The following is a 56,245-nucleotide window of genomic DNA, read 5'->3' as shown; positions in this document are numbered from 1 at the left end:
CTCCAACAGCTCCCCGGCGCCCGCGCGGAGTGCGGCTGCGACGTCGGCCGCGGGCACCTCGTCGGTCACGACCAGGGCGAGGTCGAGCAGGACCGGCGGGAAGGTGGAGATGGAGGGTGCTTGCGGCACGGTCGGCGCCGGCAGCGCGTCGGCGTCCAGCTCCATTCCCGACGTGCGTGGCGGCAGGTCCAGCGCGGCGCACACCCGGGGGTGCAGCTCGCCGGCGTACCCGATCACCCGGTCGCCGACCAGCAGCTCGGCGCACCGGCCCGGGTGCCACGGTGCCCGGTCGCCGGCGCGCACGGTGAGCTCGGCCCCGGCGGCCTCGGCCACGACGCGGGCGGCCTGCACCGCGTCGGCCCACTCCGCCGGACGGCCCGGGCCCCACCAGCCGCGGGGCTCGCGCTGTCCGGTGAGCGCCACGGCCACGTGCCACGGCTGCGGTGGCACCGCACCCAGCAGGGCAGCGAGGGTGGCGTCGTCGGGACGCTCGTCGACACCGGGCAGCGGGGCGGCGGTGCGCTCCCCGCCGGGGAACACCGACCCGTGCTCGAAGACGGCGACGTCGCGCTGCCCGCGGGCGAGGTTGCGGGCCAGCGAAGCCAGCAGCCCGGGCAGCAGCGTCGTCCGCAGCGCCGGCGCCTCCTCCGACAGCGGGTTGCGCACGGTGTTCACCCGACGGCGCTCGTCGTCCTCGGGCAGGCCCAGCGCGTCGAGCTGCGCGGCGCCGAGGAACGGGAAGGCCGGGGCCTCCACGTAGCCGGCCGCGGCGAGGGCGCGGCCGATGCTGCGCCGCCGGCGCTGCCGCTCGGTGAGCCCGCGGCCGGGCGGGGCGGTCGGCAGGATCGAGGGGATCTCGTCGAACCCGCGGAACCGCACCACCTCTTCGACCAGATCGGCCGACTCGCGCAGGTCGCCCCGCCAGGGCGGCGGGGTGACCCGCAGCGCGTCGCCCCCGCCGGCCACCTCGGCGCCGATGGCCTCCAGCACCTCGACGACCTGGGTGTGCGGGTACTCGACCCCGGCGATCCGGCCGGGCAGCCCGGCGTCGAGCGCGATGACCGGGCGCGGGCCGCGGGTGTCGACGTCGACCGGCGCCCCGGCCACTCGCGCCCCGCCGTGCTCGACGAGCAACGCGGCGGCGCGGGCCAGCGCCACCACCGTCACCTCGGGGTCCGTGCCACGCTCGAAGCGCTTGCCGGCCTCGCTGGGCAGCCGGTGCCGGCGGACGCCGCGGGAGATGCCCGTCTGCTCCCAGTGCGCGGCCTCCAGCAGCACCGCGCGAGTCGCGTCGCCGATCTCGGTGGACGCCCCGCCCATGACCCCGGCCAGCCCGATCGGGCCGGACCGGTCGGTGATCAGCAGGTCGTCGTCGGTGAGCGCGCGGTCGGCGCCGTCCAGGGTGGTCAGCCGCTCCCCCGCCGTCGCCCGGCGGACGGTGATCGGCCCGGTCACGGTGTCGCGGTCGAAGGCGTGCATCGGCTGGCCCAGCTCGAGCATCACGTAGTTGGTGACGTCGACGGCCAGGGAGATGCTGCGCACCCCGCACTGGGCGAGCCGCCGGCGCAGCGCCCACGGGCTGGGCGCGGCCGGGTCGAGACCCTCCAGCGCCAGCATCGAGAAGCGGTCGCAGCGGTCGGCGTCGGTGACGGCAACCTCCCACGCGGGCGCCCCGGACCAGTCCGGCAGCGGCAGGCCCGCGGGGTCCCGCCAGGGGACGCCGAGCACGCCGGCCAGGTCGCGGGCGATGCCGCGCATCGACATGGCGTAGCCGCGGTCGGGCGTGACGTCGAGGTCGAAGACGACGTCGTCCAGGCCCAGCACGTCGGCCGCCGGGGTGCCCGGCTCGAAGCCGTCCTGCCCCAGCACCAGGATGCCGGCGTGGTCCTCGCCGATGCCCAGCTCGCGGACCGAGCAGATCATCCCGTCGGAGACGTGGTCGTAGGTCTTCCGGGCGGCGATCGCGAAGTCGCCGGGCAGCACGGCTCCGGGCAGGGCGGCCACGACGAGGTCTCCGACGGCGAAGTTCCGGGCGCCGCAGACGATGCCGCGAGCTTCGGCCTCCCCCACCTCGACCTGGCAGTAGCGGATCGGCTTCTTGAAACCGGTGAGTTCCTCGATCTCCAGCACCCGGCCGACCACGAGCGGGCCGGTGGTGACCGGGGGTCGGAGGACGTCCTCCACCTCGAAGCCGAGCCGCACGAAGGCGTCGTCGAGCTCCTGGACGGAGATGCCCGCCGGGAGGTCGACGAGCTCGGACAGCCAGCTGACGGGGACCTTCACTGCTCGACTCCTCCAGCGGGCACGGGGGTGACCTTCCTCGTCGGACCGCGACCGTTCACTGCTCGACCCCGAATGCCGTGGTGAAGCGGACGTCGGCCTCGGCGATGTCGTGCATGTCCGACACCGCGGACCGGAACTGCAGCGCGCGCTCGATGCCCATGCCGAAGGCGAAGCCCGAGTAGACGTCGGGGTCGATGCCGCAGGCGCGCAGCACCCGCGGGTTGACCATCCCGCAACCGCCCCACTCGACCCACTGCGGGCCGTCGGTCCGGCGGCCCTTGCGGGCCGCGCGGCGCAAAGAGAAAGTTACACCGCCCCCCGACCCCGGTCAAACCCGGCCCCCGTGACGCCCGCCACGCCGCCGCGCGGGCACCCCGAGCAGGCGGCAAGCCGCCCGGGGCCGCGGGTCAGTCGCCCCGCCGCACGCCCGCGATCGAGCGACGCCCACGGCGCAGGACGAGCCAGCCACCGGGCAGCCACGCATCCGCGGAGGGCGCGGCCTCGGCATCGGTGACCCGCTCGTTGTTGAGATAGGCCCCGCCCTCCTTCACGGTCCTGCGGGCCTCCGACAGGCTGGCGACCAGGCCGGTCTGCTGCAGCAGCTGGGCGATGCTCGGCATCTCGCCGTGCACGGTGATGCCACCGGCCTCCTGCAGCGCGGCCGTCAGCGTGCCGTCGTCCAGCGAGGCCAGCTCCTCCCTGCCGAACAGTGCCCGTCCCGCAGCTTCCGCCTGGCGGAGCTGGTCGGGTCCGTGCACCAGCCGGGTCAGGTCCTCGGCGAGCGCGCGCTGCGCCGTCCGGGCCGCCGGTCGTTCGACGCTCTCGGCGACCAGCGCCGCGATCTCCTCGGCCGGCCGCTCCGAGAACAGCGGCAGCCAGGTGCGGGCGTCGGCGTCGTCGGCGTTGAGCCAGAACTGGAAGAACGCGTACGGCGACGTCAGCGCGGGGTCCAGCCAGACCGTGCCGCCTTCGGACTTCCCGAACTTCGTGCCGTCGGACTTGGTGACCAACGGGGTGGACAGCGCGTGCACGGGGGCGGCCTCGGTCCGGCGGATCAGGTCGATGCCGGCGGTGAGATTCCCCCACTGGTCCGAGCCGCCGGTCTGGAGCGTGACCCCGTGCCTGCGGAACAGCTCGAGGTAGTCGTTGGCCTGGAGGATCTGGTAGCTGAACTCGGTGTAGCTGATGCCGGCCTCGGAGTTCAGCCGCGCGGAGACGGCTTCCTTGGCCAGCATCTTGCCGACCCGGAAGTGCTTGCCCAGGCCCCGCAGGAAGTCGATGGCCGACAGTTGTGCGGTCCAGTCGAGGTTGTCCACGTAGATCGGGGCGCTGAGCCCGTCGGCCTCGGCGGGCAGCTCCAGGAAGGGCGCCACCTGGCGGCGGATGCTCTCCACCCAGGCGGCGACGACGGCCGGTGCGTTGAGCTGGCGTTCCGCCGACGGCCGCGGGTCACCGATCAACCCGGTGGCCCCGCCGACGAGGACGATCGGCTGGTGACCGGCGCGCTGCAGAGCCCGCAACACCATGAACTGCACGAGGTGACCCACGTGCAGGCTCTGCGCAGTCGGGTCGAAGCCGCAGTAGTAGGTGATCGGCCCGTCGGCGAGGTGGGCGCGCAGGGCCGCCTCGTCGGTGCTCTGGGCGATCAGCCCACGGCGCTGCAGGTCGTCGATGACGTCACTCACGAGGGCCCATCCTGCCCGGCGCGTCCGCGCCGCGGCTTGCCGCCCGCCCGGAACGGGCTCACCGACCGGGCATCGGTCTCCCAGAACCGCCACGGCAGCTCCGTCGCCTTGGTGATGCCGACCCGGGGGCCCGCTGACACGCCGGCCGGGGGTCCGCCCCGGTGCAACCGGACGTCGCTCCCGGTATCGAGCAGGTCGGACCCCCGGTCGTCCGGGCCGATGCCCAGGGCCTGCGTGAGCCGGGCCGGCCCCCGGGCCAGGTCACGGGCGGCGCGAGCGGCGGGTCGGCGCCGGCGGACCAGCTCCTCCCCCACCACGACCTCGCCGGCCCGCAGGAGCACCGCCGACCCGCGCCCCTCCGGGCCGACCACGACGTTCGCGCACCAGTGCACGCCGTAGCTGAAGTAGACGTAGAGCCGGCCCGGCGGGCCGAACATGATCTCCGAGCGCGGGGTCGGACCGCCGTGCGAGTGCGCCGCGGGATCCATGCCCTCGCCGGAGTAGGCCTCGACCTCGGTCAGCCGCAGCGCCACCCTGCCGTCCGGCCGGTCGGTCACGAGCCAGCAGCCCAGCAGCCCGGGCGCCACGACGTCGACAGGCCCGAGCAGGTCCTCCCAGCGGACGAGGTGGCCCGGCTCCGGCGAGGACGACGGGACGGAGCTCATCCGCGGTTCAGAGCGCCGCCGCCACCGGCGACGCCGACGCCCACTCGGTGTGCTGCCGCGCCAGCTCGGTCAGCGACTCGAGCTGCTCGGCCACCCGCTCCGGCGCCGTCCCCCCGCGGGCCTTGCGCGCGGCGAGGGCACCACGGACGGACAGGACCGACCGCACCCCGGGGGCGAGCTCGGGGGCCACCTCGGCGAACTGGTCGTCGGAGAGCTCGTCGAGCTCCAGGCCGCGCTCCTCGCAGTAGGCCACCATCGCGCCGGAGATCTCGTGGGCCGATCGGAAGGGCACCCCCTGCCGGACGAGCCACTCGGCGACATCGGTGGCCAGGGCGAATCCCTGGGGAGCGGCCGCCTCGAGCACCTCCGGCCGCAGCGTGAGCGTGGCCATCATCCCGGTGACCGCCGGCAGGAGGAGCAGCAGCTGCTCCATGGAGTCGAAGACCGGCTCCTTGTCCTCCTGCAGGTCGCGGTCGTAGGCCAGCGGCAGGCCCTTGAGCATCGTGAGCAGACCGGTCAGGTTGCCGACGAAGCGGCCCGACTTGCCCCGGGCCAGCTCGGCGATGTCGGGGTTCTTCTTCTGCGGCATGATCGACGACCCGGTCGCCCATGCATCGTCGAGCTTGGCCCAGCCGAACTCCGTCGACGTCCACAGGACGACCTCCTCCCCCAGCCGGGAGAGGTGGACCCCGATCAGCGCCGCGGCGAAGCAGAACTCCGCTGCGAAGTCCCGGTCGCTGACCCCGTCGATCGAGTTGTCCGTCGCCCGGTCGAAACCGAGTTCCGCGGCGACCGCGTCGGGGTCCAGCGGCAGCGAGGAGCCGGCCAGCGCGCCGGAGCCGTACGGGCTGACGGCGGTCCGCCGGTCCCAGTCCCGCAGCCGGTCGACGTCACGGGCGATCGAGTGGGCGTGCGCCAGCAGCTGGTGGGCGATGAGCACCGGCTGGGCGTGCTGCAGGTGAGTCATGCCGGGGGCGGCGACGTCTCGGTAGCGCTCGGCGAGCCCGACGATCGCCTCCTCCAGGGCGGCCAGCTCCCCGACCAGCGTGCGGACGTGGTGGCGCAGGTACAGCCGGAGGTCGGTGGCGATCTGGTCGTTGCGGCTCCGACCGGCCCGCAGCTTGCCGCCCAGCGCGCCGAGCTTCTCGGTGAGGCCCCGCTCGAGCGCCTCGTGCACGTCCTCGTCGGCCTGGACCGCCGCGAAGGTGCCGGCGGCGACCTCGGTGGACAGCTCGGTGAGGGCGCCCACCATCGCGGTCAACTCGTCGCCGGTCAGCAGCCCCGCCCGGTGCAGCACCCGGGCGTGCGCCCGGGAGCCGGCCAGGTCGAACGGGGCGAGCGCCCAGTCGAAGTGGGTCGACTTCGACAAAGCAGCCATCGCCGGCGACGGACCGCCGCCGAAACGACCTCCCCACAGCCGGGTCTGCGAGGCCGGGGCGGGGTCGGCGGGGCTCACGGTGAACTCTCCTCCAGGTCGGTCTTCAGCTCGGGGTAGATCGCGGGGGTGCGCTGGGCGAGCGCCCGGAGGCGGGCCGCGAGCGCCGGCCCGCCGTCGGGCTCGCGGGAGACGACCAGGAGAGTGTCGTCCCCCGCGATCGTGCCGAGGACGTCGGGGAGGCCGACCTTGTCCAGCGCCGAGGCCAGGAACTGCGCGGCGCCGGGGGGCGTGCGCAGCACCGCCAGGTTTGCGCTTCCCTCCGAGCCCGTGAGCAGGTCGGCCAGCAACCGGGTCAGCCGGGCCGGCGCGGTCTGCGCCGGGCGCAGCGGGGCGTTCTCCGGCGGCACCACGTAGGACGCCGGAGCACCGTCCGAACCACGCAGCTTCACCGCGCCCAGCTCTTCCAGGTCGCGAGAGAGCGTCGCCTGGGTGACCTCGACGCCGGACTCGGCCAGCAGTGCGGCCAGCTGGGTCTGCGAGGTGACCGGCTGCGCCTCGATCAGCTCGCGGATGCGGGCTTGGCGAGCCGAGCGGCTGTGCGCCGAGGTCACGATCGCCGCCGGCGTCGCGGGAGCCCTGCGGCGCGGCGGCAGCCCGGCCGGCCGGCGGTCACGATTCCTTCTCCAGGAGTCGCGGGAGCCCTGCGGAGCAGCGGTGAGCCGACTGATCGACCGTCACGAGCTCTTCTCCAGAATCCAGGCAAGCAGAGCCTTCTGTGCGTGCAGCCGGTTCTCCGCCTCGTCCCAGACGGCGCTCTGCGGGCCGTCGATGACCTCGGCGGCGATCTCCGTGCCGCGGTACGCGGGCAGGCAGTGCAGGACGACGGCGTCGTCGGCGGCCCGGGTCAGAGCCCCCTCGTCGAGCGCGTAGGGCCGGAAGGGCGCGGTCCGCGCCTCGTACTCCTCTTCCTGCCCCATCGACACCCAGGTGTCGGTGACCAGGACGTCGGCGCCGTCGGCGGCCGCGTCGGCGTCCGCGGTCCAGCCCACCGAGCCACCCGTCTCGGCGGCGATCTCCGCAGCCCGCTCCAGCACGGCCGGGTCGGGCTGGAAGGACTCCGGCGACCCGATCCGCACGTGCATGCCGGCCGTGGCTCCGCCGAGCAGGTAGGAGTGCGCCATGTTGTTGGCGCCGTCGCCGAGGTAGGTCATCGAACGCCCGGCCAGCGAGCCCTTGCGCTCGATCACCGTCTGCAGGTCGGCCAGGATCTGGCAGGGGTGGTACTCGTCGGTCAGGGCGTTGACCACCGGTACCCGGCTGATCGCGGCCATGGCGTCGATGCGCTCCTGGCCGAAGGTGCGCCAGACGATCGCGGCGACCTGGCGGTCGAGCACCCGGGTGGTGTCCTCCACCGACTCGCCGCGGCCGAGCTGGCTGCTGCCGGCGTCGATGACCAGCGGATAGCCGCCGAGCTCGGCCACGCCGACCGAGAAGGAGACCCGGGTGCGGGTCGAGGGCTTGTCGAAGAGCACGGCGACGCCGCGCGGCGCACCGTTGGCCGCGCGCAGCGGGGTGGGCGCCTCGGCGGTGTGCCGGCTTCCCTTGAGCGAGGCGGCCAGGGCCAGCACCTCGGCCTGCTCGGCCGGGGTGAGGTCGTCGTCCTTGAGGAAGTGCCGGGTCACTGGTCGGTCTCCTGGAGAGCTGCGTCGGATGGCTCTGTCCCGGCCTCGTTCCGCTCCTCGGTCGCTGGCGCTCCCTGCGATGCTCGCTCGGCCGTCACCATCGCGGTGTCGAGGGCCGCAGGCAGAGCCGCGACGAAGGCGTCGACCTGGGCGTCGGTGAGGACGAGGGGCGGCGCCAGGCGGAGGACGCCGGGTGCCACCGCGTTGGTGAGGAAGCCGGCGGCGCGCAGGTTCGACTCGAGCGCGGCGGCGACGTCGGCGGTGAGGACGACGCCGAGCAGCGCGCCCCTCCCCCGGACCCCGCTGATGCCGGCATGGCCGAGCCCCTCGATGCCCGCGGTGAACCGGTGCTCGAGCTCCTTGGCCCGCTCGAGCAGGCCCTCGTCACGGATGGTGTCCAGCACCGCCAGCGCCGCTGCGGCCGCGATCGGATTGCCGCCGAACGTGGATCCGTGGGAACCGGCCGTCAGCAGATCGGCCGCGTCGCCGAAGGCGAGCATCGCCCCGATGGGGAGCCCGCCGCCGAGCGCCTTGGCCAGCGTGATGACGTCGGGCTGCAGCCCGTCGGCCTGGTAGGCGAACCAGTGCCCGGTGCGACCGATGCCGGTCTGCACCTCGTCGACGGCGAACAGCGCGCCGGCGCCGGCGGTCACCGAGGAGGCGGCGGTGAGGTAGCCGGCGGGGGCGGGCAGCACGCCACCCTCGCCCAGCATCGGCTCGAGCAGCACCATCGCGGTGCGCTCCCCCACCGCGGCGGCCAGCGCGCCCGCGTCGCCGTAGGGCACGTACCGGACGCCCCCGGGCAGCGGCGCGAAGGCCGCAGCCTTGGACGGCTGGCCGGTCAGCGCCAGCGCGCCCATCGTCCGGCCGTGGAAGGCGCCCTCGGCGGTGATCACCTCGCGCCGGCCGGTGAGCCGGCTCAGCTTGAACGCGGCCTCGTTGGCCTCGGCGCCGGAGTTGCAGAAGAAGACCCGGCCGGGCCGGCCGGCGAGCTCCAGCAGCCGCTCGGCGAGCAGCACCCCCGGCTCGTGCATCGCCAGGTTGGAGACGTGACCGAGCTTCTGCGCCTGCGTGCTGATCGCCTCGACCACCTTGGGGTGGGCGTGGCCGAGGATCGTCGTCGCGATGCCGCCGAGCAGGTCGGTGTACTCCCGGCCGTCGACGTCGGTGACGGTCGCCCCCGCACCGAAGTCGAGCGCGACCGGCGGCGCCTTGTAGTTGTTCATCATCACGGCCGACCAGCGGCGGGCCAGCTCCTCCGTGTGCGTCATGTCGCTGGCCCCTCCTTCTCGGTCGATACCGGGACGACCATCGTCCCGGTCCCCTCGGTGGTGAACGTCTCCAGCAGCAGGGCGTGCGGCGTCCGGCCGTCGACGACGGTCGCGCGGCGCACCCCGCCCTCGACCGCGCGCAGGCAGGCGGCCATCTTCGGGATCATCCCGGCGTCCAGCGTGGGCAGGATCTCGGCCAGCTCTCGGGCGTCGATCTGCTGCACCAGCGAGTCGCGGTCGGGCCAGTCGGCGTAGAGCCCCTCCACGTCGGTGAGCACCACGAGCTTCACCGCGCCGAGCGCCGCGGCGAGCGCCGCCGCGGCGGTGTCGGCGTTCACGTTGTGCACGACGCCGTCCGCGTCGGGGGCGACGCTGGCCACGACGGGGATGTGGCCCACATCGAGCAGCGCGGTGACCGGGGTCGTGTCGACGGCGACCACGTCGCCGACCAGGCCGACGTCGACCGGTTCGCCGGCCACGATCGCCGCCGTCCGCTGGGCGGTGAACAGCCCGCCGTCCTCCCCGGACAGGTGGACGGCCATCGGGCCGTGCTGGTTGATCAGCCCGACGATGTCAGGGCCGACCTGCCCGGTGAGCACCATCCGGACGACGCCGATCGTCTCCGGCGTGGTCACCCGCAGGCCGCCGCGGAACTCGCTGCTGATGCCCAGTCGGCCGAGCATCTCGGTGATCTGCGGTCCGCCGCCGTGCACGACGACCGGGAGGATGCCGCAGGTCCGGAGGAAGACCATGTCCTCGGCGAAGGCCCGGCGGCAGGCGTCGTCGACCATGGCGTGCCCGCCGTACTTGATGACGACGACCTTCCCGTGGAACTCCTTGAGCCACGGCAGCGCCCCGGTGAGGACGGCGACCTTCTGCGTGTCGCCCTCCGGGTCCTTGCGCCGCATGACCCGCCGGGTGCCCACCGTGCGCGGCAGCCGTGGCGAGGGCGTGGCCTCGTCGATCCGGACGTCGGGGGGCGTCGGGTCCTGAGGTGCGGGGTTCTGCTGCTCGCTCATGTGGAGTAGGCCGAGTTCTCGTGCACGTAGGCGATGGACAGGTCGTTGGTCCAGATCGTGGCCTGCTCGCTGCCGGCCCTCAGGTCCACGTCGATCGTGATCGCCCGGCCGGTGAGGTCGACGCCCTCGCGGGGGTCACCGATCGCTCCACCCCGGCAGACGGTCACGCCGTTGATGGTCACGTCGACCTGGTCGGCCTCGAAGGCGGCGTCGGTGGTGCCGATGGCGGCGAGCACCCGGCCCCAGTTGGGGTCGTTGCCGAACAGCGCCGTCTTCAGCAGGTTGTTGCGGGCGCACGCCCGGCCTGCGGTGAGCGCGTCCTCGACGCTGGCCGCGTTGCGGACGGTGATCGCGATGTCCTTGGTCGAGCCCTCGGCGTCGGTGAGCAGCTGCATGGCCAGGTCGGTCGCCGCCGCGGCGAGCGCCTCGGTGAGCTGCTCCTCGGGAGGCGTGACACCACTCGCGCCGTTGGCCAGCACGATGACCGTGTCGTTGGTCGACAGGCACCCGTCGGAGTCGACCCGCTCGAAGCTGACGCTGGTGGCCTGCTCCAGCGCCCGCTGCAGGACGTCGGGTTCGGCGACGGCGTCGGTGGTGAGGACGACGAGCATCGTGGCCAGGCTGGGCGCGAGCATCCCCGCGCCCTTGGCCATGCCGCCGACCGACCAGCCTTCGCGCTGCTCCACGGTCGTCTTGGGCACGCTGTCGGTGGTCATGATCGCCCGGGCGGCGGCGGCCCCGCCGTCCTCGCTCAGCGCCGCCACCGCGGCGGTGATGCCGGCGCTGAGCTTGTCCATGGGCAGCCGGACGCCGATCAGCCCGGTGCTCGCCACGGCGACGTCGATCGCGCCGATGCCCAGGCTGGCGGCGGCGTGCTCGGCGGTGGCGTGGGTGTCCTGGAAGCCCTCGGGCCCGGTACAGGCGTTGGCGCCGCCGGAGTTGAGGACGACAGCACGCGCCCGCTGCCCGGCGATCACCTGCCGGCTCCACAGCACGGGGGCAGCCGGGAAGCGGTTGGTGGTGAAGACGGCGGCCGCGACGTCGTCGGGCCCGGTGTTGAGGATGACGGCGACGTCGGGATCACCGTTGGACTTCAACCCCGCCGCGACGCCGGCGGCGGAGAATCCCTTCGGGGCTGTGGTGCTCACGATGTCCTCCGTTCGCTCCCGCGGGGCGCTCCGCTCCTCGCTCGTTCCTCGCTGCGATGCTCACGCCTCTGTCCGCTCACGGTGCTACTCCAACCAGGGGGAGACCGGTGGTCTCGGGCAGGCCGAGGGCGAGGTTGGCGCACTGCAGCGCCGCTCCCCCGGTCCCCTTGGTGAGGTTGTCGACGGCGGCGACGACCACCAGCCGGTTCGCGTCGGCGTCGACGGCGATCTGCAGCGCGACGGTGTTGGCGCCGAGCACCTGCGCGGTCGTCGGCCACTGACCCTCGGGCAACAGGTGGACGAACGGCTCGTCGGCGTAGGCCGTGGCGTAGGCGGCACGGGCGGCCCCGGCGTCGACGCCGGGCTGCAGCTTCGCCGAGCAGGTGGCGAGGATCCCCCGGCTCATCGGCACCAGGGTCGGGGTGAAGCTGACCCCGACCGGCTCGCCGGCCGCCTGGGACAGCCCCTGGGTCATCTCCGGCGTGTGCCGGTGCACCCCGCCGACGCCGTAGGCGCTGACCGAGCCCATGACCTCGCTGCCGAGCAGGTGCGGTTTGGCCGACTTCCCGGCGCCGGAGGTCCCGCTCGCCGCGACCACCACGACCTCGGGCTCGACGACGCCCGCCGCGAGGGCCGGGGCCATCGCGAGGGTCACCGAGGTCGGGTAGCAGCCGGGGACGGCGATCCGCGTGGCGCCGGTCAGCTGCTCCCGCTGGCCGGGCAGCTCCGGCAGCCCGTACGGCCAGCTGCCGGAGTGCTCGCCGCCGTACCAGCGCGCCCAGGCCGCCGGGTCGTTCAACCGGTGGTCGGCGCCGCAGTCGATGACGAGAGTCTCCGCGGGCAACTGAGCCGCGATGGCCGCTGACTCCCCGTGCGGCAGCGCCAGGACGACGACGTCGTACCCGGCCAGGCTCGCCGCGTCGCTCGACCGGACCTCCATGCCCGCGAAGGGCAGCAGGTGGGGCTGCAGCTCACCCAGGCGTCGGCCGGCGCTCGAGTTGGCGTGCACCCCGGCCAGCCGGAGGTTCGGGTGCCCGGCCAGCAGCCGGCACACCTCTCCTCCCGCGTACCCGGTGGCGCCGGTGACCCCGACCGTCCACGTCTGCCCTGTGCTCACGATGCATGACCATACACGCCGGTGCATGATCGTTCATCAGGGTTCTGTGCTCAGCCGGCGATGCGCGCGACGAGCAGGACGACGTCGTCCTCGCTGTCGCCGCCGGTGAGCCGCGCCAGCAGCTCCTCGCAGAGTCGCTCGGGAGGCAGGCCGTGCAGCTCCTCCACCGCCTGCCGGAGCTGCTCGATGCCGTCGTCGAGCAGCTGGTCCCGGCGCTCGACGAGCCCGTCGGTGTACAGCACGAGTGCCGTTCCCGGTGGCATGTCGACCTCGCGGTCCGTGCGCCGGCCTTCGACGTGCGCGCCCAGCAGGACCTCCGGGGCGCCGGCGAGCAGCTCGCAGCGGCCGTCGGTGTGCAGCAGCAGCGGCGGCGGGTGCCCGGCGTTGGACCACCGGAGCCGCAGGGTGCGACCGCTGGGGTCGTCGTCGCTGGGCCAGGCCTGGCACAGGACGGCGGTGGCCAGGGTCGTCATGCGCAGCCTCGCCAGGGCGCCGTCCAGCGCGGCGAGGACCGCCGCCGGTGAGGCCTGCAGCGTCTGCGCGACGCCGCGGAGCACGTTGCGCACCTGGGCCATTGCGGCGGCCGCCGTGCTGTCGTGCCCGGCGACGTCCCCGACGACCAGCGTCATGGTCCCGTCCCGGGTCGAGAAGGCGTCGTACCAGTCGCCACCGACCTCCGCCTCCCGGGCGGCCGGCTGGTAGCGCGCGGCGATCTGCATCCGGTCGGACTGCGGCAAGGCGGTGAGCAGGCTGCGCTGGAGGCTCCCGGAGAGCCGGCGGATCTGCCGGGTGGCCTCCCGCTCCGCGGCCTGCGCGGCCAGCCGGTCCAGGGCCAGCGCGGTGAGCGCGGCCAGCGCCGTGAGGAGCACCTTGTCCGAGACCCGCCATGGCTTGCGGTCCTCGAAGGCGACGGCCAGCGACCCGATCGTCCTGCCGTGCACGGTGAGCGGCACGGCAGCGGTCGCCTCGGTGCGTGCCCGGACGTACACCTCGAGGGCCCCGGGGAACTGTCGGAGGCCCTCGGCACGATCACCCAGGAACAGGGGCTTGCCGGTCAGGGCTGCGTGCACCAGGGGCAGCGGCGCATCGACCGGCAGCACCGCGACGTCGGCGCGCAGCTGTTCGTCGAAGAACGTGGTCCCGAGGACGCGCACGTGCGCCCCGTCCGGCTCCACGAGGCACATCGCCGCCCCTTGGGCGCCGAGCACGGACGCGCCGCGACCGCTGACGACCGAGAGCACGTCCAGCTCCGAGCGCGCGTCGGCCAGGGCGTGCGCCACCGCCACCAAGGCCCCCAGTCTCTCGGCGTCGACGGCCGCGGCGCGTTCCGCGGTGACGTCCCGGAAATACCAGGCCCACCCGATGTAGTCGCCGTCCGGCCCACGCAACCCGGTCCCGTACCGGTCCAGCACGCGCCCGTCGAGCAGGAGCAGCTCATCTCGGGCAGCCCCGGACGCCTGCGCGTAGAGGTCGTGCACCCGCGCAAGGAAGGCATCCGGGTCGACGAGCTTGTCCAGCACCGAGGCGAGCGCCGCGTCGTCGTCGCCGGAGGCGACGATCTCGGCGGGGATGGGCCAGATCTCCTGGAACTTCCGGTTGTAGGTGATCATGACGCCGTCGGACGAGACGACGACCATCCCGTCCAGTCCACCTTCGACGGCGGCGCGCAGCAGGGCCAGGTCCCGGAGCGGTTCATCGATCGCAGGCCGACCGGGGCGACCCTCGGCTCGACCGTCCATCGCTCTCACGCCCCCACCGGCGCGGACACGCACCTACCGACAGTTCGTCAGCGGAACGGTACGTGACGTTCGCGCCGCCGGGGAACGTCCGTCCGGCCGCGCTCACGCCAGCGGGTCGATGGCGCCGGTGATCCCGACCGTCCACGTCCGCCCCAGGCCTCTCAAGCTTCTTCCAGTTACCGTTCGTGAATCTGTCAGCACCGAGAGGCACAGTCGTCCGCGCCCGGCGATCCTCGCCCGGCAGGGAGGAGCCACCGTGCAGATCCTCGAGGAGGGCGCCGCCGCGCAGCCCCACGGCACCATCGACCTGGTGGACGAGGAGGCCGGGCCGGTGCTCCGGCTGCAGGGCGAGGTGGACACCGTCGTCGTCGCGCTCTGGAACGCCAGGAACCAGACCCACGAGCGGGCGCCGGTCGCGGTCGACGTCTCCGCGGCGACGTTCCTGGACGCCCGCGGTCTGCGGCTGGTGGTCCGGGAGACCGAGGCGGCCAGGCGGACGGGCCGCCTGCCGGAGCTACGGCGACCCTCGCCGACGGTGCGCCGACTGGTCGACATCGCCGGCGCCACCCGGCTGTTCGCGACGGTCGCCTGACCCACCGACCGGCTCAGCCGGGACGCCGGCCGGGGTCGGTCAGGTTCGCGCCGGCGGCGAGCCGTTCCGCCCGCTGCCGCTCCACGCGCGCCCGGCCGCCAGGAGCAGCAGGAAGGACGGCACCACGAAGAGCGGACCGATGCCCAGGCCCGTGACCAGCGACCATCCGACGGAGACCAGCCCGAGCACCGCGATGACCGCGGGAGCCACCATCGTTCCGGCCGGACGCTCCGCCCACAGCGCGACGGCCGCCCACAGCGCGGGGACGCCGAAGAGGACGAAGGCGAACGAGCCGCTGTCCTCCCAGGCCACGCGCCCGTACCAGCCCGAGACGGCGACGACGCCCACCAGGGAGACGAGGATCAGCCCCTGAGCTGCCCTGGACGACGACATGCGCCTCACCTCGGACCTCGTGGAGCTGGTTCCGACCTGTCCGTGCGCCCGGCAGTGGGGAAACCGACGGTTCTCGGACCGTGCCAGGCGGCACATCGGGGAGCAAGGGTCACGATCCCGACGCGTCGCACTGGCGGCCCGGGGCTGACCCGCCGTCACCCGAGCGGGTCGGCGTCTCCGTAGGGACGCAGGCGGAGCCGGCGGGCGGCGCCGTCCGGGGCCACCGAGCGCAGTGTCTCGAGATCGTCGGCCCCGGCGCGGAGGAAACGGCCCGACCACGCGTCGAGCTCGCCGGCGGCGATCGCCGCGATGATCTCCACGACCCGCTCCGGCGGCGTCCAGGAGGTGTTGCCCTGCCACATGTGCATGGAGCGGGTCATCGGGGTGTCCACGACGCCCGGCGCGACATCGAAGGCATGCACGTCCGAACCCTCCAGCGCGGTGGCCAGCGACTCGGTGAGCCGCATCAGCCCGGTCTTCGCCACCGCGTAGGCCGAGTAGTCCGGGTTGGCCCGGGTGCTCATGCCGCTGGCGATGTTCACCACCCGGCCCCGGTTGCGCAGCACCATCCACGGAACCAGCGTGCGGATGGTCAGCTGGGCACCGCGGATGTGGCTGGACACGACCTCCCACCACTGGTCGGGGTCGGCCTCCCAGACGGGGACCTCGTACTCGTCGATCAGCCCGGCGTTGTTGACCAGCAGGTCGACCGGTCCGAGCTGCTCCCGCACCTCCCCCACCGCCGCCTCCACCGACGCGCGGTCGGTGACGTCGGCGGCCACGGCCAGCGTGCGGCCGCCCGTGGCGTCCGCGACCTCCGCCATCGCCGTCCGCAGGAGGCCCTCGGTGCGGGCCAGGCCGGCCACGGCCATGCCGCGGGCGGCCAGCCCCTCGACCAGGTGCCGCCCGATACCGGTGGACGCGCCGGTGACCAGCGCAACCGCACCTGACAGGGCGGCCCCGTCCCGGGACCCGCCCTGAGCGTGCGAAGGGTGGGGAGGACGGGGTCCTTTCTCACCCACGGAGTTCCGCCCCGGTGGCCGCCGCGGCCTCGGCCAGCGCGGCGTCGCGCACGGCGGTCGCCTCCTCGCCGGTGAGCGTCCGGTCCGGCGCCCGCAGCGTGAGCGCGTACGCCAGCGACCGCGAGCCCGCCGGTACAGGGGCGCCCGTGTAGACGTCGAAGAGCCGGAGCGACTCCAACAGCTCCCCGGCGCCCGCGCGGAGTGCGGCTGCGACGTCGGCCGCGGGCACCTCGTCGGTCACGACCAGGGCGAGGTCGAGCAGGACCGGCGGGAAGGTGGAGATGGAGGGTGCTTGCGGCACGGTCGGCGCCGGCAGCGCGTCGGCGTCCAGCTCCATTCCCGACGTGCGTGGCGGCAGGTCCAGCGCGGCGCACACCCGGGGGTGCAGCTCGCCGGCGTACCCGATCACCCGGTCGCCGACCAGCAGCTCGGCGCACCGGCCCGGGTGCCACGGTGCCCGGTCGCCGGCGCGCACGGTGAGCTCGGCCCCGGCGGCCTCGGCCACGACGCGGGCGGCCTGCACCGCGTCGGCCCACTCCGCCGGACGGCCCGGGCCCCACCAGCCGCGGGGCTCGCGCTGTCCGGTGAGCGCCACGGCCACGTGCCACGGCTGCGGTGGCACCGCACCCAGCAGGGCAGCGAGGGTGGCGTCGTCGGGACGCTCGTCGACACCGGGCAGCGGGGCGGCGGTGCGCTCCCCGCCGGGGAACACCGACCCGTGCTCGAAGACGGCGACGTCGCGCTGCCCGCGGGCGAGGTTGCGGGCCAGCGAAGCCAGCAGCCCGGGCAGCAGCGTCGTCCGCAGCGCCGGCGCCTCCTCCGACAGCGGGTTGCGCACGGTGTTCACCCGACGGCGCTCGTCGTCCTCGGGCAGGCCCAGCGCGTCGAGCTGCGCGGCGCCGAGGAACGGGAAGGCCGGGGCCTCCACGTAGCCGGCCGCGGCGAGGGCGCGGCCGATGCTGCGCCGCCGGCGCTGCCGCTCGGTGAGCCCGCGGCCGGGCGGGGCGGTCGGCAGGATCGAGGGGATCTCGTCGAACCCGCGGAACCGCACCACCTCTTCGACCAGATCGGCCGACTCGCGCAGGTCGCCCCGCCAGGGCGGCGGGGTGACCCGCAGCGCGTCGCCCCCGCCGGCCACCTCGGCGCCGATGGCCTCCAGCACCTCGACGACCTGGGTGTGCGGGTACTCGACCCCGGCGATCCGGCCGGGCAGCCCGGCGTCGAGCGCGATGACCGGGCGCGGGCCGCGGGTGTCGACGTCGACCGGCGCCCCGGCCACTCGCGCCCCGCCGTGCTCGACGAGCAACGCGGCGGCGCGGGCCAGCGCCACCACCGTCACCTCGGGGTCCGTGCCACGCTCGAAGCGCTTGCCGGCCTCGCTGGGCAGCCGGTGCCGGCGGACGCCGCGGGAGATGCCCGTCTGCTCCCAGTGCGCGGCCTCCAGCAGCACCGCGCGAGTCGCGTCGCCGATCTCGGTGGACGCCCCGCCCATGACCCCGGCCAGCCCGATCGGGCCGGACCGGTCGGTGATCAGCAGGTCGTCGTCGGTGAGCGCGCGGTCGGCGCCGTCCAGGGTGGTCAGCCGCTCCCCCGCCGTCGCCCGGCGGACGGTGATCGGCCCGGTCACGGTGTCGCGGTCGAAGGCGTGCATCGGCTGGCCCAGCTCGAGCATCACGTAGTTGGTGACGTCGACGGCCAGGGAGATGCTGCGCACCCCGCACTGGGCGAGCCGCCGGCGCAGCGCCCACGGGCTGGGCGCGGCCGGGTCGAGACCCTCCAGCGCCAGCATCGAGAAGCGGTCGCAGCGGTCGGCGTCGGTGACGGCAACCTCCCACGCGGGCGCCCCGGACCAGTCCGGCAGCGGCAGGCCCGCGGGGTCCCGCCAGGGGACGCCGAGCACGCCGGCCAGGTCGCGGGCGATGCCGCGCATCGACATGGCGTAGCCGCGGTCGGGCGTGACGTCGAGGTCGAAGACGACGTCGTCCAGGCCCAGCACGTCGGCCGCCGGGGTGCCCGGCTCGAAGCCGTCCTGCCCCAGCACCAGGATGCCGGCGTGGTCCTCGCCGATGCCCAGCTCGCGGACCGAGCAGATCATCCCGTCGGAGACGTGGTCGTAGGTCTTCCGGGCGGCGATCGCGAAGTCGCCGGGCAGCACGGCTCCGGGCAGGGCGGCCACGACGAGGTCTCCGACGGCGAAGTTCCGGGCGCCGCAGACGATGCCGCGAGCTTCGGCCTCCCCCACCTCGACCTGGCAGTAGCGGATCGGCTTCTTGAAACCGGTGAGTTCCTCGATCTCCAGCACCCGGCCGACCACGAGCGGGCCGGTGGTGACCGGGGGTCGGAGGACGTCCTCCACCTCGAAGCCGAGCCGCACGAAGGCGTCGTCGAGCTCCTGGACGGAGATGCCCGCCGGGAGGTCGACGAGCTCGGACAGCCAGCTGACGGGGACCTTCACTGCTCGACTCCTCCAGCGGGCACGGGGGTGACCTTCCTCGTCGGACCGCGACCGTTCACTGCTCGACCCCGAATGCCGTGGTGAAGCGGACGTCGGCCTCGGCGATGTCGTGCATGTCCGACACCGCGGACCGGAACTGCAGCGCGCGCTCGATGCCCATGCCGAAGGCGAAGCCCGAGTAGACGTCGGGGTCGATGCCGCAGGCGCGCAGCACCCGCGGGTTGACCATCCCGCAACCGCCCCACTCGACCCACTGCGGGCCGTCGCGGTGCTCGGGGAACCACACGTCGAACTCCGCCGACGGCTCGGTGAACGGGAAGAAGTGCGGCCGCCACCGGGTGCGGGCGCCCGCGCCGAACAGCTGCCGGGCCAGGTGGTCGAGCGTGCCGCGCAGGTGTGCCATCGTCAGCCCCCGGTCGACGGCGAGGCCCTCGACCTGGTGGAACACCGGCAGGTGCGTCGCGTCGAGCTCGTCGGTCCGGTAGACCCGGCCGGGCGCGACGACGTAGATCGGCGGCTGCCGGTCGAGCATCGTGCGCGCCTGCACCGGGCTGGTGTGCGTGCGCAGCACCAGGCCGGAGTTCTCGGGCGCGACGAAGAACGTGTCCATCATCGAACGCGACGGGTGGTCGGGGCCGATGTTGAGGGCGTCGAAGTTCAGCCACTCGGCCTCGAGCTCCGGCCCGTCGGCGACCTCGTACCCCATGCCCACGAAGATGTCGGCGATCCGGTCGGTCAGCGTGGTGAGCGGGTGCCGGGCGCCGCGCGGGGTGCGGTCCCACGGCAGCGTGACGTCGACCCGCTCCTCGGCCAGGACGCGGGCATCGCGCTCCGCCTCCAGCTCGGCCAGCCGGGCGGCGTAGGCGTCGGTGACCGCCACCCGGGCCGCATTCACCCGCTTGCCGGCGTCGGACCGGGCGGCCGGCGGCAGCGCACCGAGCTCCCGGCGCGCCAGGAGCACCGGCGCGCGGTCACCGAGGTGCGCCGGGCGGACGGCGGCCAGCGCCTCCAGGTTCCCGGCGGCGGCGAATCCCTCGAGCGCGGCGCGCACCGCGTCGTCGAGGGCCTCGGGCGAGAGCGCGGCGACCTGCTTGGGGTCGTAGGGATCGTTGGCGCCAGACACGGGACGCCATTCTGCCCGGCACCCGCCCCCGCGCGCGCCCGGGTTGCGGTGCGAGGATGGCGCGGCGTCGCCGGCACCGGCGTCCTGGCTCACCGCACGGGGTCCTGGCTCACGGTCGACGCTGAGCCAGGACCCGTGTTGATCACGTGACTCGGGCTCAGGGGGTGGTCGGCGGTGGCGGTCGTGCTGGCCCTGGCGTCGGCGGTCGTCTACGGCGCCGCGGACTTCCTGGGCGGACTGGCCAGCCGCAAGGCGTCGGTGTTCGGCGTCGTCGCCCTGTCCCAGCTGACCGGCCTGGTCGCGCTGCTGCTCCTCCTGCCCTGGCTGGGCGGGCCGGCGACGCCGGCCGACCTGTGGGCCGGCGCAGGTGCGGGGCTGACGGGCGCGGCCGGGCTGCTGGTCTTCTTCCGGGCTCTCGCCGGCGGGGTGATGAGCGTGGTCGCGCCGGTCACGGCGGTCACCGCCGCCGCCGTCCCCGTGCTGGTCGGTCTGCTGGGCGGCGACGAGATCGGACCGTGGGCCACGGCGGGGATCGTGCTGGCGCTCGTCGCGGTCGTGCTCGTGTCGGCCGACGGCGGGCTGTCGGCTCTGCGGGGCGTCCGCCCGGCCGGCCTCGTGCCGGCGCTGCTCGCCGGCATCGCGTTCGGCTTCTTCTTCGTGCTGCTCGACCAGACCTCCGCCGACGCCGGGCTGACCCCCCTGGTGGCGGCCCGGGTCGCCTCGGTGCTGCTCGTGGTCTCCGTTGCCCTGGGACGGCGGGAGTCGCTCGGGGCGAGCCGGGCCGCACTCCCCCTGGTGGTCGTGTCCGGCCTCGGCGACATGACGGCCAACGCGCTGTTCCTGCTGGCCACCCAGGAAGGCGGCCGGCTGGCCATCACCGGTGTGCTCGCCTCCCTGTACCCGGTGAGCACCGTCGTGCTGGCCCAGCTCGTGCTGCGCGAGCGGCTGGTCGGCGCCCAGGTCACCGGGCTGGCGACCGCCGCGGCGGCGGTCGTGCTCATCACGCTGCCCGGCTGAGCCTCCCCCCATGGGGGGAACACCGGCGCCAAGGCTCGATCGCCGGCCGCTGCCGGCCGATGCGAGGTGCGTGGACTCCTCCTCTGACCTTCCGGGGAGCGCGCTGGCGACGGCGCTCGCTCCCCGCGGTGTGCGCAGCGTGTTCCAGCCCATCGTCGAGCTCGACACCGGCCGCGTCGTCGCCTACGAGGCGCTGGCCCGCGGGCCGCAGGGGCCGCTGGAGCGCCCCGACCTGCTCTTCGCCGCGGCCCGGTCGGCCGGCCGGTTGGCCGAGCTCGACGAGATCTGCCGCGCGGCCGCCTTCCGCGGCGCCGTGGAGCAGGGCCTCCTCGCCCCGCTGACCGTGTTCGTCAACGTCGAGCCCGAGATCCTCGACAGCGCGCCGTTGGACGACCTGCTCGCCATCGCCGAGGGGGCGCCGGCTGAGCTGCGCATCGTCATGGAGATCACCGAGCGAGCGCTGGCCGCCCGGCCGGCCGAGCTGCTGCGCACCGTGGAGCGCGTCCGCGCCCTCGGCTGGGGCGTGGCCGTCGACGACGTCGGCGCCGACTCCATGTCGCTGGCGTTCCTGCCGCTGCTGTCCCCGGACGTGGTCAAACTCGACCTCCGGCTGGTGCAGGAGCGGCCCGGCCCGGCGGTCGCGGAGATCATGAACGCGGTCAACGCCCACGCCGAGCGGACCGGGGCCGTCATCCTCGCCGAGGGCATCGAGACCGAGGCGCACCTGGCCACGGCCCGCGCGCTCGGGGCGACCCTCGGGCAGGGCTGGTTGTTCGGCCGGCCCGGGCCCGGCGCCGCACCCGGACTGGAGCAGGGCGAGCTCCGGCTGCCCGGCGCCGCCCCGGCCGCGCCCATCGACGGCTCGCCGTTCGGCTGCCTGCCGGCGACCGTGCCGCTGCGCCGCTCGGCCAAGTCGCTGCTGATCGAGCTGAGCAAGCAGCTGGAGCGGGAGGCCATGCGGCTGGGCGAGACCTGCGTGGTCGCCGCCACCTTCCAGGAGGCCCGCCACTTCACGCCCTCGACCATCCAGCGCTACCGCGACCTGGTCGAACGCATCGGCTTCGTCAGCGCGCTCGGCGAGGATCTGCCCGTGGAGCCGCTGCCCGGCGTCCGTGGCGCCACCCTCGACCCGGCGGACCCGGTCCGCGGCGAGTGGGACGTCGTCGTTCTCAGCCCGCACTTCAGCGCCGCCCTGCTGGCCCGCGACCTCGGCGACAACGGCCCGGACCTGGAGCGCACCTTCGAGTACGCACTCACCTACGACCGGGCCACGGTGGTCCGGGCGGCGCACGCCCTGCTCACCCGGGTCGCTCCGCGAACCGTGGTCCCTGCGTCGACGGCCGCCGCACGCCCGGCCCGGCCGGATCCCCAGCAGGATGTCCGGCCGCCGGTCGACGTCGACGGCGACGCCCTGCTGCGCCGCGCGATGGCCGCCACCACGAGCGGCGTGACCATCACCGACATGCGGCTGCCCGACCAGCCGCTGATCTACATCAACGAGGCGTTCGAGGAGCTCACCGGCCTCCAGCGCGAAGAGGTGCTCGGTCGCAACTGCCGCTTCCTCCAGTCCCCGGACACCAACCCGGCGGCGGTCGCCCGCATCCGGGCGGCCATCGACCGCGGCGAGGAGTGCCGGGAGACCGTCCTCAACGTCCGCGGGCCGGATCGGCAGCCCTGGTGGAACGAGATCCACCTGGCGCCGGTGTTCGACGCCGACGGCGAGCTCGCCCACTACATCGGGGTCCAGCACGACGTCACGGCGCGGGTCGAGGCCGAACGCGCGCTCCTCCAGGAGCGGGACCGCAACCGGGCGTGCCTGACCCGAATCCAGGAGCTCGCCTACACCGACCCGCTGACCGGCCTGCCCAACCGCCGCCGGCTCGAGGAGCAGGTGGAGACCGCGATCTGGAACGCCCGCGGCAGTTCGGACACCCTGGCCCTGCTGTTCGTCGACCTCGACGGGTTCAAGGCGGTCAACGACCGGCTGGGCCACGCCGCCGGCGACGAGCTGCTGCAGACCGTCGCCCGGACGCTGCGCGGGCGGTTGCGGCGGGGCGACCTCCTGGCCCGGCTCGGCGGTGACGAGTTCCTCGTCGCCCTCACCGGCCTGGACCCCGAGTGCGCCGCGACCGAGGCCCGGCGGGTGGCCGACGAGCTGGCGGCCGCGGTCGGCGCCGGGCTCGAGCTGCGCGGCCGGGAGGTCGTGGTCCGGGCGAGTGTCGGGGTGGGCATCTACCCCCGGGACGGTGAGGAGTTCGCCGCTCTGCTGCACAGCGCCGACGTCGACATGTACGCCCGCAAGACGGCCGGGCGGCCCGCGGTCGGGGTGCGCTGAGCCGGTTCGTCCCTGGCTGCGCCCTTCCCGCCCTCGTGGCGTCGGGCTCCCCCTGCCCGGCCAGCGGTCGGTACCCGGTCAGCTCCGCGGCGGTAGCAGCGTGCCCAGCCCGCCGTCGGCGAGCGCGGTGAGCTGGTCGACCAGGTCGGCGGCGGGGACGGTCCGTGCCGCCGACCACCAGTGCGTGGCCAGCTGGACCATCCCGACGACGCCGTACGCCCACGTCATCGCGCCGTCCGCGGGCCGCTCCGCGTCGGTGAGCCGCTGGGTGAGCAGACCGCCCAGCGCCGTGGCGACGGCGTGCTCGGTGGCCGCGACGAGGTCGGCGCGGCCGGTGCGACCGGCCTGGGCGTAGGCGAACCGGTAGAGCGCCGGCTCGTCCTCGATCAGCGACACGAAGGCGGCGATGACCGCACGCAGCTGCGCCCGGTCGTCGCCCCGGTCCCCGGTCAGCTCCCCGAGCAGCCGGGGCAGGAGGACGGCCTGCGAGATGCGGTCGAGCACCGCGTCGATCAGCTCGTCCTTGTCGCCGAAGTAGCGGTAGATGACCGTCTTCGAGACCCCGGCACTGCGCGCGACGTCGTCGACCGAGAACTCCGAACCGGCGAGCCGGACGGCCTCCACGGCCGCGCCCACGAGGTCCTCGCGACGGGCCCGGCGGTGCTCGGTCCAGCGGGAACGGCGGCCGTCCGTCGGCGCAGGTGCAGTCGCCGGTGCTTCCGCGACCCGTTGCATGTGTTCCACGGTTGCAGCCACCTCTTCCTCGGGCCGTAGTCGACGCCTTCAGGCACCCCGCCGACGACGCCCATCCTCCCGCCCGGACCGGACCAGCTCACTTCGAGGCACCCGCCGCCCGTCCCCCGGGACTCCCGGGCCCGCTACTGCGCGAGCTGGGTGGTGTAGAGGCAGATCGCGGCGGCTGCCGCGAGGTTCAGGCTCTCGGCGCGCCCGCGCATCGGGATCCGCACGCGCACGTCGGCCAGCGCGGCCAGCGACGCCGGAACTCCCCGCGCCTCGTTGCCGAAGAGCCACAGCACCGGCCCGGCGAGCCGGCCGTCATCAGCCAGTTCCGGCAGCTGTGCCTCTCCCCCGCCGTCGGCGGCCAGCACGGTGACCCCGGCCCTCCGCAGCGCCGGCAGCAGGTCCTCCAAGGGGGCGCCGCGGACGACGTCGACGTGGAACAGGCTCCCGGCGCTGGAGCGCACCGCCTTCCCGCCGTAGGGGTCGGCCGAACCCGCGCCGAAGACGACCGCACCGGCCCCGCAGGCGTCCGCCGTCCGGAGCACGGTGCCCGCGTTGCCGGGGTCGGCGAGTTCGGCGAGCGCCACGGCCAGCCGCGGCGGCGCCGCCGTCAGCGAATCGGCGGGGACGTCGCGCAGCGTGCAGACGGCCACCAGCCCCTGCGGGGTGACCGTCTCCGACAGCCCGGCGGCCGCCTTCTCGGTCACCAGGCGGACGGGCGCCGTCGTCCCCGCCAGCAGATCGCGGTGGGCGGCGGCGGCCGCTTCGGTGGCGAAGACCTCGCGGGCGCCGTCGGGTCGGACCAGCGCCTCGCCGACGGCCTGCCTGCCCTCGGCGAGGAACAACCCGGCGGCGTCCCGCCCGGCGCGGCGGGTGAGCTTCCGCGCGGCGGCGACGCGCCCGGAGCGCTCGGTCAGCAGCTCCACTGCGGCGCGTCTCCCGTGACGACGGCAGTCGAGTGCGACGAAGTCGTGGTCATCAGCGTGTGATGGCCACGAGTTCGTCGCACTCGCAGGGGAGTCGGGGCCAGCAGCACACGCGACGACGCCGTCGGGGCAGACCGGGAAGGCCCGCACCCGACGGCGTCGGTGCGCTGCGAGAACCGCACTCAGGCGGCGGCGTCGTTCGCCGGAGCGGCGGCGACGGCCGCGCGGGCGGTCTCCACCAGGGAGGCGAAGGCAGCCGGCTCGTTGACGGCCAGCTCGGCCAGCACGCGACGGTCCAGCTCGATGCCGGCGAGCTTGAGCCCCTGCATGAACCGGTTGTAGGTCATGTCGTTCAGGCGGGCCGCGGCGTTGATCCGGGTGATCCACAGCTTGCGGAAGTCACCCTTGCGCACCTTGCGGTCGCGGTAGTTGTAGGTGGCCGAGTGGAGGATCTGCTCCTTGGCCTTGCGGTACAGCCGGGACCGCTGACCGCGGTAACCGCTGGCGGCCTCCAGGGTCGTCCGGCGCTTCTTCTGGGCGTTGACCGCCCGCTTCACGCGTGCCACGGAAGTGCTCCTGTCTTTCTAGAGGTCGGTGGAGGGGACGCTCAGATGCCCAGGAGCTTCTTGAGGTTCTTCGCGTCGGCCGGGGAGACGACCTGGTCCTGGTCGAGCCGGCGCTTGCGGGTCCCGGACTTGTGCTCGAACTTGTGCTGGTTGTTGGCCTGCTCGCGCATGAGCTTCCCGGTGCCCGTGACGCGCACCCGCTTGGCGGTGCCCTTGTGGGTCTTCTGCTTCGGCATGTCCTCGCCTGTCCTGGTCGTCTTCATGCGGGTCGTGCGGCAGCACGGGGCTGCCGCACGCACCCGGTGGTCTCGGTGGTGCGGTCCTGCGTGGCCCTCCTGCAGGGGCCCGCCGCGAGCGTGCGAGTGGCGGGGGGCAGGAGGGTCCTTCCTCAGGCGCTGGGCGCCTGCTCCGTCGCCTGCTCCTGGCCCTGTTCGCTGGCCTTGGCCTCCCGGCCCTTGGCCGACTGCGCCGCCTGCTGCAGGGCCTGAGCGTTCCGGTGCGGGGCGATCACCATGACCATGTTCCGGCCGTCCTGCTTCGGGTTGGACTCGACGACGCCCAGCTCGCTGACGTCGCCGGCCAGCCGCTGGAGGAGGCGGTAGCCCATCTCCGGGCGCGACTGCTCACGGCCCCGGAACATCACGGTGATCTTGACCTTGTCGCCGCCCCTGAGGAAGCGCTCGACGTGGCCCTTCTTGGTCTCGTAGTCGTGCGGGTCGATCTTCAGGCGCAGCCGCATCTCCTTGATGACGGTGAGCGCCTGGTTCCGCCGGGCCTCGCGGGCCTTCTGGGCCGACTCGTACTTGAACTTCCCGTAGTCCATGAGCTTGGCGACGGGCGGCCGGGCCATGGGGGCGACCTCGACCAGGTCGAGCTCGGAGTCCTGTGCCAGGCGCAGCGCCTCGCCGATCGACACGATGCCGACCTGCTCGCCCTCGGGACCGACCAGGCGGACCTCGGGGACACGGATGCGGTCGTTGATGCGGGGCTCGGTGATGGCCTCTCCTTACGCTGCTGCATGGGAGGAGTCGCTGGCCCGTCCGGGCACCGACGCACAGAAGGCCCCGTGAGCGTCTGCTCACGGGGCCCACTCGCCGGTGGCGCACGACCGGTCAGGGTGCGTGCGTACGCGATCACCGACCGATGGCCGGTTCTCGCGATCCGGGACCTGGGCGCCTGGACGGCGTCAGGTGGGAGCGGGCTCCTCTTGGATCAACGGCCCGGGGCGGGGCCGCTGGTGGTTCGCGCGCCTCGATGTAGCGGGGAGGCACGCCCATGCTACAGCGTGCCGGGCTCCGAGGACATTCCCCCCTCCCCGGTGACGTGCTGGAACGGCCTCCCTGCAGGGGCCCGCGCCGAGCCTGCGAGGCGTGGGGGGCAGGGAGGTCCTTCTTCAGTCGTCGTAGAGCAGCGGCGGCGGCACGGCATCGTCCGCCCGGGCGGCGGCGTGCAGCGCGCGCAGCCCCTCCACGGCCCGCACGGCACGCTCGCCGTCGACGGCCTGCAGGGCGTGCAGCGAGATCTCGTCGCCGTTCTCCAGCAGCAGCGCCCCCCAGGCCGAGGTGCGCTCGAACCGGACCGCCCGCACCCATGCCCACGGCAACTGGTGGTGGACGACGAGGTTGCGGACGCGGACGCCGGCCGCGTCGGCGTCCACCCGGGACCGGCCGAGGAGCACCACACCGGCAGCGAGCGCGAGACCCAGGCCGGCGATCGCGAACTGGTCGACGACCCCGTAGTCGACGACCGTGTTCTGCGTCGAGGGCAGGGCGAGCGCCACCACGGCCGTCACGACGAGGACCACACCCGCGAGCACCACCAGCAGCTGCCGCATCCGGCGGGGCACGGCGGAGACCGCGGGGACGGGATCGGGGGAACCGCTCACGGCCCCATGGTGTCAGCACCGGCGCCGAGCCCGGCTGGCAGAGTGCGGCACCGTGGAGATCACCGGCACCGCCCAGCACGCCGCCTGGCAGACGCGCACCCTCCCGCCGGTGGAGCAGCTGCTGGAGGGCCTGTGGTCGGTGCCGGTCCCGATTCCGCACAACCCGCTGCGCTACGTCAGCGTCTACGCCTTCGCCCTCGACGGCGGCGGGCTGGGACTGATCGACACCGGCTGGGAGAGCGACGCCGGCTGGACCGCCCTCACCGACGGCCTGGCGGCGATCGGCGGGTCGATCGACGACGTCCGCGGCGTGCTGGTGACCCACCTGCACTTCGACCACCTCGGCCTGGCGGCCCGGGTACGTGCGGCCAGCGGCGCCTGGGTGGCGATGCACCCGGCCGATGCCTCCGCCGTCCAGAAGCTCAGCCGCACATCGGCCGAGGACGCCGTCGCCGCCGAGATCCGGTTCCTGATCGGGCTCGGCGCGCCGCCGGAGGAAGCCCGCGCCGACGTCGGCGGGGCGGAGAACCTGTCCGGCTTCCTGCGCATGGCGGTACCCGACCGGCTGCTGGAGGACGGCGACCACGCCGCCTTCCCCGGGTGGTCGCTGCGCGCGGTCCACACGCCTGGGCACACCCCGGGCCACCTCTGCTTCGCCGAGGAGCGCACCGGCCTGCTCTTCTCCGGTGACCACGTGCTGCCCGGATCAGCCCGAACGTCTCGAGCACCCATCGGGGCGAACCCGATCCGCTGCGTTCCTTCCTGGACTCGCTGGCCGGCGTCCGGGACCTCGAGCCCACCGAGGTCCTGCCGGCGCACGAATGGCGGTTCCGCGGGCTGGCCGACCGCGTCGACGCGCTGACCGCCCACCACGAGACGCGCCTGGCCGAGCTGCTCACCGCGATCGGCGCGCACCCCGGCTCGACGCCGTGGGACCTGGCCGCGCACCTCACCTGGTCCCGGCCGTGGGAGCAGTACGAACGGCGGATGCGGATCTTCGCCGTCACCGAGACCGACGCCCACCTGCGGCTGCTCGCCAGCCGCGGGCTGGTCGGGAGCGACGGCGGAGCCGTGCCGACGTGGACGCTGCGACCCCGCTGACCGCAGCCGCGCTGGCCGGACGGGTGCTCGCCGCCTCCCCGCGCCTGGGCGGCACCCGGTTGGTGTGCGTGGACGGGCCGGCCGGCTCGGGCAAGACCACGCTCGCCGCAGGGCTGACCGAGGCGCTCTCCGACGCCGTCACGGTGCACATGGACGACCTGTACACGGGCTGGACGCTCACCGGCGCGGCGGCCCGCCTGGCCGCCGGCGTCCTGCGGCCCCTCAGCGAGGGCCGGCCCGGCGCCTACCACCGGTTCGACTGGGGAACGGGGCGGTTCTCCCCCGACGCGACGCCGGTGCGCCCTCCCGAGGTGCTGGTGGTCGAGGGCTGCGGCAGCGCCTCCCGCAGGGTGGACCCGTGGGCCTCCCTGCGGGTCTGGGTGGAGGCCGAGCCGTCGGTGCGGCTGGCCCGCGGCCTCGCCCGGGACGGCGCCCACGTCGCCGGCGAGTGGCGGGACTGGCGGCGGACCGAGGCCGCGCACTTCGCCGCGGACGGCACCCGCAGCCGGGCCGACGTCCTGGTGGACGGCGGCTCGTGAGCGCGGTCGCCCGGCGCGACGTCGGCAGGAGCGCCGACCATGGGGACGGACCGGCACAGGGGGACACGTGAACGACATCGGCGAGGACGCGGCGGCCGACCGACCGCTGGCGGGCTACACCGTCGCGGTGACGGCGGCCCGGCGCAAGGAGGAGCTCGGCGCCCTCCTCGACCGCCGCGGAGCCCGTGTGGTCCACGCGCCGGCGATCCGGATCGTGCCGCTCGCCGACGACTCCGAGCTGCTCGCGGCCACCCGCCGGGTGCTCGCCGCCCCGGTCGACCTCGCCGTAGCCACCACCGCTGTCGGCTTCCGGGGCTGGCTGGAGGCCGCTGACGAGTGGGGCCTCCCGCTGGTCGCGCACCTGTCCCGCGCCCGCGTGCTCGCCCGCGGCCCGAAGGCGCGCGGTGCCGTCCGGAGCGCCGGTCTGGTCGACGCCTGGTCACCGGGGTCGGAGTCGTCGGGCGAGGTGCTGGAGCACCTGCTGTCCGGGACCGAGGGCCCCCTGGAGGGACGGCGGATCGCCGTCCAGCTGCACGGCGACCCGCTGCCCGAGCTCGTGTCCGGCCTCCGGGACGCCGGCGCGGAGGTGCTCCCGGTGCCGGTCTACCGCTGGCTGCCCCCGGAGGACGTCGCCCCGCTGCACCGCCTGGTGGGAACGATCGTCGCCGGCGAGGTCGACGCGGTGACCTTCACCAGCGCCCCGGCCGCCGCGAGCCTCCTCCAGGTCGCGGAGGATCTGGATCGGCGGGAGGCGCTCGTCGCCGCGTTCGGCGGCCGGGTGCTCGCCGTGGCCGTCGGCACGGTCACCGGCGGCCCGCTCGAGGCGGCCGGCATCGCCTACGTCCACCCGGAGCGGGCGCGGCTGGGGCCGCTCGCGCGCGAGGTGGTCGCGGGGCTGTCCGGGCGGGACCCGGTGCTGCGGATCGGGGCGCACACCCTCCAGGTCCGGGGTCACGCCGCCGTCGTCGACGGGCGCCTGGTGGAGCTCGCCCCCGGACCGCTGGCCGTCCTCCGCGAGCTGGCCCGGCAGCCCGGCCGGCTCGTCGCCGGACCCGATCTGATCACCGCGGTGCCCGGCGGCGACGCGCCCGGGCTGGAAACGGCGGTGAGCCGGCTGCAGGCCGCCCTCGGGGCGCCGCTGGTGGAGACCGTCGGCGAGCGCGGCTACCGCCTGACCACCTGAGCACGCCCGGGGATCGTTCAGCGCAGGTCGAACCGCATCAGCACGCGCGGGAAGCCGTTGAGCACCGGCCCGTGTCGGCCACCTTCGTGAACTCGCCCGCTCGAACACCGTCCGGGTGCCGACGTAGGCCATCGTGAGGTCGACCTTCGTGCCGTCGTCGTCGACCGGACAGCCCTCGATCGCCGGTGCGCCGCGCTCGCGGGCGAACTGCACGGCGCCGTCGGCGACGGGATCCGGTAGCTCAGGCACCAGCAGACGTTCGCGTCCGGTCGCTTCGGGCCGACCATCGTCGCGACGTCGTCGAAGCTGGTCGCGGGCCGCACCTCGATCGCCATGCGGGCATCGTGGCAGTGCCCTCCGACAGCGGGGCCTCCGACAGCGGAGATCCCGGACGACGGAGGACAGGCTGCCCCGCTGTGGTGAGGGCGGTACCGGTCCGCGTGCACGGCGGGGACCGGAACGGGGAGGATCGCCGGGTGAGCGCTGCCCGGAACCCCGTCGAGGAGCCTGCCGTGGAGACCCCCGTGGCCGGTCGTGCGCTGATCGAGGCGGGCAGCCCGGTCGCGGGCTCGATGAGTTCCGCGGCGGCGGCGGTGGTGTTCGAGCCGGCGACGGGTCGCGTGCAGGTGGACGAGCGGATCGCCGCCGTGCTCCGCGCGGCCGCCGAGAACGCCGCCGGGATCCAGGTCGGCCGTGAGCGGGTCCGCGCCGGCGCCGCGCTCGCCTTCGCCGTCGAGCACGCGGTGTCCGTGCAGCGCACCGGCCGGCCGGTGCGCACCGACCGGCACTTCACCCCGCGGCCGGGCAGCCGTCCGGTCGCCGAGGAGCTGGCCGAGGCGGTGGTGACCGCCGCACGGCGGTCCACCGACGAACGGCGGGTGCGGCACCTGGGCTACCTCCTGGCCGAGGTCGCGGTCTCCCCCGACATCGATGCCGAGCTCGTCGGCCGGACGCTGCGGCTCACCGACGGCCTGAGCTGGCGGCAGCTGGCACTGCTGGCCGCCGTCGGCCGCCGGGACCGGGTGCCGCTGCCCATGACACCGCTGGACGACGACCCCCGTGGCTGGGCGGCCTGGGCTGCCCGGGAGGACGTCGCCGACCTGCAGCGCGCCGACCTGCTCGACCCGCCGCCGGCCCAGCCGCGCCCCGGTGGTGCGGCGCTCCCCCGCCTCCGGATGGCCGACCTGCGGCTCACCCGCCGCGGAGTGCTCGTGCACCGCCTGCTGGTGCTCGACGTCCTGCGCGACGAGGCGGTCGCCGCCGCGCTGGCCGACCTGGGCCTACCGCGCTCCTGACCGCCGCGCGACCAGCACGGTGTCCGGCACCGGGTTGCCCGTCCGCGCCGCCGCCCCGGGGTCCCGGTCCCGGGTTCCGGTGACGACGTCGGGCCACTCCCCGGGATCGAGCACCGCCGCGACGTCCTCCGCCGTGTACATCGCGTCGGCGCCGTGCGCGTGGGAGTGCCCGTGGCCCCGCTCCTCGCCGTGCAGGTGGCCGACCACCAGCAGGGTGCCGCCCGGCGCGACGGCCGCGGCGAGCCTCCGGAACATCCCGGCGCGGTCGGACCAGCTCGCGTGCAGGTAGTGCGCCGTCACCAGGTCGAAGCGGCCCTCCGGCGGCGGCCACACGTCCAGGTCGGCGTGCACCCACTCGACCCGGTCGTCGACCGCCCGTTCGCGGCTGCGGGCGGCGGCGCGCTGCAGCGCGACGGGAGAGAAGTCGACCGCCGTCACCCGCCAGCCCCGCTCGGCGAGCCAGAGCGCGTCGCCGCCCTCGCCACTGCCTGCGTCCAGCGCGCGGCCCGGCGTCAGGTCGCCCGCCTCGGCGACCAGCTGCCGGTTGGGGCGGCCGCTCCACACCGCCGGCGCCGAGCGGTACAGCTCGTCGTAGGACTCCCGGTCGACGGCGCTCGTCGGCCCCGTTCGCGCAGGCGGCTGCGTTCCTGGTTCGCTCGCAACCCCGCTCATGCCGCCACGCTCCGCCGTTCGGCCACCGCGCGCCCGGTGTCCTCGGTGGTCAGGTCGGCGTTGATCATGGCGCCGGCCCGGAGCCCCTGGGCCGCCGCCACGATCACCTGGGCGCTGAGATCACCGGCGTTGCCGGCGACCCAGACGCCGGGGACGTCGGTGCGCCCGGTCGGATCGGTGAGCAGGTGGGTTCCCATCACAGTGCCGTTCATCTCCAGCGGCACGGGCGTCGCGCCCAGCCCGGCGAGCAGGTCGGCGTTGGCGCTGAACATCGGCGCCACGACGACCGCGTCCCGCTCGATCACCTCCCCGGACGTCAGCCGGACGGCGGCGGAACCCTCCAGCGCCGCCACCTCGCCGCGCCCGATCGCCACCAGCTCGGCCGGCGGGGTGCCCTCGCGGCCCAGGTAGTTGTGCACGTTGCCGGCCGGTGCGTTCCGCGGCTCTCCCGCGTCCACCACCAGCACGCTACGCCGGGCGCGGGCCAGGGTGAGCGCCCCGCTCAGCCCCGCCGCGCCGCCTCCGATGACCACCACGTCGTACCGCTCGTCCATGCCGACCACTGTCGACCTGGACCGGACTTCTCGGCAACCATCGTTGCCAGGATGGCAAACTCAGCGCATGACCGACGAGGACGTCCTGCAGAAGGTGGGCCCCCGCCTGCGGGCGCTGCGCACCGAGCGCGGGGCCACCCTCACCGATGTCGCCGCCGACACCGGCATCTCGGTGAGCACGCTGTCCCGGCTGGAATCCGGCGGTCGCGCCCCACGCTGGAGCTGCTGCTGCCCCTGGCCCGGACCTACGGCGTGGCCCTCGACGAACTCGTCGACGTCCCGGCGCCGGCCGATCCACGGGTGCACGGGCACCCCATCGAGCGCGACGGCATGACGATGGTGCCGCTGACCCGCCAGGCCGGCGGGCTGCAGGCCTACAAGCAGCTGTTCCCGCCACGCTGGCAGGTCGGCAACACCGAGCAGAAGGTCCACGACGGCTACGAGTGGCTGTACGTGCTCTCCGGCCACATCAGGCTGCTGCTGGGTGGACGCGACTTCGTGCTCGCCCGCGGCGAGGTGGTCGAGTTCGACACCCGCGTGCCACACGCCTTCTCCAACCCGTTCGCCGAGCCCGCCGAGACGCTCATCCTGGTCGGTCCGCAGGGTGAGCGCATGCACGTCCGCGCCAGCCCCGCGGGCCGGCCCTCGTCGCGGTAGAGCGCGGATGGGCCGGTGCCGGCGTCCCGACGTCGGGGTCGGGGCCCGTGCAGCTCCCTGGGGCACCGCGGCCGGTCCGGCCCCGCAGGGAGCATGATCACCGCAGATCGCGCCGACGGAGGGAGCGCACGATGACCGAGCCGGACCCGACCGCCGATCCCGACAGCCCCGAGGGTCGCGGTGGCGCGGCCGCCGCCATCCCGGCCGCACCGCGGGGCGCCGGCCGGGCCGGGCTCGACCGCCGCCGCATCCTCGGCGCGGCGATCGAGTTCATCGACGAGCACGGGCTCGACGCGCTGACCATGCGTCGCCTCGGCGCCCACCTCGGCGTCGAGGCCATGGCCCTCTACCGCTACGTGCCGGGTCGAGAGCAGTTGCTCGACGGCGTGGTCGAGGCCGTCATCGACGAGCTCTACGGCGATCCCGACGTCCACCTGTCGGCCTCGCGCGGGTGGCAGGACTACCTCCAGCGGCTGGCCCACGGCGTCCGGCGGATCGCGCTGGCCCACCCGGAGGTGTTCCCACTGGTCGCGACGCGTCCCCCGGCGGCGCCGTGGGTGCGCCCGCCGCTGCGCAGCCTGCGGTGGGTCGAATCGTTCCTCGACGCGTTGATCGACAGCGGGTTCACCCAGGAAGCAGCCGTGTCCGCCTACCGCGCCTACTCCAGCTTCCTGCTCGGCCACCTGCTGCTGGAGGTCTCCCAGAAGGGCGTGAAGATCGGCACCGAGGACCATCCCGACGGGGGTCCGGACGCTGCGCAGAGCACCGACCTCGGCGGCTACCCGACCGTGGTGCGGCTGGCGCCGCTCCTCTCCCTGGACGAGTCCGCCGCCGAGTTCGAGGAGGCGCTGGAGAATCTGCTCGGACGCCTCGAGGTGGTCCTCCGCGAGTCGCGGACCCCCCGTCGCGGGGATCCGCGCTCCTGACGGCCGCGCGGTCCCCGAGCTCTCCCGGCGTGACTTGTTTACGGTGTAAATGCGTGGGCACCGACGTGGAGGCCGCGCCCCGGGCACAGCTGCCCGGGGACGGCGCCACCCCACACGTCACCCATCTCCGGGAGCCATGCGCATGATCACCGAGCAGCAGCTGAACGCCGTCATCGGCAGCACCGCCGTCGGCCCTGACGGCAAGCTGGGCAAGGTCGGCGAGGTCTACCTCGACGACGAGACCGGCCGCCCCGAGTGGGCCACCGTCCGCACCGGCCTGTTCGGCACCAAGGAGGCCTTCGTGCCCCTGGCCGGCGCGGACATGTCCGGCGACGAGCTGCGCGTGCCCTACGACAAGGACAAGCTCAAGAACGCGCCGCACATCGACTCGGAGGGGCACCTCTCCCCCGCCGAGGAGACCGAGCTCTACCGGTACTACGGACTGGAGACCGCCGAGAGCGCCACCCCGGTCCTCACCGACACCACGACCGACACCACGACCGACACCAGCGCGCGCGGAGCGGTCGGGCACGACACCTCCGGCCCCACCACGGACGACGCGATGACGCGCTCGGAGGAGCAGCTCCGGGTCGGCACCGAGCGCGTGGAGAGCGGCCGCGCCCGGCTGCGCAAGTACGTCGTGTCGGAGACCGTCACGCAGACCGTCCCGGTGACCCACGAGGAGATCCGCGTCGAGCGCGAGCCGATCACCGACGCCGACGTCGGCAACGCCCTGGACGGCCCGGCGATCTCGGAGGAGGAGCACGAGGTCGTCCTGCACGGTGAGCGGCCGGTCGTGCAGAAGGAGGCCGTGCCGGTGGAGCGCGTCCGCCTCGACACCGACACCGTCACCGAGCAGGCCACGGTCGACGAGCAGGTGCGCAAGGAGCAGATCGAGCTGGACGGCGACGGCACCGCACCGCGCCGCTGACCCGCCGGCACTCCCCGGCCGCGCATCCGGGCGCACCCGTGGCGACCCGGGTGCGCGGCCCCGTCGCACCCCACCCCAGCCGGCGCCCGCCGCCTGCCCACCCTCCCCGAGGAGTCCTCCGCCATGTCCAGCGCAGCTTCCGCACCCGGTGACGACGCCGGCCTCCACCCCGACGGGGCGCACTCCACCCGTGGGGTCGCCCGTGACGCGGTCGACGCGCAGCACTCCCGCTACGGCGGCATCAAGTGGGGATCGGCGTTCTTCGGCTGGCTCTCCGCCAACGGCCTGGCGGTGCTGCTCATCGCCCTGCTGAGCGCCGCCGGCGTCGCCCTCGGCCTCACCCAGGGCATCCCGTCCACCGACGCGGCTGCCCAGGAGGCGAGCACCATCGGCATCGTCGGCGGGATCGTCCTGCTGGTTGTCCTCTTCCTCGCCTACTTCGCCGGCGGCTACGTCGCCGGCCGGATGGCGCGCTTCGACGGTGTCCGCCAGGGCATCGCCGTCTGGGTCGTCGGGCTGCTCGTCGTTCTCGCGCTCGCGATCCTGGGGCTGGTCCTCGGCTCCGAGTACAACGTGCTGCAGCAGCTGAACCTGCCGCGCATCCCGATCGACGAGGGCACCGCCACCACCGCCGGCATCATCACCCTCGTCGCCATCCTGCTGCTCACGCTGCTCGGGGCGATCCTGGGCGGCAAGCTCGGTGAGCGCTACCACCGCAAGGTCGACCGCGCCGGGTTCGACGTCTGAAAGGACCCCCTCCTCCTCCCGCCTCGCTCCGCTCGGCGCGAGCCTCTGGAGGGGGCCGTCCCCGACGGGGGCCGCCCTGCCCGGGGCGGCCCCCGTTCGCATGCCGGTACCGTGGTCGAATGCCCGGGTGACCCAGGGACCCACCATCCGGCGGATCGACGATCCGGACGATCCGGGGCCCGACGTCCGGCTCGCCGAGGCACGGGACGTCCCGCCGATCGCCGCGACCCTCACGATGGCGCTGGCCGACTCCCGCTGGACCCGCTGGGCCCTGCCCGACGACGGCCGGATGCAGCGGCTGACCCGCCTGCACGAGCTGGACGCCGGGCATCGCGGGGTGGCCACCCGCACGGCATGGGTGACCGAGGACCTCAGCGCGGTCGCGGTGTGGGAGCCCCCGGCCGGGGCGTCGGGTACCCGGCCCCTGCCCGACGACGTCCGAGCGGCGCTGGCCCGTGAGCTGCCTTACCTGGCCGCCTCCCGGGCCCGCGTGGTCGCCGAGACCGAGGCGTTCGTGACCGCCGCCCGGCCGGACACCGCGCACTGGTGGCTGCGTCACCTCGGGGTGCGCCCCTCGGCCCGGCGCCGTGGCCTGGCCGCGGCCGTGCTCGCCCCGGTGCTGGTCCGCTGCGACACCGAGAAGGTGCCGGCCGCCGCGGCCGTGTCCAGCTGGGCGAACGTGCGGTTCCTGCGGGGATTCGGCTTCCAGGTGACCGAGACGACGCGCACCACCGACGACGAGCTGCCGCTGTGGGTGCTGGTGCGGGAGCCGCTCTCGCTCAGTTAGTCCCAGGAGCCGCGCTGCTTCTTCAGCTGGCCCCGCTGCTTCTTGGCCTGGATCCGCCGTTCCTGCGAGCCGCGCGTGGGTTTGGTGCGGCGGCGGGCCGGGGCGGGCGGGGCCAGGGCGGCGCGCAGCACCGCGGCCATCCGCTCGCGGGCGGCCTGCCGGTTGCGCAGCTGCTGGCGGTGCTCGCTCGCGGCGATGGTCAGGACGCCTTCGACCAACCGGTCACCCAGCCGCGCGGCCAGGCGGGCGCGGTGCGGGTCGCTGAGACCTGGGAGCTCGAGCGGGGCGACCGACAGCTCCACCCGCGAATCCGCGGTGTTGACGCCCTGGCCGCCGGGCCCCGACGAGCGGGAGAACCGCCACGACAGGGCTCCCGCGGGCACGACGACGGAGCCGGTGACGGGCAGGTCACCGGAGGCGTCGTCGGTCATGGGCACCGGCACAGTCTGCCCGGTGGGCAGCGTTCAGCCGGCCGGGACCGGGTCCGGGCCACCCCGCGCACCCGGGCGGCAGCGGACCAGCCGCCGCAGCGTCAGCCAGGAGCCACGCCGGGCACCGTGGGTCTCCAACGCTGCCACCGCGTAGGTCGAGCACGTCGGCGTGAACGGGCAGCACGGTCGGCGCTTCGGGCTGATCTCCCGCTGGTAGAAGCGGACCGCGGAGACCAGACCGGCCCCGAGCCCGCGCCCCCGGGCACCGGCCCGGACGGCGGGCAGCGACCGCGGGGCCACGTAGAGCAGCTCCATCCCGCAGCCCACCGCGTTGGCCAGGCAGCAACCGGTGTTGAGGAAGAGCAGGTCGCGCAGGCAGGAGTCGTTCCTCCGCCCGTAGCCGTAACCGGCCGGCGGCCCGTACCCGCGGCGGTAGTGGCCGGCGTAGTGCCCGCGGTAACCACCGCCGTAGCGGGGACGCCGCCGTCGACGCCGCGGACCCCAGCCACTGCTCCAGATGAACACCATGGATCGGAAGTACCGCGGGATGATCGGCGGCATGCCTTCCCTCGCGGACGCTGTCGCCGCCGGGCCCGTCGTCCTCGACGGTGGCCTGTCCACCGAGCTCGAGTCGCGGGGCCACGACGTCTCCTCCGCGCTGTGGTCGGCGCGGCTGCTGCGCGACGACCCGGCGGCCATCGTGGCCGCGCACGCGGCCTTCGCCGCGGCGGGCGCCCAGGTGGCCACGACCGCCAGCTACCAGGCGACCGTCGAGGGCTTCGCCGCCGTCGGCGTGGACGCCGACGTCGCCCGGCGGCTGATCGCGTCGTCGGTCGCGCTCGCCCGGGAAGGGCAGGGAACCGGGTGGGTGGCGGGGTCGGTCGGCCCGTACGGCGCGATGCTGGCCGACGGTTCCGAGTACACGGGCGGCTACGTGGCCGAGATGGACGTCGCCGCACTGCGCGCCTTCCACCGACCCCGGATGGAGCTGCTCGCGCAGGCGGGCGCGGACGTCCTGGCCTGCGAGACGGCGCCTGCCGCGGCGGAGGCCGAGGCGCTGCTGCTCACGGCGCAGGAACTCGGCGTCCCGGTGTGGCTCTCGCTCACCACCGTCGTCGACGCCGCCGGGCTGGCGCGGACCCGGCGCGGCGAGCTCGCGGCCGACGTCTTCGCCATGGCCGCGGACGTCGCCGAGGTGGTCGCCGTCGGGGTGAACTGCACCGCGCCCGACGCCGTCCGGCCGGCCGTGCTGGCCGCCGCGGCCAGCGGCAAGCCGGTGGTCGCCTACCCGAACAGCGGTGAGGCCTGGGATGCGACCGCACGTCGGTGGGCCGGGTCCCCCGGGGTCGCCGCCGACGACGCCGTCGCCTGGACCACCGCCGGGGCACGACTGGTCGGCGGCTGCTGCCGCGTCCGCCCCGCAGACGTCGCCGCGATCAGGATGATGATCAGGTGACAGTGATCGTTCCGGGTCCTGGCTCACCACCGGTGGTGAGCCAGGACCCTCACTGTCACCTGATCATCGGGGGCGGTCAGAGGATGGGCCGGCCGCCGGTGACGGCGACGCGGGCGCCGGAGACGTAGGAGGCCTCGTCACTGGCCAGCAGCACGTAGACCGGCGCCAGCTCGGCCGGCTGGCCTGCACGGCCCAACGGCGTGTTGCCGCCGAAGCTCTCCACCTTCTCCTCGGGCATCGTCGAGGGGATCAGCGGCGTCCAGATCGGGCCGGGCGCGACGCTGTTCGCGCGGATGCCCTTCTCGCCGTACATCTGCGCCAGGCTGGCGGTGAAGTTGGCGATCCCGGCCTTGGTCATCGCGTAGGCGATGAGGTTCGGGCTGGGGTTGTCGGAGTTCACCGAGGACGAGTTGATGATCGAGGAGCCCGGCCCCATGTGCGGGATCGCATCCTTGGTGAGGGTGAACATCGCGGAGAGGTTCGTCGCCAGGGTGTGGTCCCACTCCTCGTCGGAGATCTCCTCGAGCGAGGGGTGCGACATCTGGAAGGCCGCATTGTTGACCAGGATGTCGACGCGGCCGAACTCCTCGACGGCCCTGGGGATGATCGTCTTGGCGTGCGCGCGGTCGGAGAGGTCGCCGGGCACCAGCACGCACACCCGCCCCGCCTGCTCGACGTACGTGGCGGTGGCCCGCGCGTCCTCGTGCTCGTCCAGGTACGAGATCAGGACGTCGGCGCCCTCCCGGGCGAAGGCGATGGCCACGGCGCGGCCGATGCCGCTGTCGCCACCGGTGATGACGGCGGCCTTGCCGGTGAGCCGGCCGGAGCCCTGGTAGCTCTCCTCGCCGTGGTCGGGCTCGGGGTCCATCCCCCCGAGGGTGCCGGGAACCCTCTGCTGCTGGGCGGGCTGGGACTCGGGGCGGGGTGACGACATGGTTCTCCTCCGGTGGCCTTCGCGGGGCGGCCCGGGGCTGTGCTCACCGGGACCGTCCTCCGCGCGCCTACCCCGGCGGGACGGCGGGGAACCTGCGTCGTGCGATCAGGCGGCGCGCGCGAGCGTCGTCGCCGCGGGGGGCGCGACCGGCAGCTCCCAGCGCATCTCCAGCCGACGCCGACCGGACGCGTCCATCACCGGAACCCACCGGCACTCCGGGCATTCACTACCGCGCATCGTCCTGCCACCTCTCGTTCACCTGTTGTTCACCTTCCTCCTTCCATCGGCTTGTGCCCCACCGCACACGAGGGTCCGTTACCGAATCGTTACCTCAGCGGGAGACGGAGTCGTTGACAGCGGCGGTCGCGACAAGATCAGCAGCGTCAGGCACGCTGGTAGGCCTGATGACCACGGCACCGCGGCCCAGCACCGCTCCTCCCCTGCTCGGCGACTCCGCCGACCGCACCGTGCTGCGCGCGATCGGCGGCGATCCCGACGAGCTCTTCGCCTCCTTCGCCGCGTGGGCGGAGGAGAGCGGCACGACGCTGTACCCGGCGCAGGAGGAGGCGCTGATCGAGCTGGTCAGCGGGGCCAACGTCGTCCTGGCGACTCCTACCGGCTCGGGCAAGTCGCTGGTGGCCACCGGCGCGCAGTACGCCGCCCTGGCGGCGGGGCGGCGCAGCTACTACACCGCGCCGATCAAGGCGCTGGTCAGCGAGAAGTTCTTCGCGCTGTGCGGCGTGTTCGGCGCGGCCAACGTCGGGATGCTGACCGGTGACGCGTCGGTCAACGCCGGTGCGCCGATCATCGCCTGCACGGCCGAGGTGCTGGCGAACATCGCGCTGCGGGAGGGCAACGAAGGAATCGGCCGCGGACACCCCTTGATAGTCATGGACGAGTTCCACTTCTACGGCGACCCCGACCGCGGCTGGGCGTGGCAGGTGCCGCTGCTGGAGCTGCCGAAGGCGCAGTTCCTGCTGATGAGCGCCACGCTGGGCGACGTCACGTCCCTGCGGGAGGACCTCACCCGCCGCACCGGTCGCCCCACGGCGCTGGTCGCCAACGCCGTCCGCCCGGTGCCGCTGCACCACTACTACGCGACGACGCCGATGCACGAGACGATCCAGGAGCTGCTGGACACCCAGCAGGCGCCCGTCTACGTCGTGCACTTCACCCAGGCGTCGGCCCTGGAGCGGGCCCAGGCGCTGATGAGCGTCAACGTGGCGACCAAGGAGCAGAAGGCCGCGATCGCCGAGACGATCGGCGGCTTCCGGTTCTCCTCCGCCTTCGGGACGACGCTGTCGCGGCTGGTCCGCCACGGCATCGGCGTCCACCACGCCGGGATGCTGCCCAAGTACCGGCGGCTGGTGGAGCAGCTGGCGCAGGCCGGCCTGCTCAAGGTCATCTGCGGCACCGACACCCTCGGTGTGGGCATCAACGTGCCGATCCGCACCGTCGTCTTCTCGGCGCTCTCCAAGTACGACGGCACCCGCACCCGGCTGCTGCAGGTGCGCGAGTTCCACCAGATCGCCGGCCGGGCCGGTCGCGCCGGCTACGACACCGCGGGCACCGTCGTCGTGCAGGCGCCCGAGCACGAGGTGGAGAACCTCAAACAGTTCGCCAAGGTGGCCGACGACCCGAAGAAACGCCGCAAGCTGGTGCGCAAGAAGGTGCCCGACGGCATGGTGCCGTGGAGCGAGTCGACGATGAACCGGCTGGTCGAAGGCGAACCCGAGAAGCTGACCAGCCACATGCGGGTGACGACGGCGATGGTCCTCGACGTGGTCGACCGGCCCGGTGATCCCTTCCTCGCCATGCGCCGGCTGCTCACCGAGAACCACGAGCCGCGCAAGAAGCAGCTGAAGCTCGTCCGCGACGCCATCGGCATCGCGCGGTCGCTGCTGCAGGCCGGCGTCCTGGAACGGCTGCCCGAACCCGAGCCCGACGGCCGCCGCTACGACCTGACGCTGGACCTCCCGCCGGACTTCGCGCTCAACCAGCCGCTGTCGACCTTTGCGCTGGCCGCCATCGACCTGCTCGATCCCGAATCCGACACGTACGCGCTCGACGTCGTCAGCGTCATCGAGGCGACCCTCGACGATCCTCGGCAGATCCTCGCCGCCCAGCTGAACAAGGCCAAGGGCGAGGCCGTCGCGCAGATGAAGGCCGAGGGCATCGAGTACGACGAGCGGATGGAGCTGCTCGAGGAGATCAGCTACCCGAAGCCGCTCGAGGAGCTGCTCGGGCACGCGTTCGAGGTCTACCGGCGGTCCAACCCCTGGGCCGCCGACGGTCAGCTGTCGCCGAAGGCCGTCGTCCGCGAGATGTGGGAGCGGGCCTTCACCTTCCGGGAGTTCGTGAACACCTACGGGCTGACCCGCGCCGAGGGGGCGGTGCTGCGGTACCTCTCCGACGCGTTCAAGGCGCTGCGCTCCGGCATGCCCGCGGCCGCCCGGACCGACGAGGTCAGCGACCTCGTCGAGTGGCTCGGTGAGCTCGTCCGCCAGGTCGACTCCTCGCTGCTCGACGAGTGGGAGCAGCTCACCTCCCCCGACCAGCCGCTCGACCAGCCGGTGTCGGTACCGGCACGGCCGCGCCCGCTCACCGGGAACGAGCGGGCGTTCACCGCCATGGTCCGCAACGCCCTCTTCCGCCGGGTGGAGCTCTGGGCCCGGCGGCGCTGGTACGACCTGGGCGAGCTGGACGCAGGCGCCGGCTGGGACGCCGACCGCTGGGGCGAGCTGGTGCAGGGTTACTTCGCCGAGCACGCCGAGGTGGGCACCGGCGCCGACGCCCGCGGGCCGGCGCTGCTGATCTGGGACAAGGCCGAGCCGCGGCTGTGGCGCGTGCGGCAGATCGTCGACGACCCCGACGGCAACCACGACTGGGGCTTCGACGTCGAGGTCGACCTGGATGCCTCCGACGAGGAAGGCACCGCGGTGATCCGCCTGGTCGACGCCGGCCGCAAGGACTGAGCGGGTGGACCTGCGGCACGCGACCACGCAGCGGCTCGTGCTCGAGGCCGTCGTACCGGAGCACCTGGACGAGCACTACGCACTGATGTCCGACCCGGGCGTGTGGGCGCACCTGCCCTCGGGCCGGCACACCAGCCCCGAGCGGACGGCCGAGGGCATCGCGCACTCCCAGCGGCATTGGGCGCACGATGGACTCGGCTACTGGACGGCGAGGTTGCGCGAAGAGCTGCCGGAAGCCGGGCTGGCCGCCGGTGCGGTGGTCGGCACCGGCGGCTGCGCGGTCCGGGTGGGCACCTCCTGGTGGAACCTCTACTACCGGTTCACCCCGTCGGCGTGGGGCAGGGGCCTGGCCGCGGAGCTGGTGACGGCGGCCCTCGATGCCGCTCACGCCGTCGCGCCCGACCGGCCGGTGATCGCCTCCCTGCTCGAGCACAACGCCGAGTCGCGGGGACGGGCCGAGCGCGCGGGACTGTCACTGGTGTGGCACGGCCCCGACGCCGGCAACCCGGACCCCGACGCCGTCCGCCTGGTCTACAGCGACCGCCCGCTCGACCACGACGTCCTCGCCCGCGTCACCGCGATCGCCTGACCGGCGCCGGCCGCCGGTGACACGACGGCATCAGGCCAGGCGGCGGCTGTCCTGGCTCACCACGCGCAGCCACCGGTAGCCGTAGCCCTCCAGCGGGATCTGGACCGTGCCCGTGTCGGAGACCGGCACCTCGCCCGGCTGCAGCAGGTCGACCAGCCGGTGCGAGGAGTCGCACCCCTCCAGCGTCAGCGGCACCGTGCGGGCCTCCGGGCCGAGATTGTGCAGGGCGACCAGGGAGCCGTCGTCCCAGCTGCACCGATGGGCCAGGACCTCGGGGCAGGGCTGGTCCAGCACCTGGAAGCCGCCCCAGCCCAGCTCCGGGGACTCCCGGTACCGGCGGATCAGCAGTTTCATGAACGACAGCAGCGAGTCGTGGTCGTTGCGCTGGTCGGCCACGTTCACGAACTCGGGTGCGAAGCCGCCGCTCACCACGGGGCCCGGCAGCTTCCCCGGGTCGGCGGCCGAGAAGCCGCCGTTGCGCCCGGCGGTCCACTGCATCGGCGTGCGGACGGCGAGCCGCCCCTCGGCGTCGAGGTCCTCCCCCATCCCGATCTCCTCGCCGTAGAAGAGCACCGGCGTGCCGGGCAGCGAGAACAGCAGGCTGTAGACCATCCGGACCCGTCGCGGATAGCCGTCCAGCATCGGTGGCAGCCGGCGCCGCAGCCCGCGGCCGTAGACCTGCATGCGCTCCTCGGGACCGAACGCGGCGAACACCTCTGCCCGCTCGGAGTCGCTGAGCTTGTCGAGGGTCAGCTCGTCGTGGTTGCGCACGAAGGTGGCCCACTGCGAGTCCGGCGACAGCACCGGCCGGCCCTGGAGCGCGGCCGCCAGCGGCCCGGCGTCGGCCCGGGCCAGCGCCAGGTAGAGCGCCTGCATGCCGTTGAAGTCGAACTGCATGGTCAGCTCGTCGCCGTCCGGCCCGCCGAAGAACTCCAGTTGCTGCTCGAACGGGAGGTTCACCTCGCCGAGCAGGACGCCGCTGCCCGACCGGCGGCCGACCAGCGAGCGCAGCGACCGCAGGTACTCGTGCGGCTCCGGGAAGGCGCCGTCGTCCGCCCCAGCCGTCTCCAGGAAGAAGGGGACGGCGTCGACCCGGAATCCGTCCAGGCCCAGCTGCAGCCAGAAGCCCATGATCTTGGCGACCTCGTCGCGGACCCGCGGATTGGTGACGTCGAGGTCGGGCTGCTCCTTGTAGAAGCGGTGCAGGTACCACTCCCCCGTCGGCTCGGACAGGGTCCAGATGCTGTCCTCCTGGTCGGGGAACACCACCTGGTCGGAGGTGTCCGGTGGCGGGTCGGAGCGCCAGACGTAGAAGTCGCGGTACGGCGAGTCCTTCGACGCCTCGGCCGACCGGAACCACGGATGCTTGCGTGAGGTGTGGTTGACGACGAGGTCGGCGATCACCCGCATGCCGCGGTCCTTGGCGGTCCGGATGACCTCGACGACGTCACCGTGGGTCCCCAGCCGGGGGTCGACGCCGTAGAAGTCGGTGATGTCGTAGCCGTCGTCGCGTTCGGCGGTCGGGTAGAAGGGCATCAGCCACAGGCAGGTGACGCCGAGGTCGGCGAGGTGGTCGATGCGATGCGCGAGCCCCTCGAAGTCGCCGATGCCGTCGCCGTTCCAGTCCAGGTAGGTCTCGACGTCGAGGCAGTAGACGACGGCGTTCTTCCACCACAGGTCGCTCGTGTCGGTGATCTTCACGGTGCCGGCACCGGGTCGAGGTCGGGACGGCGGTTCTCGGCCGGTCCCGGGGGATCGATGGCGACCACCGGCGCCGGCGCCGTGACCCCCAGCTCCGGCAGCACCTCGGCGCCGAACGCGTCGAGGAAGGGCCGCTGCTCCTTGCCGACGTGGTGCAGGTAGATCTCGTCGAAGCCCAGTTCCACGTACTCCTGCAGCCAGGCGGTGTGCTGCCCGAGGTCGGCCGAGACCCGCACCGCCTCGGCAACGCCCTCGGGGGTCACGTGCGCGCTGGCCTGCTCGAAGGCCTCCGGGCTGTCGAGGTCCCAGCACAGCGGGGGCGGGAAGACGTTGCTGCGCCACTGGTCGTGGGCGATCGCCAGCGCCCGATCCAGGTCGGGATCCCACGACACGTGGACCTGCAGCGCCAGCGCCCCCTGGCCGCCGGCGTCCCGGTAGGCCGCGATCAGCTCGCGAAGCTTGTCGTGCGGCTGGTTGATGGTGACCAGTCCGTCGGCCCAGTCGGCGCCGTTGCGGGCGGTGGCCACGCTGACCGCGGGGCAGACGAGCGCCGGCTGCGGATCGGCCAGCGTGTAGATCATCGCGCGGTCGACGGTGACCAGGCCGTCGTGACTGACCTCCTCGCCGGCCAGCAACCGCCGGATCACGTCGACGCACTCCCGCAGCCGGGCGTCGCGCACCTCCTTGCGCGGCCACACCTCGCCGGTGACGTGCTCGTTCATCGCCTCCCCGCTGCCCAGCGCCACCCAGAACCGGCCGGGGAACATCGCGCCGAGCGTCGCGATGGCCTGGGCGACGATCACCGGGTGGTACCGCTGGCCCGGTGCGTTCACCGCCCCGAAGGGCAGGGACGTCGTCGCCATCGCCGCGCCGAGCCACGACCACGCGAAGCCCGACTCGCCCTGGCGCGGATTCCACGGCGTCAGGTGATCGGAGCACATCGCCGCGGTGAAGCCCACCTCCTCGGCGTGCTGGACCGCTCTCAGCAGCTCCGCGGGGTGGACCTGCTCGTGCGAACTGTGGAACCCGAGAACGGTCATGAAGTCCTGCCTACCCAGGATCGGGCGCCACGGCGACCTCAGCCGGCCGTCCAGCCCTGGCCGGAACGGACGGGTGGTCGGGTGTGAGCTGATCGACACGTTCGCAGCGGCGGCCGGGTGCCGGCGGCGTGCGACGCTTTCCGGCGATGTCCACATGACCGGCTGGGAGATGCTCGCGGTGGCCGCGGCCGGTTTCGCGGCCGGCGGCATCAACGCCGTCGTCGGTTCCGGCACGTTGGTGAGCTTCCCGGTGCTGCTGGCCGTCGGGCTCCCGCCGGTGCCGGCCACGATCACCAACTCCCTCGGCCTGGTCGCCGGCAACCTCAGCGGCTCGATCGGCTACCGCCGGGAGCTGCGCGGCCAGCGGCGTCTGCTCCTGCGGCTGCTGCCCGCCTCGGTCCTCGGCGCGCTCACCGGGGCCTTCCTGCTGCTGAACCTGCCCCCCGCGGCGTTCGAGGCGATCGTGCCGATCCTCATCGGGCTCGCCGTCCTGCTGGTGGTCCTGCAGCCGGTGGTCCAGCGCAAGCTGCCCTCCCGCCCGGCCGACGGCACCGCCCCGCCGGTCGGGGGTGGGCGGCTCGCCGCATGCTTCGTCGGCGCATACTTCACCGGCACCTACGGCGGCTACTTCGCCGCCAGCCAGGGCGTGCTGCAGATCGGCATCTTCGGCCTGCTCCTGCGCGAGCCGCTGCAGCGGCTGAACGCGCTGAAGAACGTCCTCACGCTGGCGGTCAACACCGTCGCCGCCGGCGCCTACGTGGTGGTGGCCAGCGATCGCATCGACTGGGCGGCCGCCGCGCTGCTGTCCGTGGGATCGCTGACGGGCGGGGCGGTCAGCTCCCGCTACGGCCGGCGGCTGCCCGCCGTGGTGCTGCGGACGGCGATCGTCGCCCTCGGGCTCGTCGCGATCGCGGTGCTGGTGACCGATTGAGCGTCTGGGAGTTCGGGTTCCTGGTCCTCGCCGGGATCGGGGCGGGACTCACCGGCAGCATCGCCGGGCTGGCCTCGCTGATCAGCTACCCGGCCCTGCTGGCCGCCGGCCTCCCCCCGGTGACGGCCAACGTCACCAACACCGCCGCCCTGGTCGTGGTGGGCGTGGGCACGGTGAGCGCCTCCCGCCCGGAGCTGGAAGGACAGGGCCGACGTCTGCTGCCGCTGATGGTGGCCGGGCTGCTCGGCGGGGCCACCGGGGCGCTGCTCCTGCTGGTCACGCCGGCGGGGGGCTTCGAGAAGATCGTGCCGTGGCTGATCGGCGCGGCGTCGATCGCCATCCTGGTCCAGCGGTCGCCCCGGCAACTGGCGCTCGAGGGCGCTGCGGCGCGCGCCGGATGCCCCGACCAGTGGTGGCTGCCGATCGCCGTGCTCGCCATCTCCGTCTACGGCGGCTACTTCGGTGCCGCCGCCGGCGTGCTCATGATGGCGATGTTCCTGCTCGCGACGGGCGAGGGCCTCCCCCGGAGCAACGCCATGCGCAACGCCGTCCTGGGGGTCGCCAACACCGTCGCCGCGATCGGGTTCGCCTTCTTCGCCTCGATCGTCTGGTCGGCCGCCCTGCCGCTGGCCATCGGGCTGTTCCTCGGTTCGCTGCTCGGCCCCCGCATCGTCCGCGTGGCACCCCAGACGGCGTTGCGGCGGATCGTCGCCCTCGCCGGACTCGGCCTGGCGATCTACCTGGCGGCCGACGCCTACAGCTGACGCACCCGGCGAGGGCGCCGGTTCACCGGCTGACGTAGGCCGCCAGGAAGAACACGAACCCGCTGGCCAGCAGGAGCAGTCGGCCGGGTGTGAGGCCGTTGAGCAGACCGGCCGTGACCTCCACGTACGCCGGCCGGACCACGGCGTCACGGGCCCGCTGACGCATCATCCGGACCTCGTCGGCCAGGAGGACTCCCGCGCTGCCGAGCATGGCCAACCCGAGCACCACGAAGACCAGCGCCAGGCGGTCCTCGAAGCCGGTCGCCGCTCCGGCGAGCACCAGCACGGCGATCATCCCCAGGAGGACCCCGAGCAACCCCCCGGCGACCGGGGCCCACGGGCCCATCACCGTCAGCGGCCCGCGGCGCGGCATGCGCGGCTTGGGGCGGGTGCCGACCGGTGCGGTCGCGTGCATGCCGGGGACGACGTCGCCCTCGCCGGCGGGCGCCTCCCCGGCCTCTGGCCCCTCCGGTGCCGCCCCCTGCGCGACCGGCTCGGCCGCAGGGGGCGTCCCCGTCGTGGCCGTCTCCGGGCCGGCGGGCCGCACGATCGGGATCTCCGCGGTCCCCGTGCCCGCGGCCGTGCTTCCGTTGCGTTCACTCATGACTCATCACCTCGTCCGCCACGCTAGGCGCACCATCCCCACCGGCCCGGGACGCCGCCCCGGCGGACTGCTCACGCACGGTGAGGCCGCGCCGTGCCGACCGGCCTGGCCGAGCGGCATGTGCGGAGGGACACCATTCCGGACGGCGTCGCGCGGCGGGCGGAGCACGGGCCGTCCGCAGCCCCGGTACCGACGCCGGCGGGCGGCGGTGGGCGTCCTCCGCGGCTGGCTACGCTCCACCGGTGAACGCGGCTGCGCTGGTCCTGCCGGAGTTCGCCCTCCTCCTCATCGGCCTGCTGCTGCGCCGGTTCGCCTGGCGGTCACCGGAGTTCTGGGTCGACCTCGAGCGCCTGGTCTACTTCGTCCTCTTCCCGGTCCTCCTCTTCCGCACCACGCTGTCGGCGGACCTCGCCGCCGCCGGCTCCGGTGGAGTCGTCTTGGCCGCGCTGGGTGCCACCGGAGCCGGCGCCCTCCTCGGAACCGTGGTCCGGTGGCTGCCGGGCGTCGACCGCATGACGGCGGCCTCGGGGTGGCAGACGGCGTTCCGGTTCAACACCTTCATCGCCCTGGCGCTGGTCGACGACCTCGGGGTGGCCGCGCTGGCGCTCATGGGCGTCCTGCTGGGCGTCACCGTCCCGCTGGTGAACGTCCTGGCGGTGACGGCGCTGGCCCGTAGCGCACCCGGTGGTGCGAGGAGCGGGCGTGGGCCCGGTGTCCTGGGTGCGGTCGCCCGCAATCCGTTGATCATCGCCACGGTCGCGGGGCTCAGCGGCAACCTGCTCGGGCTGACGCTGCCCTCGCCGGTCGACGCGACGCTCTCCCGGCTGGCCGCCGCGGCGGTGCCGCTGGGGCTGCTCGCGGTCGGCGCCGCCCTGCGCCTGGGCGGCCTGCCGCGCGGTCAACGGTTCATGGCCGCCTACCTGGGAGTGGTCAAGCTCCTCGCCGTGCCGGCGGTGGCCCTCGGGCTGTGCGCACTCCTCGGCGTGGACGGGGAACAGCGGTTCGTCGTCCTCGCCTTCGCCGCCGTCCCACCGGCCACGGCGTCCTACGTCCTGGCCGCCCGCATGAACGGCAACGGCACGTTCGTCGCCGCACAGGTGTCCGCGGCGACGACGGCGGCGCTCCTGACCCTGCCCCTGTGGCTGGCACTGACCGCCTGACACCCGGCCGCCGGGGCACGCCCGTCCCGGCCGGTGTCCGTGTCCATGCCGGCCTCGGCAGGAGCGGTCAGTCCTCTTCCTCGAACACCACCTCGCGCTTGCGGCGGACCGACGGCAGCACCGCGATCGCGAAAGCAGCGGCGGCGAGGATCAGCAGGGTGAGCGAGATCGGTCGGGTGACGAAGACGCTCGGGTCACCGTCGGAGATGATCAGCGCGCGGCGCAGGTACTCCTCCAGCAGCGGACCCAGCACGAAGCCCAGCAGCAGCGGCGCCGGCTCGTTCCCCAGCTTGATCAGGACGTAGCCCAGGATGCCGAAGAACGCGATCGCGTAGACGTGGAAGGCGTTCAGGGCGATGGAGTACGTCCCGATCGACGCGAACGCGATGATCGCCGGGAAGAGGACCCGGTACGGGATCGTCAGCATCTTCACCCACAGGCCGATGAGCGGCAGGTTGAGCAGCACGAGGAAGAAGTTGCCGATCCACATCGAGGCGATGAGGCCCCAGACCAGCTCCGGTTCGTCGTCGATGACGCTGGGGCCGGGCACGATCCCCTGGATGATGAACGCGCCGAGCAGCAGCGCCATGATCGGGCTGACGGGCAGCCCGAGGGTGAGCAGCGGGACGAACTGGGTCTGTGCGGCAGCGTTGTTCGCCGACTCCGGGGCGGCGACACCTTCGATGGCGCCCCGACCGAACTCCTCGGGGCGCTTGGACACCCGCTTCTCCACCGAGTAGGAGACGAACGAGGCCAGCACGTGCCCCGCGCCCGGGAGCACGCCCAGCGCGGTGCCGAGCCCTGTGCCGCGGAGCACGGGGCCCCGGATCCGGCGGAAGTCGTCCTTGGTGAGCCAGAGGTTCTTGACCTTCTGGACCATGACGCTACGGGTGATGTCCCCCTCGAGGTTGCGGAGGATCTCGGCGACGCCGAACAGCCCGACCGCCAGGGACACGAAGTTGAGACCGCTGTACAGCTCGCGCATACCGAAGGTGAAGCGCGGCGTACCGGAGTAGAGGTCCTGCCCGACCGTGCCCAGCAGCAGCCCGAGCACGATCATCGCCAGCGCCTTGAGCACCGACCCGCTCGCCAGCGCGATGGAGGCGATGAGGCCCAGGACCACCAGGGAGAAGTACTCCGCCGGGCCGAACAACAGGGCGGCTCGTGAGATCGGTTCCGCGAACAGGGCCAGGGCGAGCGTGCCCACCGTCCCGGCGAAGAAGGAGCCCAGCGCGGCCGTGGCCAGCGCCGGTCCGGCCCGGCCCTGCTTGGCCATCTGGTGACCGTCCAGCGCGGTCACCGCCGCCGAGGACTCGCCGGGCAGGTTGATCAGGATCGCCGTCGTCGACCCGCCGTACTGGGCGCCGTAGTAGATGCCCGCCAGCATGATCAGCGAGGTGACCGGCTCGAAGCCGAAAGTGATCGGCAGCAGCATCGCGATGGTCGCCGTCGGGCCGATGCCCGGCAGCACTCCCACCGCGGTGCCGAGCGCGACCCCGATGAACGCGAAGAGCAGGTTGATCGGCGTGAACGCCGTCTCGAACCCGAGCCCGAGGTTGTTGAGGAGTTCCATGGGGGCTAGCCGAGCCAGGGGCCGAAGTAGGGCAGCCGCAGCTGCAGCACGATCACGAAGATCAGGATGCTCAGGGCCGTCAGCGACGCGGCGATGACCGCGGAGGGGATCACGCGGGCATTGCGCCCGGCCAGCGCGGTCAGGAACACCGCCACCAGCAGCGACGGGACCATGCCGAGCCCCCGCACGGTGAAGCCGAAGAAGAGCAGCGCTGCCACGATCAGCACGGTGGCCTTCCACGGCACCGGCCCCAGCTCACCGGTGTCACCGGCGACGAAGCCCTTGACTGCGATGAGGATCCCCAGCAGCACCAGCACGCTGCCCAGGACGAGGGGGAAGTACCCCGGCCCCATGCGCAGTGCGCTGCCGACCTCGTAGGTGCTCGACGTGATGGCGAACGCCAGCCCGAAGATGACGAATACCGCGCCCGCAAGGAGGTCCTTGCGCGCCCCGTGCATGCTCACAGCGGGTCCCTCCCGGATCGAGGAGGACGGTGGGGCGGCCCGGGGCCGCCCCACCGTCGTCGATGGTCAGTTCGCTGATCAGTCCGCCGCGACGCCGGCCTCTTCGATGATCGGCTGCCAGAGCTCGATCTGCTCCTCGAGGAGCTGACGGTGGGCCTCCGGGGTGGCCTCCTCCTGGCTGAAGGGGGCGGCGCCGAGCTCACCGAGCTGGCTGATCACGTTCTCGTCCTCCAGGGACGACAGGATGGCCGCGGAGAGTTCCTCCCGGATCCCCTCCGGCGTTCCGGCGGGGACGTAGAAGCCGTGCCAGACACCGACCTGGAGCTCCTCCAGCCCTGCTTCCTCCGTGGTCGGGAGGTCCGGCAGCGTCTCCACCCGCTCGGGCGTGGTCACGGCGTAGGCCTTGATCTCGCCGGCCTGGATCTGCCCGGTGGTGTTGGTGGTCTGGTCGCACATGAGGTCCACCTCGCCGGCCACGAGGTCGGTCAGGGCCGGGCCCGTCCCCTCGTAGGGCACCTCGGTGAGCTCCACGCCGAGCGCGTCCTGCAGGAGCAGCCCGCACAGGTGCGAGGCGGCACCGATGCCGGCGTTGGCGAGGGTGACGTCCTCCGCGTTCTCCTCGAGGTACGTGACCAGCTCCTCCATGGTCTGGGGCTCGAAGTCGCTCCGCGCGACGATCGTCATCGGAACCTGGGTGACCAGACCCAGCGGCTCGAAGTCCTCGAGCGGCGCGTACGGCAGGTCGGGGTACAGCGACGGTGCGGTGGACATGCCGATGTGGTGCATCAGCACCGTGTAGCCGTCGGGGTTCGCCGCGGCGACCTCGCCGGCCGCGATCGTGCCGCCGGCACCCTCGACGTTCTGCACGACGATGTTCGCGCCCAGCTCCTCGGCGATCGGCTCCGCGACCAGCCGGGTCACCGTGTCGGTCGGGCCACCGGCCGAGAAGGGCACGACGAAGGTGATGTCGCCCTCCGGGAATGCCTCCGCGGCCGCCGGGTCGTCCTCACCGCCTCCGCCACCTCCGCCGCCGCACGCGGCGAGCACCAGGGTGGCAGTGGCCAGACCGGCCAGGCGTGGGTACCGGCCGTGGCCGGGTCGAGCCGAGCGCGGGCGCACGAGGGCGTCGTTGAGGTGGTGCAGGGACATGGATGGAACCCTTCAAGATCGCAGACCGGCTCCGGACGCGTGAACTCTGCACGACCCGTGTGACCTGGGCGACATTTCGTCCATTCTGTACACGGGGCGGCCCGCCAGGTCCACACGTTCCCGCGCCGGACCGCCCCGCACCGGTCCACGGCCGCAGGGGCCAGGGCAGCGGCCGCCGCCCCCCGGCGAGCTCGGCTCACCGCCAGCGGTACTCCGTCTCCGGCCGGCCCGCGCCACCGTAGCGGGGGGTGCGGGTGGCCAGGCCGGTCTCCGCGAGGTACTCGAGATACCGGCGGGCCGTGATCCGGGACGTACCGGTCTCAGCGGCCGTCTCGGCGGCGGACAGCCCGCCGCCGGCGCGGAGCACGGCCACCACGGCATCGAGGGTCTGGGGATGCATCCCCTTCGGGAGCGACGCCTGCCGCTGGGGTCGAGGGCCCTCCAGTGCCCGGTCGACGTCCTCCTGGCCCGCCGCGTCGCCGTCCGCGGGCAGCCGGTCGCGGTAGTCGGCGTAGGCCTGCAGCCGATCGCGCAGCGCCGCGTAGGTGAACGGCTTGAGCAGGTAGCCGACGACTCCGTGCGCCGCGGCGGCGCGAACGGTGGAGAGCTCCCGTGCCGAGGTCACGGCGAGCACGTCGACGTCCAGGCGGGCGGCCCGGATCCGTCGGCAGAGCTCGACGCCGTGCGTGTCGGGCAGGTTCATGTCCAGCAGCACCAGGTCCACCGGCATGCGGGCCAGCGCGTCGAGGGCGAGCGCTCCGGTACCGGCGACCGCGGCGGTGCCGAACCCCGCCGTGCGGTCGACGTAGGTGCGGTGCGCCTCGGCGGCGACCGGCTCGTCCTCCACCACCAGGACCCGGATCACGGTGTGCTCTCCACGGGTGTGCGGACGGGCAACGAGACGGCGAACTGCGCTCCGGGCCCCGGCCGCACGGTCACCGAACCTCCGTTGCGGCGGACCGCCTGGGCGACGAGTGCGAGGCCGAGTCCCCGTCCGGGCCCCCCGGCAGGCATGTCGCCGGTGTCCTTGGTGGTCCACCCCCGCTCGAACACCCGCGGCACCTGCTGCTCGGTGAGGCCCGGGCCGCTGTCCTCCACGCGGATCTCGAGGCGGTCGGAGTCGACCCAGGCGGCGAACTGCACCTCGCGCGGAGGCCCGCCGGCGAGCGCGGCGTCGATGGCGTTGTCGAGCAGGTTGCCGACGATGGTGACCAGCTCGCCGCTGGGGATACCGGTCGCCGCCACGGCGGTGCCCGGGTCGATCTCGAGCCACACCCCCCGCTCGTGCGCCGTCGCGGACTTGCCCAGCAGCAGCGCGGCGAGCACCGGCTCCTCGACGGCGTCGACCACCCGGTCGGTCAGCCGCTGGGCCGACGCGAGTTCGGCGGTGGCGAACTCCACGGCGTCCTGCTCCCGGCCCAGTTCGATCAGGGACACCGTGGTGTGCAGCCGATTGCCCGCCTCGTGGGCCTGCGCCCGCAGCGATTCGGCGAAGGCGCGCACGCTGTCCAGCTCGCCGGTGAGCGCCTGCAGCTCGGTGTGGTCGCGAAGGGTCACCACGGCGCCGGCCGAGTCCCCCGACGCGCGGGCCGGCACCTGGTTGACCACGAGCACCCGGCCCCCGCTCACGTGCACCTCGTCGACCGTCTGCTGCTGCTGGCACAGCGTCTCCGTGAGGTCCTCGGACAGGCGCAGCTCGCTGACGTGCCGCCCGCTCGGGTCGGCGTCGAGGGACAGCAGGCGACGCGCCTCGTCGTTGACCAGCTGCACCCGCCGGTCCCCGTCGACGACCAGCAGCCCTTCGCGCACCGCGTGCAGGACGGCCTGGTAGTAGTCGAGCATCCGGGCCAGGGCGGGGGCCCCGAGACCGCGCGTCTGCCGCCGGAGCCGCCGACTGATCAGCCAGCTGCCCGTGCCGCCCACGGCGAGGGTGACCAGCCCGGTGCCGAGGATGCCGGGCAGCGCCCGGGCGAGGTCCGCCCCGATCGCGTCCAGCGTGATCCCGGCCGAGACCAGCCCCACGATGTCGCCGTCCTGATCGATGATCGGTCCCGTGGCCCGCACCGACGGCCCCAGGGTGCCGGCGTACGTCTCGGTGAAGGTCCGGCCGGCCAGCGCCGGCTCGATCGTGCCGATGAACGACCGGCCGATCTGCGACGGATCGGGATGGGTGTAGCGCGTCCGGTCCGGGGCGAACACGGTGATGAACGACGTGCCGGTGTCCCTGCGCACCGACTCCACGTAGGGCTGCAGCACCTCGGTCGGCCGCGGACCGGTCACCTCGTCGATCACCAGGGGCGAGTTGGCCAGTGCGGCCACGATCGCCGTCACCTGCACCTCGGCGTCGTGCTGCGCCGTCCGTTGCGCGTTGACGTAGGCGACGGCCGTCGCCGTGAGGACGATGACGGCGACCACCAGGCCCTGCAGGATGAGCAACTGGCGGGCCAGGCTGGTCTGCCTGGAGCGCCGCAGCGGGACGTCGGGCCTGCGCACGCGGCCAGTGTGCCCGTAGGCACACGGCCGGAGCCTCCCTACCGTCGAGTTCGGGTTACGAAATGACCGAATCCGTCCCCGGCGCTCCGCCAGGCCTCATCGTGAGCTCGCCGTCCAGGCACCACCGTCCAGGCACCACCGTCCGGGCCGGGTACCGGGGCCCGGAGCCCGACGATCCCCCCGGACGGCCCCGTCGTCAGAGAGGTCGGAGCACGTGCGCATCGTCGACATCCGCGAGAAGACCGTCCCCATCGAGGCGGACATGTCCAACGCGTTCATCAACTTCTCGAAGATGACCGTCAGCGTCCTGGCGCTCGTCACCGACGAGATCCGCGACGGCGAACCGGTGGTCGGGTACGGCTTCAACTCCAACGGGCGGTACGCGCAGGGTGGCCTGCTGCGGGACCGGATCATCCCGCGGGTCCTGGAGGCTGCGCCCGCGAGCCTGATCGGCGAGCACGGGGACCTGGACCCGGAGCTCATCTGGCGCGCGGCCATGACGAACGAGAAGCCCGGCGGCCACGGTGACCGGGGGGTCGCGATGGGTGTGCTGGACATGGCGTCCTGGGACCTCGCCGCCAAGCTGGCCGGCCTCCCGCTCAACCGGCTGCTCAGCGAGCGGGCCCGTGACCCGCGCACCCCGGCGACCCCCGCCGAGAAGGTCTGGGTCTACGCCGCAGGCGGCTACTACTACCCGGGCCGCGGGATCGAGGCCCTGCAGGCGGAGATGCTCTCCTACGTGGACATGGGCTACCGCACGGTCAAGATGAAGATCGGTGGCGCCCCTCTGGAGGAGGACCTGCGGCGCATCGAGGGCGTCCTCGACGTGCTGCCCGAGGGCTGCGACCTCGCGGTGGACGCCAACGGGCGGTTCGACCTGGACCAGGCGCTCGCCTACGCCGATGCCCTCAGCGGCTACCCCCTGCACTGGTACGAGGAGGCCGGGGACCCGCTGGACTTCGAGGACCTGCACGCCCTGGCCGAGCGGTACCCGGGTCCGCTGGCGACGGGCGAGAACCTGATGTCGTTCCAGGAGGCCCGCAACCTCATCCGCTACGGCGGGCTCCGACCCGACCGCGACATCCTCCAGATGGACCCGGCCCTCAGCTACGGATTGACCGAGTTCCGCCGGATCGTGGCGATGCTGTTCGACTCCGGCTGGAACCCGGACCGCTGCGTGCCGCACGGCGGGCACCAGTTCAACCTGTCCATCGCCTCGGCGTTCCACCTGCACGGCTGCGAGTCCTACCCCGGCATCTTCGAGCCCTTCGGCGGTTTCGCCGACGGCTTCCCGATCGAGGACGGCCACGTGCGGCTCCCCGACGTACCCGGCATCGGCCTCGAGCAGAAGGCGTCGCTCGCCCCGGTCCTGCGGAACGTGCTGGCCTGACCGCGCACGCCCCGGGGACGCCGTCGTCCTCGGGGCGCGCATCCTCGGAGCGGTCCGCTCAGCCGGTCCGTTCCCCCGCCTCGGGCGCCCAGTCCGGAGCGAAGCCTCCGAGGTGCGGGTGGTACATCTCGTCGCCGGAGTGCTGGGTGAACTCCAC

56 protein-coding genes (2 of these 56 running past the window's edge) are annotated in these 56,245 nt (G+C 73.9%); 20 read left to right on the top strand and 36 right to left on the bottom strand.

Going from position 1 to position 56,245, the window contains the following annotated elements:
- The 12 genes from pheT (QOZ86_RS16230) to QOZ86_RS16175 all read right to left on the bottom strand — a co-directional run.
- Positions 1-2,283 carry the 5' portion of a phenylalanine--tRNA ligase subunit beta gene (pheT, locus tag QOZ86_RS16230; protein ID WP_284493005.1) on the bottom strand. The gene continues 180 nt to the left of window position 1, outside the view, so 2,283 of the gene's 2,463 nt are visible here — the first part of the coding sequence; the start codon lies at positions 2,281-2,283; its stop codon lies beyond the left edge, outside the window.
- Positions 2,284-2,338: 55 nt separating this feature from the next.
- The gene (locus tag QOZ86_RS16225) at positions 2,339-2,581 is read right to left on the bottom strand and encodes a tRNA ligase subunit PheS family protein (RefSeq protein WP_284493019.1); all 243 of its coding nucleotides are present in this window, start codon (positions 2,579-2,581) and stop codon (positions 2,339-2,341) included.
- A gap of 109 nt (positions 2,582-2,690) precedes the next feature.
- Positions 2,691-3,968 (bottom strand): tyrosine--tRNA ligase, encoded by a 1,278-nt coding sequence (tyrS, locus tag QOZ86_RS16220; protein ID WP_284493018.1) that lies wholly within the window; start codon positions 3,966-3,968, stop codon positions 2,691-2,693.
- Positions 3,965-4,633 (bottom strand): DNA-3-methyladenine glycosylase, encoded by a 669-nt coding sequence (locus tag QOZ86_RS16215; RefSeq protein WP_284493017.1) that lies wholly within the window; start codon positions 4,631-4,633, stop codon positions 3,965-3,967. Before QOZ86_RS16215 ends, tyrS begins: the two co-directional genes overlap by 4 nt.
- 7 nt (positions 4,634-4,640) lie before the next feature.
- The gene (argH, locus tag QOZ86_RS16210; protein WP_284493016.1) at positions 4,641-6,089 is read right to left on the bottom strand and encodes an argininosuccinate lyase; all 1,449 of its coding nucleotides are present in this window, start codon (positions 6,087-6,089) and stop codon (positions 4,641-4,643) included.
- Entirely contained in the window at positions 6,086-6,622 is a 537-nt protein-coding gene (locus tag QOZ86_RS16205) for an arginine repressor (RefSeq protein ID WP_284493015.1), read from the bottom strand. Before QOZ86_RS16205 ends, argH begins: the two co-directional genes overlap by 4 nt.
- A 123-nt stretch (positions 6,623-6,745) precedes the next feature.
- Positions 6,746-7,693 (bottom strand): ornithine carbamoyltransferase, encoded by a 948-nt coding sequence (gene argF / locus QOZ86_RS16200; RefSeq protein ID WP_284493014.1) that lies wholly within the window; start codon positions 7,691-7,693, stop codon positions 6,746-6,748.
- Positions 7,690-8,964: an acetylornithine transaminase gene (locus QOZ86_RS16195; RefSeq protein ID WP_284493013.1), complete on the bottom strand. Its 1,275-nt coding sequence runs from the start codon at positions 8,962-8,964 to the stop codon at positions 7,690-7,692. Before QOZ86_RS16195 ends, argF begins: the two co-directional genes overlap by 4 nt.
- Complete coding sequence (argB, locus tag QOZ86_RS16190; protein WP_284493012.1) at positions 8,961-9,983, bottom strand: acetylglutamate kinase; 1,023 nt, start codon at positions 9,981-9,983, stop codon at positions 8,961-8,963. Before argB ends, QOZ86_RS16195 begins: the two co-directional genes overlap by 4 nt.
- Positions 9,980-11,131 (bottom strand): bifunctional glutamate N-acetyltransferase/amino-acid acetyltransferase ArgJ, encoded by a 1,152-nt coding sequence (gene argJ / locus QOZ86_RS16185; protein WP_284493011.1) that lies wholly within the window; start codon positions 11,129-11,131, stop codon positions 9,980-9,982. The genes argB and argJ overlap by 4 nt, the downstream gene beginning before the upstream one ends.
- A 76-nt stretch (positions 11,132-11,207) precedes the next feature.
- Positions 11,208-12,248, bottom strand: coding sequence for an N-acetyl-gamma-glutamyl-phosphate reductase (argC, locus tag QOZ86_RS16180; protein WP_284493010.1), 1,041 nt, complete (start codon positions 12,246-12,248; stop codon positions 11,208-11,210).
- A gap of 50 nt (positions 12,249-12,298) precedes the next feature.
- Entirely contained in the window at positions 12,299-13,987 is a 1,689-nt protein-coding gene (locus QOZ86_RS16175) for a SpoIIE family protein phosphatase (RefSeq protein ID WP_284493009.1), read from the bottom strand.
- A 256-nt stretch (positions 13,988-14,243) separates the two neighbouring features.
- Here QOZ86_RS16175 and QOZ86_RS16170 point away from each other — a divergent pair, with 256 nt between their 5' ends.
- Positions 14,244-14,579, top strand: coding sequence for an STAS domain-containing protein (locus tag QOZ86_RS16170; protein ID WP_284493008.1), 336 nt, complete (start codon positions 14,244-14,246; stop codon positions 14,577-14,579).
- Positions 14,580-14,618: 39 nt separating this feature from the next.
- Here the strand turns inward: QOZ86_RS16170 and QOZ86_RS16165 are convergent, their stop codons facing one another.
- The 4 genes from QOZ86_RS16165 to pheS all read right to left on the bottom strand — a co-directional run bounded on the left by QOZ86_RS16165 (position 14,619) and on the right by pheS (position 19,572).
- Complete coding sequence (locus QOZ86_RS16165; RefSeq protein WP_284493007.1) at positions 14,619-14,972, bottom strand: hypothetical protein; 354 nt, start codon at positions 14,970-14,972, stop codon at positions 14,619-14,621.
- Positions 14,973-15,127: 155 nt separating this feature from the next.
- On the bottom strand, positions 15,128-15,994 hold the full coding sequence (locus QOZ86_RS16160; RefSeq protein WP_284493006.1) for an SDR family NAD(P)-dependent oxidoreductase: 867 nt from the start codon (positions 15,992-15,994) through the stop codon (positions 15,128-15,130).
- Complete coding sequence (gene pheT / locus QOZ86_RS16155) at positions 15,987-18,449, bottom strand: phenylalanine--tRNA ligase subunit beta (protein ID WP_284493005.1); 2,463 nt, start codon at positions 18,447-18,449, stop codon at positions 15,987-15,989. The genes QOZ86_RS16160 and pheT (QOZ86_RS16155) overlap by 8 nt, the downstream gene beginning before the upstream one ends.
- 55 nt (positions 18,450-18,504) lie before the next feature.
- On the bottom strand, positions 18,505-19,572 hold the full coding sequence (pheS, locus tag QOZ86_RS16150) for a phenylalanine--tRNA ligase subunit alpha (RefSeq protein ID WP_284493004.1): 1,068 nt from the start codon (positions 19,570-19,572) through the stop codon (positions 18,505-18,507).
- 174 nt (positions 19,573-19,746) lie between these two features.
- Between pheS and QOZ86_RS16145 the strand changes: the two genes are divergently transcribed.
- On the top strand, positions 19,747-20,589 hold the full coding sequence (locus QOZ86_RS16145; protein WP_284493003.1) for an EamA family transporter: 843 nt from the start codon (positions 19,747-19,749) through the stop codon (positions 20,587-20,589).
- Between the two features lie 139 nt (positions 20,590-20,728).
- Positions 20,729-22,924, top strand: a complete 2,196-nt coding sequence (locus tag QOZ86_RS16140) for a diguanylate cyclase domain-containing protein (RefSeq protein ID WP_431521227.1) — start codon at positions 20,729-20,731, stop codon at positions 22,922-22,924.
- A 78-nt stretch (positions 22,925-23,002) separates the two neighbouring features.
- Here the strand turns inward: QOZ86_RS16140 and QOZ86_RS16135 are convergent, their stop codons facing one another.
- From QOZ86_RS16135 to QOZ86_RS16110, 6 genes are all read right to left on the bottom strand, one after another.
- Positions 23,003-23,659 (bottom strand): TetR/AcrR family transcriptional regulator, encoded by a 657-nt coding sequence (locus QOZ86_RS16135; protein ID WP_284493001.1) that lies wholly within the window; start codon positions 23,657-23,659, stop codon positions 23,003-23,005.
- Between the two features lie 143 nt (positions 23,660-23,802).
- Complete coding sequence (locus tag QOZ86_RS16130; RefSeq protein ID WP_284493000.1) at positions 23,803-24,591, bottom strand: TrmH family RNA methyltransferase; 789 nt, start codon at positions 24,589-24,591, stop codon at positions 23,803-23,805.
- 182 nt (positions 24,592-24,773) lie between these two features.
- The gene (rplT, locus tag QOZ86_RS16125; RefSeq protein WP_284492999.1) at positions 24,774-25,157 is read right to left on the bottom strand and encodes a 50S ribosomal protein L20; all 384 of its coding nucleotides are present in this window, start codon (positions 25,155-25,157) and stop codon (positions 24,774-24,776) included.
- Between the two features lie 41 nt (positions 25,158-25,198).
- Positions 25,199-25,393 carry a 50S ribosomal protein L35 gene (gene rpmI / locus QOZ86_RS16120; RefSeq protein ID WP_269194637.1) on the bottom strand — a complete coding sequence of 65 codons (195 nt, stop codon included), beginning with the start codon at positions 25,391-25,393 and terminating at the stop codon, positions 25,199-25,201.
- A 152-nt stretch (positions 25,394-25,545) separates the two neighbouring features.
- On the bottom strand, positions 25,546-26,139 hold the full coding sequence (infC, locus tag QOZ86_RS16115; protein WP_431521228.1) for a translation initiation factor IF-3: 594 nt from the start codon (positions 26,137-26,139) through the stop codon (positions 25,546-25,548).
- Between the two features lie 411 nt (positions 26,140-26,550).
- Positions 26,551-27,042 carry a PH domain-containing protein gene (locus tag QOZ86_RS16110; protein WP_284492998.1) on the bottom strand — a complete coding sequence of 164 codons (492 nt, stop codon included), beginning with the start codon at positions 27,040-27,042 and terminating at the stop codon, positions 26,551-26,553.
- Positions 27,043-27,094: 52 nt separating this feature from the next.
- On the opposite strand from QOZ86_RS16110, the gene QOZ86_RS16105 reads away from it, so the two are divergent.
- From QOZ86_RS16105 to QOZ86_RS16090, 4 genes are all read left to right on the top strand, one after another.
- Positions 27,095-27,904: an MBL fold metallo-hydrolase gene (locus QOZ86_RS16105; RefSeq protein ID WP_284492997.1), complete on the top strand. Its 810-nt coding sequence runs from the start codon at positions 27,095-27,097 to the stop codon at positions 27,902-27,904.
- Positions 27,905-28,121: 217 nt separating this feature from the next.
- Complete coding sequence (locus QOZ86_RS16100) at positions 28,122-28,682, top strand: uridine kinase family protein (RefSeq protein ID WP_284492996.1); 561 nt, start codon at positions 28,122-28,124, stop codon at positions 28,680-28,682.
- A 67-nt stretch (positions 28,683-28,749) separates the two neighbouring features.
- Entirely contained in the window at positions 28,750-29,865 is a 1,116-nt protein-coding gene (locus QOZ86_RS16095; protein WP_284492995.1) for a uroporphyrinogen-III synthase, read from the top strand.
- Between the two features lie 476 nt (positions 29,866-30,341).
- Positions 30,342-31,160, top strand: a complete 819-nt coding sequence (locus QOZ86_RS16090) for a hypothetical protein (RefSeq protein WP_284492994.1) — start codon at positions 30,342-30,344, stop codon at positions 31,158-31,160.
- On the opposite strand, the gene QOZ86_RS16085 is transcribed toward QOZ86_RS16090, so the two are convergent.
- Together QOZ86_RS16085 and QOZ86_RS16080 are read right to left on the bottom strand one after the other, a co-directional pair.
- Positions 31,146-31,832 (bottom strand): class I SAM-dependent methyltransferase, encoded by a 687-nt coding sequence (locus tag QOZ86_RS16085; RefSeq protein ID WP_284492993.1) that lies wholly within the window; start codon positions 31,830-31,832, stop codon positions 31,146-31,148. The genes QOZ86_RS16090 and QOZ86_RS16085 overlap by 15 nt on opposite strands.
- The gene (locus QOZ86_RS16080) at positions 31,829-32,386 is read right to left on the bottom strand and encodes an FAD-dependent oxidoreductase (protein WP_284492992.1); all 558 of its coding nucleotides are present in this window, start codon (positions 32,384-32,386) and stop codon (positions 31,829-31,831) included. The genes QOZ86_RS16085 and QOZ86_RS16080 overlap by 4 nt, the downstream gene beginning before the upstream one ends.
- Here QOZ86_RS16080 and QOZ86_RS16075 point away from each other — a divergent pair.
- The 6 genes from QOZ86_RS16075 (at position 32,358) to QOZ86_RS16050 (ending at position 36,434) form a co-directional block, all read left to right on the top strand.
- Entirely contained in the window at positions 32,358-32,720 is a 363-nt protein-coding gene (locus QOZ86_RS16075; RefSeq protein WP_348637985.1) for a helix-turn-helix domain-containing protein, read from the top strand. The two genes, QOZ86_RS16080 and QOZ86_RS16075, sit on opposite strands and share 29 nt — an antisense overlap.
- Positions 32,639-33,043, top strand: a complete 405-nt coding sequence (locus QOZ86_RS16070; RefSeq protein ID WP_284492990.1) for a cupin domain-containing protein — start codon at positions 32,639-32,641, stop codon at positions 33,041-33,043. The genes QOZ86_RS16075 and QOZ86_RS16070 overlap by 82 nt, the downstream gene beginning before the upstream one ends.
- Before the next feature lie 131 nt (positions 33,044-33,174).
- On the top strand, positions 33,175-33,969 hold the full coding sequence (locus QOZ86_RS16065; protein ID WP_284492989.1) for a TetR/AcrR family transcriptional regulator C-terminal domain-containing protein: 795 nt from the start codon (positions 33,175-33,177) through the stop codon (positions 33,967-33,969).
- 142 nt (positions 33,970-34,111) lie between these two features.
- Entirely contained in the window at positions 34,112-34,900 is a 789-nt protein-coding gene (locus QOZ86_RS16060) for a DUF2382 domain-containing protein (protein ID WP_284492988.1), read from the top strand.
- A 123-nt stretch (positions 34,901-35,023) separates the two neighbouring features.
- Positions 35,024-35,647 (top strand): hypothetical protein, encoded by a 624-nt coding sequence (locus QOZ86_RS16055; RefSeq protein WP_284492987.1) that lies wholly within the window; start codon positions 35,024-35,026, stop codon positions 35,645-35,647.
- A gap of 127 nt (positions 35,648-35,774) precedes the next feature.
- Positions 35,775-36,434, top strand: coding sequence for a GNAT family N-acetyltransferase (locus QOZ86_RS16050; RefSeq protein WP_284492986.1), 660 nt, complete (start codon positions 35,775-35,777; stop codon positions 36,432-36,434).
- Here QOZ86_RS16050 and arfB read toward each other — a convergent pair.
- Positions 36,431-36,865: an alternative ribosome rescue aminoacyl-tRNA hydrolase ArfB gene (gene arfB / locus QOZ86_RS16045; protein ID WP_284493022.1), complete on the bottom strand. Its 435-nt coding sequence runs from the start codon at positions 36,863-36,865 to the stop codon at positions 36,431-36,433. The two genes, QOZ86_RS16050 and arfB, sit on opposite strands and share 4 nt — an antisense overlap.
- A 33-nt stretch (positions 36,866-36,898) precedes the next feature.
- Positions 36,899-37,393 (bottom strand): membrane protein insertion efficiency factor YidD, encoded by a 495-nt coding sequence (gene yidD / locus QOZ86_RS16040; protein WP_284492985.1) that lies wholly within the window; start codon positions 37,391-37,393, stop codon positions 36,899-36,901.
- On the opposite strand from yidD, the gene mmuM reads away from it, so the two are divergent.
- Positions 37,383-38,321: a homocysteine S-methyltransferase gene (gene mmuM / locus QOZ86_RS16035; protein WP_284492984.1), complete on the top strand. Its 939-nt coding sequence runs from the start codon at positions 37,383-37,385 to the stop codon at positions 38,319-38,321. The two genes, yidD and mmuM, sit on opposite strands and share 11 nt — an antisense overlap.
- 76 nt (positions 38,322-38,397) lie before the next feature.
- On the opposite strand, the gene QOZ86_RS16030 is transcribed toward mmuM, so the two are convergent.
- Positions 38,398-39,255 (bottom strand): SDR family oxidoreductase, encoded by an 858-nt coding sequence (locus QOZ86_RS16030; protein ID WP_284492983.1) that lies wholly within the window; start codon positions 39,253-39,255, stop codon positions 38,398-38,400.
- Between the two features lie 404 nt (positions 39,256-39,659).
- Here QOZ86_RS16030 and QOZ86_RS16025 point away from each other — a divergent pair, with 404 nt between their 5' ends.
- Together QOZ86_RS16025 and QOZ86_RS16020 are read left to right on the top strand one after the other, a co-directional pair.
- Positions 39,660-42,230: a DEAD/DEAH box helicase gene (locus tag QOZ86_RS16025; protein ID WP_284492982.1), complete on the top strand. Its 2,571-nt coding sequence runs from the start codon at positions 39,660-39,662 to the stop codon at positions 42,228-42,230.
- Between the two features lie 4 nt (positions 42,231-42,234).
- Entirely contained in the window at positions 42,235-42,819 is a 585-nt protein-coding gene (locus tag QOZ86_RS16020) for a GNAT family N-acetyltransferase (RefSeq protein WP_284492981.1), read from the top strand.
- Between the two features lie 30 nt (positions 42,820-42,849).
- Here the strand turns inward: QOZ86_RS16020 and QOZ86_RS16015 are convergent, their stop codons facing one another.
- Positions 42,850-44,520, bottom strand: coding sequence for an alpha-amylase family protein (locus QOZ86_RS16015; RefSeq protein ID WP_284492980.1), 1,671 nt, complete (start codon positions 44,518-44,520; stop codon positions 42,850-42,852).
- A complete protein-coding gene (locus QOZ86_RS16010; RefSeq protein ID WP_284492979.1) occupies positions 44,517-45,560 on the bottom strand; it encodes a TIGR03885 family FMN-dependent LLM class oxidoreductase in 1,044 nt (347 codons plus the stop codon). Before QOZ86_RS16010 ends, QOZ86_RS16015 begins: the two co-directional genes overlap by 4 nt.
- Before the next feature lie 154 nt (positions 45,561-45,714).
- Between QOZ86_RS16010 and QOZ86_RS16005 the strand changes: the two genes are divergently transcribed.
- Positions 45,715-46,491 carry a sulfite exporter TauE/SafE family protein gene (locus QOZ86_RS16005; protein ID WP_284492978.1) on the top strand — a complete coding sequence of 259 codons (777 nt, stop codon included), beginning with the start codon at positions 45,715-45,717 and terminating at the stop codon, positions 46,489-46,491.
- Entirely contained in the window at positions 46,488-47,255 is a 768-nt protein-coding gene (locus QOZ86_RS16000; protein ID WP_284492977.1) for a sulfite exporter TauE/SafE family protein, read from the top strand. The genes QOZ86_RS16005 and QOZ86_RS16000 overlap by 4 nt, the downstream gene beginning before the upstream one ends.
- A 22-nt stretch (positions 47,256-47,277) precedes the next feature.
- Here the strand turns inward: QOZ86_RS16000 and QOZ86_RS15995 are convergent, their stop codons facing one another.
- Positions 47,278-47,859, bottom strand: coding sequence for a hypothetical protein (locus QOZ86_RS15995; RefSeq protein ID WP_284492976.1), 582 nt, complete (start codon positions 47,857-47,859; stop codon positions 47,278-47,280).
- Positions 47,860-48,101: 242 nt separating this feature from the next.
- Between QOZ86_RS15995 and QOZ86_RS15990 the strand changes: the two genes are divergently transcribed.
- Complete coding sequence (locus QOZ86_RS15990; protein ID WP_284492975.1) at positions 48,102-49,019, top strand: AEC family transporter; 918 nt, start codon at positions 48,102-48,104, stop codon at positions 49,017-49,019.
- Between the two features lie 67 nt (positions 49,020-49,086).
- On the opposite strand, the gene QOZ86_RS15985 is transcribed toward QOZ86_RS15990, so the two are convergent.
- The 5 genes from QOZ86_RS15985 to QOZ86_RS15965 all read right to left on the bottom strand — a co-directional run bounded on the left by QOZ86_RS15985 (position 49,087) and on the right by QOZ86_RS15965 (position 54,698).
- The gene (locus QOZ86_RS15985) at positions 49,087-50,592 is read right to left on the bottom strand and encodes a tripartite tricarboxylate transporter permease (protein ID WP_284492974.1); all 1,506 of its coding nucleotides are present in this window, start codon (positions 50,590-50,592) and stop codon (positions 49,087-49,089) included.
- Between the two features lie 5 nt (positions 50,593-50,597).
- A complete protein-coding gene (locus tag QOZ86_RS15980) occupies positions 50,598-51,050 on the bottom strand; it encodes a tripartite tricarboxylate transporter TctB family protein (RefSeq protein WP_284493021.1) in 453 nt (150 codons plus the stop codon).
- Between the two features lie 84 nt (positions 51,051-51,134).
- Complete coding sequence (locus tag QOZ86_RS15975; protein ID WP_284492973.1) at positions 51,135-52,205, bottom strand: tripartite tricarboxylate transporter substrate-binding protein; 1,071 nt, start codon at positions 52,203-52,205, stop codon at positions 51,135-51,137.
- A gap of 196 nt (positions 52,206-52,401) precedes the next feature.
- Positions 52,402-53,070 carry a response regulator gene (locus QOZ86_RS15970; RefSeq protein WP_284492972.1) on the bottom strand — a complete coding sequence of 223 codons (669 nt, stop codon included), beginning with the start codon at positions 53,068-53,070 and terminating at the stop codon, positions 52,402-52,404.
- Positions 53,067-54,698 (bottom strand): ATP-binding protein, encoded by a 1,632-nt coding sequence (locus QOZ86_RS15965; protein ID WP_284492971.1) that lies wholly within the window; start codon positions 54,696-54,698, stop codon positions 53,067-53,069. Before QOZ86_RS15965 ends, QOZ86_RS15970 begins: the two co-directional genes overlap by 4 nt.
- A 214-nt stretch (positions 54,699-54,912) precedes the next feature.
- On the opposite strand from QOZ86_RS15965, the gene QOZ86_RS15960 reads away from it, so the two are divergent.
- On the top strand, positions 54,913-56,088 hold the full coding sequence (locus tag QOZ86_RS15960) for a mandelate racemase/muconate lactonizing enzyme family protein (protein ID WP_284492970.1): 1,176 nt from the start codon (positions 54,913-54,915) through the stop codon (positions 56,086-56,088).
- 58 nt (positions 56,089-56,146) lie between these two features.
- Here the strand turns inward: QOZ86_RS15960 and QOZ86_RS15955 are convergent, their stop codons facing one another.
- A protein-coding gene (locus tag QOZ86_RS15955; protein WP_284492969.1) for a tautomerase family protein crosses the window boundary here: on the bottom strand, positions 56,147-56,245 show its 3' end. The gene runs 303 nt beyond the window's last position; 99 of the gene's 402 nt are visible here — the last part of the coding sequence; its start codon lies beyond the right edge, outside the window; it ends in the stop codon at positions 56,147-56,149.

The organism is Blastococcus capsensis, from assembly GCF_030165005.1.
In the GTDB taxonomy this organism is placed as follows: Bacteria; Actinomycetota; Actinomycetes; order Mycobacteriales; family Geodermatophilaceae; genus Blastococcus; species Blastococcus capsensis.
The sequence above is the reverse complement of the archived record's forward strand: the minus strand, read 5'-3'. Positions and strand labels throughout refer to the sequence as shown.

Coding starts and splice junctions, on each gene's coding strand:
- QOZ86_RS16135 (WP_284493001.1), bottom strand. CDS start 23,659: ATGCAACGGGTCGCGGAAGCACCGGCGACTGCACCTGCGCCGACGGAC.
- QOZ86_RS15985 (WP_284492974.1), bottom strand. CDS start 50,592: ATGGAACTCCTCAACAACCTCGGGCTCGGGTTCGAGACGGCGTTCACG.
- QOZ86_RS16060 (WP_284492988.1), top strand. CDS start 34,112: ATGATCACCGAGCAGCAGCTGAACGCCGTCATCGGCAGCACCGCCGTC.
- QOZ86_RS16175 (WP_284493009.1), bottom strand. CDS start 13,987: ATGGACGGTCGAGCCGAGGGTCGCCCCGGTCGGCCTGCGATCGATGAA.
- yidD (WP_284492985.1), bottom strand. CDS start 37,393: ATGGTGTTCATCTGGAGCAGTGGCTGGGGTCCGCGGCGTCGACGGCGG.
- QOZ86_RS16025 (WP_284492982.1), top strand. CDS start 39,660: ATGACCACGGCACCGCGGCCCAGCACCGCTCCTCCCCTGCTCGGCGAC.
- QOZ86_RS16215 (WP_284493017.1), bottom strand. CDS start 4,633: ATGAGCTCCGTCCCGTCGTCCTCGCCGGAGCCGGGCCACCTCGTCCGC.
- QOZ86_RS15975 (WP_284492973.1), bottom strand. CDS start 52,205: ATGTCCCTGCACCACCTCAACGACGCCCTCGTGCGCCCGCGCTCGGCT.
- QOZ86_RS16195 (WP_284493013.1), bottom strand. CDS start 8,964: ATGACGCACACGGAGGAGCTGGCCCGCCGCTGGTCGGCCGTGATGATG.
- QOZ86_RS15995 (WP_284492976.1), bottom strand. CDS start 47,859: ATGAGTGAACGCAACGGAAGCACGGCCGCGGGCACGGGGACCGCGGAG.
- QOZ86_RS16165 (WP_284493007.1), bottom strand. CDS start 14,972: ATGTCGTCGTCCAGGGCAGCTCAGGGGCTGATCCTCGTCTCCCTGGTG.
- QOZ86_RS16055 (WP_284492987.1), top strand. CDS start 35,024: ATGTCCAGCGCAGCTTCCGCACCCGGTGACGACGCCGGCCTCCACCCC.
- mmuM (WP_284492984.1), top strand. CDS start 37,383: ATGAACACCATGGATCGGAAGTACCGCGGGATGATCGGCGGCATGCCT.
- QOZ86_RS16065 (WP_284492989.1), top strand. CDS start 33,175: ATGACCGAGCCGGACCCGACCGCCGATCCCGACAGCCCCGAGGGTCGC.
- rpmI (WP_269194637.1), bottom strand. CDS start 25,393: ATGCCGAAGCAGAAGACCCACAAGGGCACCGCCAAGCGGGTGCGCGTC.
- QOZ86_RS15980 (WP_284493021.1), bottom strand. CDS start 51,050: ATGCACGGGGCGCGCAAGGACCTCCTTGCGGGCGCGGTATTCGTCATC.
- QOZ86_RS16080 (WP_284492992.1), bottom strand. CDS start 32,386: ATGGACGAGCGGTACGACGTGGTGGTCATCGGAGGCGGCGCGGCGGGG.
- QOZ86_RS16030 (WP_284492983.1), bottom strand. CDS start 39,255: ATGTCGTCACCCCGCCCCGAGTCCCAGCCCGCCCAGCAGCAGAGGGTT.
- QOZ86_RS16085 (WP_284492993.1), bottom strand. CDS start 31,832: ATGAGCGGGGTTGCGAGCGAACCAGGAACGCAGCCGCCTGCGCGAACG.
- QOZ86_RS16005 (WP_284492978.1), top strand. CDS start 45,715: ATGACCGGCTGGGAGATGCTCGCGGTGGCCGCGGCCGGTTTCGCGGCC.
- argB (WP_284493012.1), bottom strand. CDS start 9,983: ATGAGCGAGCAGCAGAACCCCGCACCTCAGGACCCGACGCCCCCCGAC.
- QOZ86_RS16010 (WP_284492979.1), bottom strand. CDS start 45,560: ATGACCGTTCTCGGGTTCCACAGTTCGCACGAGCAGGTCCACCCCGCG.
- arfB (WP_284493022.1), bottom strand. CDS start 36,865: ATGACCGACGACGCCTCCGGTGACCTGCCCGTCACCGGCTCCGTCGTC.
- QOZ86_RS16075 (WP_348637985.1), top strand. CDS start 32,358: ATGACCACCACGTCGTACCGCTCGTCCATGCCGACCACTGTCGACCTG.